General features: G+C 50.8%; 42 protein-coding genes, 4 tRNA genes, 2 pseudogenes and 1 other annotated feature. Of the genes and pseudogenes, 37 read left to right on the top strand and 11 right to left on the bottom strand.

Annotated features, from left to right (window positions below; all coding sequences use genetic code 11):
- The 9 genes from JG725_RS19665 to JG725_RS19625 all read left to right on the top strand — a co-directional run.
- On the top strand, positions 1–848 hold an 848-nt coding region (locus tag JG725_RS19665; protein WP_199379548.1), incomplete at its 5' end, for a type VI secretion system Vgr family protein.
- A gap of 9 nt (positions 849–857) precedes the next feature.
- Complete coding sequence (locus JG725_RS19660; protein WP_199379546.1) at positions 858–2,228, top strand: PAAR domain-containing protein; 1,371 nt, start codon at positions 858–860, stop codon at positions 2,226–2,228.
- Positions 2,228–3,007 (top strand): ankyrin repeat domain-containing protein, encoded by a 780-nt coding sequence (locus tag JG725_RS19655; RefSeq protein ID WP_199379544.1) that lies wholly within the window; start codon positions 2,228–2,230, stop codon positions 3,005–3,007. Before JG725_RS19660 ends, JG725_RS19655 begins: the two co-directional genes overlap by 1 nt.
- A 20-nt stretch (positions 3,008–3,027) precedes the next feature.
- A complete protein-coding gene (locus tag JG725_RS19650) occupies positions 3,028–3,774 on the top strand; it encodes an ankyrin repeat domain-containing protein (RefSeq protein ID WP_199379560.1) in 747 nt (248 codons plus the stop codon).
- Between the two features lie 68 nt (positions 3,775–3,842).
- Positions 3,843–4,541, top strand: a complete 699-nt coding sequence (locus tag JG725_RS19645; RefSeq protein ID WP_233356511.1) for an ankyrin repeat domain-containing protein — start codon at positions 3,843–3,845, stop codon at positions 4,539–4,541.
- 254 nt (positions 4,542–4,795) lie between these two features.
- On the top strand, positions 4,796–5,743 hold the full coding sequence (locus tag JG725_RS19640) for a DUF4123 domain-containing protein (protein WP_199379542.1): 948 nt from the start codon (positions 4,796–4,798) through the stop codon (positions 5,741–5,743).
- Positions 5,740–6,657, top strand: a complete 918-nt coding sequence (locus JG725_RS19635; protein WP_199379540.1) for a DUF4123 domain-containing protein — start codon at positions 5,740–5,742, stop codon at positions 6,655–6,657. The genes JG725_RS19640 and JG725_RS19635 overlap by 4 nt, the downstream gene beginning before the upstream one ends.
- Positions 6,658–6,672: 15 nt before the next feature.
- Positions 6,673–11,730, top strand: coding sequence for an RHS repeat-associated core domain-containing protein (locus JG725_RS19630; protein ID WP_233356510.1), 5,058 nt, complete (start codon positions 6,673–6,675; stop codon positions 11,728–11,730).
- Positions 11,730–12,068 carry a hypothetical protein gene (locus JG725_RS19625; protein WP_199379538.1) on the top strand — a complete coding sequence of 113 codons (339 nt, stop codon included), beginning with the start codon at positions 11,730–11,732 and terminating at the stop codon, positions 12,066–12,068. Before JG725_RS19630 ends, JG725_RS19625 begins: the two co-directional genes overlap by 1 nt.
- A gap of 79 nt (positions 12,069–12,147) precedes the next feature.
- Here the strand turns inward: JG725_RS19625 and JG725_RS20760 are convergent, their stop codons facing one another.
- Positions 12,148–12,219 carry a type I toxin-antitoxin system SymE family toxin gene (locus JG725_RS20760; protein ID WP_233356514.1) on the bottom strand — a complete coding sequence of 24 codons (72 nt, stop codon included), beginning with the start codon at positions 12,217–12,219 and terminating at the stop codon, positions 12,148–12,150.
- Between the two features lie 47 nt (positions 12,220–12,266).
- Here JG725_RS20760 and JG725_RS19615 point away from each other — a divergent pair.
- The 5 genes and pseudogenes from JG725_RS19615 to JG725_RS19590 all read left to right on the top strand — a co-directional run.
- Positions 12,267–13,121: pseudogene (locus JG725_RS19615) on the top strand (RHS repeat-associated core domain-containing protein); the annotation flags it as partial.
- 10 nt (positions 13,122–13,131) lie between these two features.
- Positions 13,132–13,479, top strand: coding sequence for a hypothetical protein (locus JG725_RS19610; RefSeq protein WP_199379536.1), 348 nt, complete (start codon positions 13,132–13,134; stop codon positions 13,477–13,479).
- Between the two features lie 256 nt (positions 13,480–13,735).
- Positions 13,736–13,936: pseudogene (locus tag JG725_RS19600) on the top strand (tyrosine-type recombinase/integrase); the annotation flags it as partial.
- 39 nt (positions 13,937–13,975) lie between these two features.
- Positions 13,976–14,260: a damage-inducible protein J gene (locus JG725_RS19595; RefSeq protein ID WP_199379552.1), complete on the top strand. Its 285-nt coding sequence runs from the start codon at positions 13,976–13,978 to the stop codon at positions 14,258–14,260.
- Positions 14,257–14,577 (top strand): type II toxin-antitoxin system RelE/ParE family toxin, encoded by a 321-nt coding sequence (locus JG725_RS19590; protein WP_199379534.1) that lies wholly within the window; start codon positions 14,257–14,259, stop codon positions 14,575–14,577. The genes JG725_RS19595 and JG725_RS19590 overlap by 4 nt, the downstream gene beginning before the upstream one ends.
- Before the next feature lie 256 nt (positions 14,578–14,833).
- On the opposite strand, the gene JG725_RS19585 is transcribed toward JG725_RS19590, so the two are convergent.
- The 3 genes from JG725_RS19585 to JG725_RS19575 form a co-directional block, all read right to left on the bottom strand.
- Positions 14,834–15,664, bottom strand: coding sequence for an alpha/beta fold hydrolase (locus JG725_RS19585; RefSeq protein WP_199379532.1), 831 nt, complete (start codon positions 15,662–15,664; stop codon positions 14,834–14,836).
- Positions 15,665–16,220: 556 nt separating this feature from the next.
- On the bottom strand, positions 16,221–16,895 hold the full coding sequence (locus JG725_RS19580; RefSeq protein ID WP_199379530.1) for a MarC family NAAT transporter: 675 nt from the start codon (positions 16,893–16,895) through the stop codon (positions 16,221–16,223).
- A 77-nt stretch (positions 16,896–16,972) separates the two neighbouring features.
- On the bottom strand, positions 16,973–17,464 hold the full coding sequence (locus JG725_RS19575; RefSeq protein ID WP_172291812.1) for an SRPBCC family protein: 492 nt from the start codon (positions 17,462–17,464) through the stop codon (positions 16,973–16,975).
- A gap of 259 nt (positions 17,465–17,723) precedes the next feature.
- Here JG725_RS19575 and pncC point away from each other — a divergent pair, with 259 nt between their 5' ends.
- From pncC to luxS, 13 genes are all read left to right on the top strand, one after another.
- The gene (gene pncC, locus JG725_RS19570; protein WP_172291808.1) at positions 17,724–18,212 is read left to right on the top strand and encodes a nicotinamide-nucleotide amidase; all 489 of its coding nucleotides are present in this window, start codon (positions 17,724–17,726) and stop codon (positions 18,210–18,212) included.
- 110 nt (positions 18,213–18,322) lie between these two features.
- Complete coding sequence (recA, locus tag JG725_RS19565; protein WP_172291807.1) at positions 18,323–19,393, top strand: recombinase RecA; 1,071 nt, start codon at positions 18,323–18,325, stop codon at positions 19,391–19,393.
- A 45-nt stretch (positions 19,394–19,438) separates the two neighbouring features.
- The gene (recX, locus tag JG725_RS19560; protein ID WP_172291806.1) at positions 19,439–19,927 is read left to right on the top strand and encodes a recombination regulator RecX; all 489 of its coding nucleotides are present in this window, start codon (positions 19,439–19,441) and stop codon (positions 19,925–19,927) included.
- Positions 19,928–20,065: 138 nt separating this feature from the next.
- Positions 20,066–22,693 (top strand): alanine--tRNA ligase, encoded by a 2,628-nt coding sequence (gene alaS, locus JG725_RS19555; RefSeq protein ID WP_199379528.1) that lies wholly within the window; start codon positions 20,066–20,068, stop codon positions 22,691–22,693.
- A 322-nt stretch (positions 22,694–23,015) separates the two neighbouring features.
- Positions 23,016–23,201, top strand: coding sequence for a carbon storage regulator CsrA (csrA, locus tag JG725_RS19550; RefSeq protein WP_005972168.1), 186 nt, complete (start codon positions 23,016–23,018; stop codon positions 23,199–23,201).
- A gap of 298 nt (positions 23,202–23,499) precedes the next feature.
- Positions 23,500–23,592, top strand: a tRNA-Ser gene (locus JG725_RS19545).
- A gap of 8 nt (positions 23,593–23,600) precedes the next feature.
- Positions 23,601–23,677: transfer RNA gene (locus tag JG725_RS19540), tRNA-Arg, on the top strand.
- 82 nt (positions 23,678–23,759) lie between these two features.
- Positions 23,760–23,836 (top strand) — tRNA-Arg (locus tag JG725_RS19535).
- A 64-nt stretch (positions 23,837–23,900) separates the two neighbouring features.
- Positions 23,901–23,977, top strand: a tRNA-Arg gene (locus JG725_RS19530).
- Between the two features lie 237 nt (positions 23,978–24,214).
- Positions 24,215–24,781 carry a fructose-1-phosphate/6-phosphogluconate phosphatase gene (gene yqaB, locus JG725_RS19525; protein ID WP_172291804.1) on the top strand — a complete coding sequence of 189 codons (567 nt, stop codon included), beginning with the start codon at positions 24,215–24,217 and terminating at the stop codon, positions 24,779–24,781.
- Positions 24,778–25,206, top strand: coding sequence for a YqaA family protein (locus JG725_RS19520; RefSeq protein ID WP_172291803.1), 429 nt, complete (start codon positions 24,778–24,780; stop codon positions 25,204–25,206). Before yqaB ends, JG725_RS19520 begins: the two co-directional genes overlap by 4 nt.
- Before the next feature lie 82 nt (positions 25,207–25,288).
- On the top strand, positions 25,289–26,842 hold the full coding sequence (gene gshA / locus JG725_RS19515; protein WP_172291802.1) for a glutamate--cysteine ligase: 1,554 nt from the start codon (positions 25,289–25,291) through the stop codon (positions 26,840–26,842).
- A 155-nt stretch (positions 26,843–26,997) separates the two neighbouring features.
- Entirely contained in the window at positions 26,998–27,513 is a 516-nt protein-coding gene (gene luxS, locus JG725_RS19510; protein ID WP_172291801.1) for an S-ribosylhomocysteine lyase, read from the top strand.
- A gap of 66 nt (positions 27,514–27,579) precedes the next feature.
- Here luxS and JG725_RS19505 read toward each other — a convergent pair whose 3' ends face one another.
- Complete coding sequence (locus tag JG725_RS19505) at positions 27,580–28,374, bottom strand: inner membrane protein YpjD (protein WP_172291800.1); 795 nt, start codon at positions 28,372–28,374, stop codon at positions 27,580–27,582.
- 169 nt (positions 28,375–28,543) lie between these two features.
- On the opposite strand from JG725_RS19505, the gene ffh reads away from it, so the two are divergent.
- The 5 genes from ffh (at position 28,544) to rplS (ending at position 32,081) form a co-directional block, all read left to right on the top strand.
- A complete protein-coding gene (gene ffh / locus JG725_RS19500; RefSeq protein ID WP_172291799.1) occupies positions 28,544–29,905 on the top strand; it encodes a signal recognition particle protein in 1,362 nt (453 codons plus the stop codon).
- A gap of 155 nt (positions 29,906–30,060) precedes the next feature.
- Positions 30,061–30,309 (top strand): 30S ribosomal protein S16, encoded by a 249-nt coding sequence (rpsP, locus tag JG725_RS19495; protein WP_009111755.1) that lies wholly within the window; start codon positions 30,061–30,063, stop codon positions 30,307–30,309.
- A gap of 18 nt (positions 30,310–30,327) precedes the next feature.
- Positions 30,328–30,876, top strand: coding sequence for a ribosome maturation factor RimM (gene rimM / locus JG725_RS19490; RefSeq protein ID WP_199379526.1), 549 nt, complete (start codon positions 30,328–30,330; stop codon positions 30,874–30,876).
- A gap of 38 nt (positions 30,877–30,914) precedes the next feature.
- Positions 30,915–31,670 carry a tRNA (guanosine(37)-N1)-methyltransferase TrmD gene (gene trmD / locus JG725_RS19485; RefSeq protein ID WP_172291797.1) on the top strand — a complete coding sequence of 252 codons (756 nt, stop codon included), beginning with the start codon at positions 30,915–30,917 and terminating at the stop codon, positions 31,668–31,670.
- Positions 31,671–31,733: 63 nt separating this feature from the next.
- Positions 31,734–32,081, top strand: a complete 348-nt coding sequence (rplS, locus tag JG725_RS19480) for a 50S ribosomal protein L19 (protein ID WP_009111758.1) — start codon at positions 31,734–31,736, stop codon at positions 32,079–32,081.
- 122 nt (positions 32,082–32,203) lie between these two features.
- Here the strand turns inward: rplS and JG725_RS19475 are convergent, their stop codons facing one another.
- The 3 genes from JG725_RS19475 to btsR all read right to left on the bottom strand — a co-directional run bounded on the left by JG725_RS19475 (position 32,204) and on the right by btsR (position 34,405).
- Positions 32,204–33,142 (bottom strand): cyclopropane-fatty-acyl-phospholipid synthase family protein, encoded by a 939-nt coding sequence (locus JG725_RS19475; RefSeq protein ID WP_199379524.1) that lies wholly within the window; start codon positions 33,140–33,142, stop codon positions 32,204–32,206.
- A gap of 153 nt (positions 33,143–33,295) precedes the next feature.
- Positions 33,296–33,643 (bottom strand): DUF2799 domain-containing protein, encoded by a 348-nt coding sequence (locus JG725_RS19470; RefSeq protein WP_172291795.1) that lies wholly within the window; start codon positions 33,641–33,643, stop codon positions 33,296–33,298.
- Positions 33,644–33,688: 45 nt separating this feature from the next.
- Positions 33,689–34,405 carry a two-component system response regulator BtsR gene (gene btsR, locus JG725_RS19465; protein ID WP_172291794.1) on the bottom strand — a complete coding sequence of 239 codons (717 nt, stop codon included), beginning with the start codon at positions 34,403–34,405 and terminating at the stop codon, positions 33,689–33,691.
- A gap of 229 nt (positions 34,406–34,634) precedes the next feature.
- Between btsR and JG725_RS19460 the strand changes: the two genes are divergently transcribed.
- On the top strand, positions 34,635–35,705 hold the full coding sequence (locus JG725_RS19460) for a 3-deoxy-7-phosphoheptulonate synthase (RefSeq protein WP_172291793.1): 1,071 nt from the start codon (positions 34,635–34,637) through the stop codon (positions 35,703–35,705).
- A gap of 6 nt (positions 35,706–35,711) precedes the next feature.
- Positions 35,712–36,833 (top strand): bifunctional chorismate mutase/prephenate dehydrogenase, encoded by a 1,122-nt coding sequence (gene tyrA / locus JG725_RS19455; protein ID WP_172291792.1) that lies wholly within the window; start codon positions 35,712–35,714, stop codon positions 36,831–36,833.
- 63 nt (positions 36,834–36,896) lie between these two features.
- Here the strand turns inward: tyrA and pheA are convergent, their stop codons facing one another.
- The 3 genes from pheA to bamD form a co-directional block, all read right to left on the bottom strand.
- The gene (gene pheA / locus JG725_RS19450) at positions 36,897–38,057 is read right to left on the bottom strand and encodes a bifunctional chorismate mutase/prephenate dehydratase (RefSeq protein WP_199379550.1); all 1,161 of its coding nucleotides are present in this window, start codon (positions 38,055–38,057) and stop codon (positions 36,897–36,899) included.
- 101 nt (positions 38,058–38,158) lie between these two features.
- Positions 38,159–38,285, bottom strand: a sequence feature (Phe leader region).
- A gap of 195 nt (positions 38,286–38,480) precedes the next feature.
- On the bottom strand, positions 38,481–38,819 hold the full coding sequence (gene raiA, locus JG725_RS19445) for a ribosome-associated translation inhibitor RaiA (RefSeq protein WP_172291791.1): 339 nt from the start codon (positions 38,817–38,819) through the stop codon (positions 38,481–38,483).
- A 303-nt stretch (positions 38,820–39,122) separates the two neighbouring features.
- Complete coding sequence (gene bamD, locus JG725_RS19440; RefSeq protein ID WP_172291790.1) at positions 39,123–39,857, bottom strand: outer membrane protein assembly factor BamD; 735 nt, start codon at positions 39,855–39,857, stop codon at positions 39,123–39,125.
- A 133-nt stretch (positions 39,858–39,990) separates the two neighbouring features.
- Here bamD and rluD point away from each other — a divergent pair, with 133 nt between their 5' ends.
- The 3 genes from rluD to clpB all read left to right on the top strand — a co-directional run bounded on the left by rluD (position 39,991) and on the right by clpB (position 44,426).
- Positions 39,991–40,968: a 23S rRNA pseudouridine(1911/1915/1917) synthase RluD gene (gene rluD / locus JG725_RS19435; RefSeq protein WP_199379522.1), complete on the top strand. Its 978-nt coding sequence runs from the start codon at positions 39,991–39,993 to the stop codon at positions 40,966–40,968.
- Positions 40,969–40,992: 24 nt separating this feature from the next.
- Positions 40,993–41,718: a purine nucleoside phosphorylase YfiH gene (gene yfiH / locus JG725_RS19430; protein ID WP_199379520.1), complete on the top strand. Its 726-nt coding sequence runs from the start codon at positions 40,993–40,995 to the stop codon at positions 41,716–41,718.
- A 134-nt stretch (positions 41,719–41,852) separates the two neighbouring features.
- Positions 41,853–44,426, top strand: coding sequence for an ATP-dependent chaperone ClpB (gene clpB, locus JG725_RS19425; RefSeq protein ID WP_172291787.1), 2,574 nt, complete (start codon positions 41,853–41,855; stop codon positions 44,424–44,426).
- Positions 44,427–44,858 lie beyond the last annotated feature (432 nt).

Below are 44,858 nucleotides of genomic sequence, written 5' to 3'. Positions count from 1 at the left end.
GGTACGGCGCCAACAATGACCAGAGCTCGTGCTGGATACGGGTAAGTCAGGGCTGGGCGGGAGGCCAGTACGGGATGGTGGCGATACCGCGCATCGGACATGAGGTAATCGTGAGTTTTCTGGAGGGCGACCCGGACCAGCCGATAGTGACCGGGCGGACGTATCATGCCACCAATCCGACGCCTTATATCCTGCCGGAGCATAAAACGCGCACCACGCTGCGCACCGATACGCATAAAGGCAGCGGTTTTAACGAACTGCGTTTTGAAGATGAGGCCACGCGAGAGCAGATTTACCTGCATGCTCAAAAAGATATGGATACGGTGATCAATCATATCCACCGCCAGAGCGTCGGGTTGGATCAGCACCTTAGCGTTGCGCAGGATCGGTTCCAGCGGGTCGATCGTCATAGTCATCGCACCATCGGACAGGATGATTTTGAACAGATAGGCCAGGATCATCATCAGTTTATCGGGCGTAATTTTATTCAAAAGATAGCTGAGTCATTCAAGCGCTTTATCGGCGGCGGCGAGATCACGCATATCGAAGGGAGCCGTCAGACCACGCTGTCCGGTTCTGAAGAAACCCTGATCGGCGCGCATCAACGTACCGTGGTGAATACCGACAGCTATCTGAAAGCGGCGGACATCGTGTTGGAAGCCGGCCAGGCATTGACGATCAAAGCGCCGGGCGGTTTTATCAAGATTGATGGCGCAGGCGTCACCATTTCCGGAACGGTGGTGAAAATCAATGAAGGCGGCGCGGCGGGAGTGGGTACGGCACCGGTTTCCGTCACGCCGGATACCCCCGCCAAACCGACATTACCGGATGCCCCTGACCGGCGTTAAGGAGAGAGTATGCCAGGAGCCGCACGTTTGGGAGATAGCTGCGCGGGACACGGTTGTTTCCCGGCCACTCCGATTATTGAAGGCAGCAGTGATGTGACAATTAATGGCAAACCCGCCGCCCGCCTGGGCGACGCGGTGTTGCTGCATGCCTGCCCGTGTCCGAATATGCCTCACGGCGTTCATAATCGGGCGATTTCCGCCGGTTCCGGCACGGTGACCATCAACGGCAAACCGGCAGCACGTATCGGCGACGCCATTGGCTGCGGCGGTTCGGTGGCTGCGGGCAGCGGTGATGTCTTTATTGGCGACACGCCCTATCAATCGCCGGTGAAAGCCTGTGCCGAGCAGTCGGCTAAAAATCGGGCTCCGCTGCTGGCGTTAACGCCGATGCTGTTGCCGGCCCTGATGGAGTGGGCGCAAACCGCCGAGTTGCCGGTGCTTGATGAACTGCTTACCCTTGCCCAACGTAAGGAGCGCTATCTGGCACGCGCCAAACTCGCGACGGAAGCGGCCACGCTACCGGGTTTGGCCGACGCGGCAAAACGGCTGGCGTTTAATAACGACAGTATTTTGCGGGCTGAAGCGGCACAGTATGTTTATCCGGTGGATGAGTTTCGGCGGGGGGTGCTGGAAAAGTTACCGAAAGCACCTGTTGGACTGGAATTGATTGATACCAGTACAATTCCTGGGCTTGGAAATGCCACTCTTATGGATAAAGATACTGGGTTTGGTGCAGCATTATTTAAGTCCGCTATTAATAGTGAAACCATGCTGACTTATCGCGGTACAAATAATGCGGTCACTGGTGCTAAGGATTGGATGACTAACCTTTCTCAAGGTATGGGAAGAGAAACTGCACAATATAAGCAGGCGATGTATTTATCTAAACAAACGAAAGATGCCCTTTCTTCTCCCCCTATTATTGTTGGACATTCTCTGGGGGGAGGTTTGGCATCGGCGGGCGTGGGAATGAGTGGTTTATCCGGCTACACCTTTAATGCGGCAGGTCTGCATGCGAATACTACACTTCGGGCCGGGGGAGCCGATCTTGCTAAAATTAACTCGCTGATTACCACTCAGGCGGTGGACGGGGAGATTTTAACGATGGTACAAGGCTATGGTAAAGCGATGGTGCCGGGATTACTGTCCGGTGCCGGGGCGCTAATCGGCGGTTCAGCTGGGGCGGCGATCGGTGGCGTGGTAGGCGTGGCGACGCTGTTGGGCGGTGCTTTGCCAAAGGCGGCGGGCGCCATGCAGTCACTGCCGGATTCCGGCGGTTCACCACTGGCCCGTCATGGCATGGATCAGGTAATAGCTGGGATTGAGAGTCAGAAAAAGGACGATATCGGTAAAATTACCAGCGTACTTAAGGGGGTGTAATGCGATGGTTGGCACGTTTAAAATGGGTAGGGTTAATTATTCTGGGATGTTTAACCGCCTGTCAGGCAGGAGGACGCGGTATGCAGGCCAGTGAGTTTTTTGAGCCACCAATGGTGGAATTGTTGGCGACTATCCGTAAAGGGAATGAAACGGCGGCCCAACAGCAGATAACGCAGACAGGGCTTGATCTAAATGTGCATGGAAAGGAAGGGATTACGCCTTTATTATGGTTGGTCATGGAAAAAGATCAGACAGGCGCAAAACTGGCGTTAAAGTTAGGAGCTAATCCCAATTTTAGAACCGGTCATGGTAATACCGCCGTGAATATGGTTTCAGGTGCTAAATCACCGGAATGGCTAAAGATGATGCTAGATGCGGGGGGGGATCCCAATTCATTGGATCATAATAAGACGCCAGCCCTTTTTAATGCGATTAACGAAGAACGCTGGGCGGATATTAAATTATTGGTAGAACGTGGAGCGGATGTAAATTTAGCCGATGGGCAGAAAACAAACAGTGCTCACTATGCTGCATATTTAAATGAATATGAAATTGCCTATTGGCTTATTGAACACGGAGCTGAAGTGAATACCTATTCAGCGACAGGAGCAAGTTTGGCCTGGACGATAGAAGATAGCCTGTCAATTATGTCTCCCCAATCTCCCCAATATCCCTGGGCATTAAAAGTCAAACAGCTATTACAACAACGCGGCGTGAAATTCCCGCCGTTGTCTCCAGCCGAGGTAAGAGAACGGCTGGCGAAAGGGGAAGCGCTTTGAGGCGTTGGCTCAAATTGCTAATGGCCTGTCTGCCGCTATTATCCGCCTGTCAGGCAGGAGGACGCAGTATGCAGGCCAGTGAGTTATTTGAACCGCCTATGGTGGCATTGTTGCAAAGCATTCGTAATGGTGATGAAGCCGCAGCCCGGCAGCAACTGTCTCAAGGATTAGACCTTAATATTCAGGGAAAAGAAGGGATTACACCATTACTGTGGCTGGTCTATGAAACATGGGATAAAAAAGCGGTACGCCTGGCATTAAAGTTGGGAGCCGATCCTAACTATAAAGATGGCTCTGGAGACAGCATAGTAAATAGAGTATCTGGAGTCAGGGATCCTGATTGGCTGCGCATAGTATTAGATGCGGGGGGAGATCCCAATTCTATAGGCCGCCTTGATCAACCAGCAATATTCAGTGCGATTAATGAAGAACGTTGGGCAGATATTAAGTTGTTGGTAGAACGTGGGGCGGACGTCAACCTAGAAGATGGACAAAAAAGGAATAGTGCTCACTATGCTGCTTATCTTGATCTATATGATATTGTGTATTGGCTGATTGAACAGGGTGCAGATACCACTATTCGTGATCGTACAGGTAGTGATTTAGCTTGGTCAGTAGAAGATAGCCTGTCAATTATGTCTCCCCAATCTCCCCAATATCCCTGGGCATTAAAAGTCAAACAGCTATTACAACAACGCGGCGTGAAATTCCCGCCGTTGTCTCCAGCCGAGGTAAGAGAACGGCTGGCGAAAGGGGAAGCGCTTTGAGGCGTTGGCTCAAATTGCTAATGGCCTGTCTGCCGCTATTATCCGCCTGTCAGGCAGGAGGACGCAGTATGCAGGCCAGTGAGTTATTTGAACCGCCTATGGTGGCATTGTTGCAAAGTATCCGCAACAGTGATGAAGTGGCGGCAAAGCATCAATTGTCACAGGGATTGAATTTAAATATTCAGGGGAAAGAAGGAGTAACCCCGTTGCTCTGGCTGATTTATGAAACGCAGGACAAGAAAGCAGTAAAATTGGCGCTAAAGCTGGGAGCCGATCCTAACTATAAAGATGGCTATGGTGATAGTGCAGTTAATTCGGTATCAGGTGCCAAAGATCCTGACTGGCTGCGTATAGTACTAGATGCGGGGGGGGATCCGAATGCTATCGGCCATCTTGGACAGCCTGCGATATTTAGTGCGATTAATGAAGAATGTTGGGCCGATATTAAATTATTAGTAGAACGTGGGGCCGATGTAAATTTAACCGATGGACAGAAGACAACCAGTGCTCACTATGCCGCTTATCTTAACCAGTACGATATTGTGTACTGGTTGATTGAGCATGGTGCTTATGTAGACACCTATTCAGCTACTGGTGGAAGTCTGGCATGGAGAATACATAAGAGCCTGTCAATCATGTCCCCTAAATCTCCTCAACGTCCCTGGGCATTAAAAGTCAAACAGCTATTGCAGCAACGCGGTGTTAAATTTCCCCCGTTTTCTCCAGCCGAGGTAAGAGAACGCAGGGCAAAAGGGGAAGCGTTATAACCATGTTGTAGTGTTCTGGGCTGGTTATCTGGAGGTCGTATTTTGAATATGGAACAGATACGCCAGCACAGAAATAAAGAGAGTAATAAAATAATCTTTTTGAATATATTTTTCAATGAAGAATATATTTAAATTAATGAAGCGAAGGCTGTTTTTTATAATTTGTATATGCATTTATAAATATATATAAATTATGATTTTCCACTTTATCTATATCTCTTAACGGCATTTAAATAATTCACAGGTAAATATCGATGATGACAAACGGTTATTCCCTGTTTGAAATCAGCCAACGTCATGCTTTACCTCTGTATGCCATTATTGATCCGCTTAATTATCCGGCTTTGCCGGAATTCTGGCGAGCTTTTCAACCTATGGCGGCTGATTTATGGCGAACGCTACATTTTGATAAGCAGGCGGCGGACTGGCAATTCTGCGCGCCTATTGTGGTAAAAATCGAAGAAGGGGGGCCGGGGGAAACATTGCTGCACTGGCTGGTTGATACTCAACCCGCAGTGCATCGAGGCGTTATTCTGATGAATAGCGCGGCGCCTCTTCAGCCGGTGGTCGACTGTTGGCAACGACGCATCGCTTGCCGTTGGCCGGATGGTACTTCTGCGCTGCTGCGTAGCTATGCGCCGGAAGTCTTGTTGCCCTGGTGGCAGACGCTTGACGACGCCGCCAAAATGGATTTTCTGGGGCCGCTGACCAGCCTGTATTTACCGATATCTGACAGCGAACACGGTCAATACCGATTGCTGATTGAACAGGAAAAAGGCGGGGAGGCTAACCCTGACTATCAGATTCAACTAACCCGCTACCAGTTTTATCTGCTGGCCGACGCCAATCGGCTGCACCGATTGGCGAATGAGTTATTTTTGTTTGTCAGCACGTTATGCCTTTTCCCTCTGGATATCGAGGTAGTGAAAAGCCGCTTTCTCAGCGGTATTGAACTGGCAAAGGCCCGATACCCCCGGGCAACGGAAGCGGAGTGTGAAGCCTGGTCGGCTCATCGCTGGGTATTGGGCAGCGAGTTTTTCCAACATCCTGCTTTTATTCATCTTACAAAACATCACACGCTTGGCGACAGTATTCGGATCTTTAAAGCCGAACCTGAGCGCATAGAAAGCGTGCATCTTCATTATCATCGCCCTGGTTGGATGCGGGGTGAGTTACCCGACACTATGGAGGTCATTCAGTGAGTGTGTCTCAACCCTTTCTGGCGTGGAAATCGGAGGATGAGGCTGCCTGGCAGACGCGCATTGCTCAGGGTGGTTGTTTTATCGTCGCGGAGGCCGCGTTGAATGACGCCGTGCCCTGGCTGGCGGAGCGCTGGGGCGGCAGCCTGGAGCAAAGCAGATTGTATTGGGGAGAGGCCGGGCGAATACACGCATCGGTCTCTCCCTATTGTATCCCTGTTCATGCCGCTAACTGGGAGCAGGTGCGAGAACATATCGTGACCCAGGACGGCTGGGGGATGGGGCTGCAACTGGCGTGGTTTATGCAGGCCTATTCGCCGCTCGACCAACTGCTTGAAGTCATGGAGCACCTGAGACGCTGGAGTCTGGTTGTCACGCCCGCCGGGGAAAACGCCATTCTGCGCGTCGGCGACTGGCAAGTGGTTAACCAGCTATTGTCGGCCAGCAACCTTCGGGAGGCCTGCGCGCTGTATGGCCCTATCGAGCGTTTCTGCAATCTTTCCCCTGACGGAACATCACAAACCCTGAGTCTCATTACCCGTGAACCCTACGCGATACCGGACGCATTGCCGCGCCAACTGAGCGATAAGCAATGGCAGGCCATCATGATGCCGTCAGAACACCAGATTCTGGAGCGTTATATGACGCACCTGCGGGCACATCATCCGCGTTGGCAAGATACCGATGATGAAGATCTGTTTACCTTTACGCGTCAACAGGCAGAACTTGCCCGGCTTAACGGATTTAACCATGATCGGGACATTGTGCGCTGGCTGGCGCTGGCGACCGAACTGGGGCCGGATTTTATTCTGCAACTCTGGGCGCGGCGCATTATGGCGCAGCCGGAAAATATCGGTACGCAAAGCCGTATGGATCGCCTGTATCAAGCCGCGGTCGACCGACTGGATGAAGCATAAAAAGGACGCAATCTTATGAGCGAAAATAAACAGGCGACGCTGCTTTCCAGTGAAGAAGCGGCGAACCGGAATTTTAGCACGGATAAAAAGATCTCTGGCGGTTGCACCCAATGTGGTTGTGAAACGCTGATTTACTACCATTACGATTCCGGAAAGCCGGTGCCGAATGCGCCGTTTGTCCTTATCGACAGCAATAAAACCGAGATACACGGGCAAACCGATGCCAACGGCCTCTGTTTTATTTATGACATGGGGTGCGGCACCTATGAACTGATGCTGGATGAAGGAACGGATGAGTTTGAACCAGAGCCAACGGTGGAAAATAACCCCGTATTGCAGTCCAGTCCGGCCTATGCGGCGTTGGCCGGTGAATATTTCACGCTGTATCTGCGCTTGCGCAAGCAGGGTCTGCTCTCCTATGACGCGGATGATAGCAGCGATAGCAAGGTGGATGTGGACGGTGCGGGTCTCTTGACCTTAATACCGGACGACTATCGGAAAGAATATAACCGTTTCTGGGAACTGGATGGGCAGATAAACCGTGGCAGCCGCCAACTGAAGCAGGCAATCAACAAGATCCACCACAGTCTGGCGGCGGAAGTGGCGAACCAGGGGGACGATGACAATGCAGCGCTTATCATGCTGTGTCAAATCATCCTGGGATGTATTCCGGTGGTGGGGCAGGCGCTGGATGTTTACGCCATCGGCGACTGGTGCTGGAGAACCTATAAACAGCCGGCACTCATGGATGACACATTACATCGGGTTGATGGCGCGCTCTGTGTGATTGGCGTCGTTCCGGGGCTGGGGGATGCGATAAAGGTATCCGGTCGGGCGATCCTGCATGCGCTGGAGAACGGTTCGCCGAAAGCAATACAGTTTGCGATCAAAACTATCCGCAGCCTGTCGGACGGCAATCTGGTGCGGGGCCTGACCAAACTGCGCGGCCTGCTCACCGAGTACGCGCAGAAAGGCAAGGCGGTGCTGGAGACGATTTATACTGCCCTGACGGAGGCATTAAAAGCGTCGAGTAAGGATAGCTGGCTGGTCGGTTTGATGAAAGAGCGCTTCAGCATAATGACCCAGTATCTGGGGAAATTGATTAAGGGTTACGAGGAAGCTATCGCGTTGCTTAAGCGCAAATTTGACGATTTTATCCCGCTGATTGTCAGCCGGACTTCCGGCAGCACGAGTTCCAAAGGCGCTTTTGAAAAAGCCGCTCAGGCGCGGAAGCCCCACGCCAACAGCGAGGCTGCGCCGTCGACCTCACCCGCTAAATCTGATACCGCTAAAGGCGGGAAGCCGAAAGAGGCCGCGGAGAAAGACAACGCCTCGGTGCCGGAAACGGCCAATAAGGTGAATGCCGGACGCAACGCGGATGAACGAGGCGGCACGGCGGAACAACAACAACGCGCCCGTCAGGCGGACGAAAAAAACTGTGCGACCTCGGATAAATGCCAGAGCGTCGGTGAGCCGGTGGATATGGCCACCGGTTACGTGGTGGACTGGCGTACCGATTTCCATCTGGCCGGTGTGCTGCCCTTTGCCATGAAACGCTATTACCGTTCCGGCGGCGAACGGAAACCGGGTTTACTGGGAACGCTATGGCGCAGTCTCTGGGATATGAGTCTGGTGCTCGATAAAGGCCTGGTAACGCTGACTGACGGTGAATTCAACCAGGCGATATTCGTGCTGCCGGCGGAAGGCGAGTCGAACCGTTCACCGTCTACCCCCCAGTGGCGGCTGACCCGCCAGCAGGGGCAGTTGGTATTGCAGCATGTGGATGGCTTGCGCTACCGGTTTGAGCATGCGCTCGGTCTGCAACTGTGTCTGACGGCGATAGAGGACGCGTCGGGAAACCGGATTTCGCTGTTGTGGGAGCGGGCCACGCTGTGCTGGTTGGTCTTGCCGGACACGCGGTTAATCCATGTGGAAACGCACCATCGGCGTATGACCCGGTTAACGCTGTGTGATGCCCACCGCCAGCCGTTGAAAACTCTGGCAAGCTACACCTATGACGCTCGCGGGCATTTGCTTGGCGTACGGGCGGGCGAGGGACGTAACTTTGACTATACCTACTCGCCGCAAGGCTGGCTGCTGCGCTGGTCCGATTTGGCGCATACCTGGGTGGAGCACGACTATGATGAAAAAGGCCGGGCGATTTGCGACAGGACGTCCGGCGGTTACTGGCCGGGACGTTTCGAGTACGACGACGAAACTCTGACCAACCATTATCACAGCGGTTTTGGCGGCGTTATCAGCTATGTGCGCGACGAGCGCAATAATATTCTGCTGCGCCGGTCGGCGGACGGCGGCGAAACCCGCTTCGAGTGGGTGGACAATCAACTGGCTGCGGAGATTGACCCGCTGGGCAATCGCACGACGTACCAGCGCAATGACTGGGGGCAGGTAACGGCAGTCACGTTGCCGGACGGCGCGACGCATCGCTACGACTACGATGATGACGGTCATCTGCTGGCTTACACCGATCCGCAGGGAAGCGTATGGCGTTATCAGCGTAACGCCACCGGACAGGTGGTGGAAGTGAACGATCCGGAAGGGCGGGAGTGGCTGCACAGTTACCACGCATCCGGGGCGCTGGCGACGCTGATTGGTCCGGACGGGGTGCTGCAACGCTATCACTATAATGCGCGCGGGCTGCTGAGCGGCCTTGAGCGTGACAATGCGCCGTCGGTGACGTTTATCCATGACGACCATGACCGCCTGACGGAACGGCATATCGCCCATGAGCAGGGCACGCAGGTTCGCCGCTGGGTGTATGAGGGCGGGCGGGACGCACCGTCGACGGTGATTTATGAAGACGGCAGTGAAACGCGGTTTGGTTATGATGTGGAGGGCAATCTGACCGGAGTCACCGATGCGCTGGGGCAGCGTTATCAGTTCCGCTACGGGGCGTTCGACAACCTGCTGGAAGCCACCGACCCGCTGGGGGCGACGGTGCGTTATCACTACAATGCGGAGGCGGAGTTCGCCGGGGTCACCAACAGTCAGGGTCAGGACTGGCGCTATGTGTTTGATACCCGCGGTCGTCTAAGTGAAGAGCGGCATTACGACGGTCGGGTGTACCGCTACGGTTATGATATCGCGGGGCGGTTGGTGAGCCGAACGGCGCCGGACGGCAGCGAAGTGCGTTACGCCCACGATGCGGCGGGGCGGGTAATAACGGTCACCACGTTGAAAACGGACGGCGCAACCGAAGGTATCACCACGCTGGAATACGATATTGCCGGCCGGCTGGTCAAGGCGGCGAGTTCGGACGCGGTGGTGGAGTATACCTATAACCGCGCCGGTCAGGTAACGTCGGAGACGGTCAATGGCGAGGCGGTCACCAGCGGCTATGATGCGGGCGGGCAGCGTGCGGTGGTGGCGGGGATACTGGCGCCGCTGACGCAGGCCTGGTCGTCGGGGCAGTTGTCGGCGCTGGGTATTGGCGCGCATCAGCCGCTGAGCTTCAGCCACACGGCGTCGGGCGAGGAGCAGTACAGAAGCAACGGGGCGGGCTTTGCGCTGCGTCAGGAATGGAGTCCGACGGGGCTGTTGCAGCGTCAGGCGCTGGAGGGGGCGGACGGCCGGGTGAACGACGTGCTGGAGCGGCGTTATCAGTACGACGCGCTGGACCGGCTGACGGGCATCAGCGACAGCCACTGGGGCGAGCAGGCGTTCCGCTTGAACGGGGCAGGGCAGGTGACGGCGGAGCGGCGCGAGCAGGGTCGTCGGCGTCAGGCGCGACTGTTTGGTTACGACAGCGAGCAGAACCTGTGCGAGGTGTCGCAGATAGCGCCGGGTCTGGGCGGGGCGCTGGTGCAGAAGGATGCGGTGGTGCAGTCGGCGTCGCGGTATGACGCGGCGGGGCGGGTGGTCGAGCGGGGCTATGCGCAATATCGCTATGACGACTGCGGGCGGCTGGAGGTGAAACGCGAGGCGCGTCCGGGTTTTCGGCCGAAGGAAACGCGTTACGAGTGGGACGCGCAGGACCGTCTGGTGCGGGTGTTGTTACCGGACGGTGCGCGCTGGCGCTATCGTTACGACGCCTTTGGTCGTCGGGTGAGCAAGGCGCGCGAGGGGCAACTGCCGTCGGCGCAGGCGGTAGCGACGGTGCATTACCGTTGGGATGGCGACCAGTTGGTGGGTCAGCGGCAGTATCTGGCGGACGGCACGGCGGCGCGGGAAGTACAGTGGGTGTATGAACCGGGGAGCTTCCGGCCGGTGGCGCAGGTGGAGTCAAAAGGAGAGTCGACCCGGCTGCATTATATCGTGACGGACGTGACAGGCACGGCGCGTGAGCTGTGCAGCGAGGAGGGCGCGGTTCACTGGCGGGGCGAGCAGGGACTGTGGGGCGGATACCGGGAAGAGAAAATCCCGATAAGGTTAAGGCGCTACCTGGGCGACGCGGCGAACGAGGAAGTGTACTGCAACCTGCGCTATCAGGGGCAGCTGTACGATGCGGAAACAGGACTTTACTATAACCGGCATCGTTATTATGATGCGGAGAGCGGGCAGTATATCTCGTCAGACCCGATAGGGCTGGCGGGGGGGATAAGGCCTCAGGGGTATGTACATAATCCGCTGGAGTGGGTTGACCCGCTGGGGTTGGTTGGGTGTCCGCCTGATCCGAAAAAAATGTCGAGAGCAGAACGGCAGGCAAGGATTGATGAGCTTGCTGAAGCAAATGCACATCGAAGATTACAAGAAATGGAAAATGCAACTCCTAGAGCCCACTTCTTAGAAAGACATGGCGCTCAAACATCCTTAGAGTCACAGCTTTCACGAGCAACAAATGGTGCAAATCCGACAACGGGTGTTCAGCAGCGAACACCGACAGCAGCAACTCGCTTTAATAGCCACAGAGATCAATTAAATTCGATTCAGAGAGCTCAGACAATCTATAGACAATCAGGTGGTACAAATACCGCAATAACTATTCCTCACGGGAAAGTTATTGGTGAAGGGTATAGTAAGATCGGCCCAACATATGGGACTTCATCTACGTCAAAAGTGATATTAAATCCTAACGGACAGCCAATCACTGCTTTTCCTGTATGGGGACACTAATGAATAATGCTAATCCAAAATATGCAGCTTTAATCGGTTTATTGTCGGCGTTTGATGATAATGTTGTTACTGATGAAGACTATGAGTTAATTAAAAATAGCGATATTAATGATGATGTTGAACAGATGGAAATAATAAATAGACTACTTGTTCCGTGGTTTAAAGATTATTCTTCTGAGGCTAAGAGTAAGATTATTCAAGTGTTGGATTATGCAGTTAATAATATAAATGAGGTTGATGGGGTATTTAATCAGGTGGATTTTGTTTTTGATTGTGAAATCGTGGATAAGGAAATGTTCCTGGTTAGGATAAGGTCTATCCTTGATAAATATACCTAGCTATTAGATTTTTTTGAAATAAAAGTCGGAAGTGATCGCAACGATTCTTCCGGCTATTATTTTATAATCTGGTTAGTCGCTATAAATTAATCTGCGTCTCAATAATAATCCTTCCTCTTTCCACCGTAACGGTGACGGGCATCCCGGTCATAAAGCCACATTCTTCGAGCCAGCGGCCTTTAAGGTTGATGGCGGAGGGCAGCGGTGCATTACCGTTGGGACGGCGACCAGTTGGTGGGTCAGCGGCAGTATCTGGCGGACGGCACGGCGGCGCGGGAAGTACAGTGGGTGTATGAGCCGGGGAGCTTCCGGCCGGTGGCGCAGGTGGAGTCAAAAGGAGAGTCGACCCGGCTGCATTATATCGTGACGGACGTGACGGGCACGGCGCGGGAGCTGTGCAGCGAGGAGGGCGCGGTTCACTGGCGGGGCGAACAGGGACTGTGGGGCGGATACCGGGAAGAGAAAATCCCGATAAGGTTAAGGCGCTACCTGGGCGACGCGGCGAACGAGGAAGTGTACTGCGACCTGCGCTATCAGGGGCAGCTGTACGATGCGGAAACAGGACTTTACTATAACTGGCATCGTTATTATGATGCGGAGAGCGGGCAGTATATCTCGTCAGATCCGATAGGGCTGGGTGGGGGGATAAGGCCTCAAGCCTATGTTCATAACCCGTTGGAGTGGGTTGATCCGCTGGGGTTGGTTGGGTGTCCAGTTAAGGAATATGAGGTCGGTACTTATAATGATTTGAAGAACCGTTCAGAAAGTGGTGATGAATTAGATATACATCATGCTATGCAAAAACATCCTGCTGGGCAGGTCGTTTCTGGCTACGATCCTAAAACTGCTCCATCTATTGCTGTTCCTAAGATAGAACACCAACAGATTCCAGCTATGAAAGGGCCATATAGTGGTTCAGCCAGAGATCTTTTAGCAAAAGATATCAAAGATCTCCGGGAGTATACGAATGCTCCTGCTTCTTCTATAAAAGAATTAATAAAGCTCAATAAGGAAATGTTTCCTGACGCTTTTAAAAAGCTTCCTAAAAAATAAAGGTGAGTTTATGAATGCTGAACAATTTGTTGATGTTATAAAAAAGGTTGTTACAGAGTCATCGGTTAAAGGTATTGAATCAGTTTTAAAGTCTCCTCCGGGGAGAAAGCCAAAGAAAGATTTATTAGAAATGTCAAGGTATTACAATGATAGAACGGATGAAGAAAAAGAAATAATAAACAAAATAATAAGACTGTCTGTCGATAATGGAGTGTTTGGTTTTTTGTGTGTTTTAGATGGTGTCAGAGCCATTGAAAATGGCGAGAATAAAGGTACGCTTTCTCTTATTTATAAAAAAGATACAGAAGTGGTTTTAAATAAAGACGAAGATCTACACGATTATTATAATGCGGTATGATCTTAATTAGCTGGAAGTGATCCAATGATCCTTCCGGCTATTTTATTATTACGCCAGCATATTCCCCTGTTCTGCCCGAATAACCATCTTCCCGGGCAGCAGTTCAATATTTAACGACTGACCGAGATTTAACGACTGACCGAGCAAGCCGCTGCGGGTCAGCCAGTCGCTCGCCAGCGTCAGTTCGCCGTTATCGCGTATCCAGTCGGCGCCCTCGCTGTCATGGCTGTCCAGCTCTGCCAGCAGCGCGGCGATATCGGTATCCCGGCACTCGATGGCAACTCAGATGCTGGAGAACGGGGCGGATACGCGGCACATACAGGCTATCTTAGGCCATGAGAAGCTGGAGACGACGCAAATCTACACGCGGGTCGCCATCGGGCATCTTAAGAGGATGCATGAGAGGACGCACCCAGCGGAGCGCAAGGCGAAGAAGAGGAAAAAACAGGAAAAGTAGCGTAAGATGACAACACGAATGACACCACAGGAGGCGGCAATGGGAACCATCCACTTCAGAATCGACGAGGAAATCAAACGGCTGGCGATGCAGGCCGCCGAGCGTCATCAGGTTAGTCTGACGGAGTTGATGCGTCAGCGGGCGGAAGAACTGGCTGAAGAAGAGCGGCAGCATCAGCTTAACGCCGGTGATGAATGGCTTGAAGCGCAAGTGCGGGAAGCGTTCGCCCGTTATGATGCAGGAGAAAGCGAGTTCATTAGCAATGAGGATGCCAGTCAGCAGATGAATGAACTGAAAGCGCGGGCGGCGCGAGGTGAGTTGTGACGGTCAGCGTGCGCTGGGAAAAACGGGCGCTGGCAGACCGTGAAGGTATCTATCGTTACCTGTATAAAGAGGCCGGACTGGATGTGGCGAATGGGGCGGATGACAAGTTCGAGTCAGCTGTATCGCTGTTGGAAGCCACGCCGGAAGCGGGGATGGATATAGGCAAGTCAGGAGAGAGAAGAAAACTGGTGCTGACAAAGTTCCCGTTCATTATTATCTATGCGCTGAAACGAAAGATAAACGAAGTGCATATCCTGCGGATATTACACACCTCGCGCAAGGTGTCGGCGAAATACCAGACGCGACAGAAAAGCTAGCTCATTCCCTGCGGGCTTACTGCCTTGTCAGGTGCGGCGTGTCCGGTGCTGTTATACTGTGCCGGGTCAAAACCGCGGAAATCTCAAAAAGTGCGTGGAACTAAAACGGGTGTACTTACAGGGCGACATCATGAAACGCATTTCACCAGAATGTAAATCGGCGGCACTGGCCAAATTACTGCCGCCCAACATGACCGTCACGATAGTCGCTCAGATGGAGAGAATAATGATCTATTAACGCCATCGCTTGCGAGGATCAGGATGCGAAAATCTCGTTCAGGAAGCTGAGTAAGTCCTGATTTAATTCATCGGTATGTGTCGCGGCGAAGCCGTGTGGCGCGCCTTTATAGATTTTTAATCGGGAATCTTTGATCATGCCGGCGGCCAATTTACCGGTGGCTTCAAAGGGAACGACTTGATCGGCATCACCATGAATGACCAGCGTCGGGACATCAATTTTTGTCATATCAGGGCGGAAGTCTGTTTCGGAGAAAGCGGTAACACAGTCGATAGTGCCTTTCAGCGAGGCGAGTAAAGCGATGTTCAGCGTCTGCGTTTGTACTCCCTGAGAAACCGTCGCGCCTTTATTAAGCCCGTAGAATGGGGTAGAAAAGTCGCTGATGAACTGTGCACGGTCTTTGCGTAGACCTTGTTTGATGTCATCAAATACGGATTTCTCCACACCTTCCGGGTGGTCGTCCGTTTTGATGAAAATCGGTGTGACGGCGCCGAGCAGCACCAGACCCGCGACGCGTTCTGTGCCATAACGGGCGATATATCGTGTCACGTCGCCGCCCCCCATTGAAAAGCCTACCAGCGTTACGTCATGAAGATCCAGATGATGAATAAGCTGATTAATATCAGCTGAAAATGTATCGTAATCGTAACCTGTCCATGGTTGATCCGAGCGGCCAAAGCCGCGGCGATCGAAAGCAATGGCCCGATAGCCTTGTTCAGCCAGAAAGTTAAGCTGGCTGTCCCACATATCAGCATCAAGCGGCCAGCCGTGACTGAGCAACACGGGTTTGCCCGTTCCCCAGTCTTTGAAATAAATTTGTGTACCGTCTTGCGTGGTAAATGTGCTCATTATCTTTCTCCTAATGGGTTTCGGAGCGTATTGATTTTACTCGTTACAACCTAAGCGTTGGTTAACAGGAAAGATAAGGCAAGTTTTTTGATAAGTCGTTTAACCGGCTTATAGGTTTGGTTTCTTCTTCAACTGATTTTGAAGACTTACATGAGGCTGTCTGGCAGTCTGCCTGAAAGAGGGGTGACCAGCATTATGGGGGGCCTTGCCGTTGCCTTACTGCTCGCTCTGATTAAAATCCGGCAAATATAATGACCGAGGGGGTAAGCTAATACGCTATCAATGTCGTCTTACATCCGCCGAATTAACCTTACCCGGTCATGACATTACTATACATTTATCTTGTTATATTCTTTTCATCCCTTGTGAATGTTGTGTTAACCATCCCTGTCATTAAATGACTTTTCCCGCCTTGTGCGGGTTTTTTTTATCCTTTTTTGATTGGAAAAACCGACGTCTAAATACCGGGCTCATTGGATGAACGGATATAACTCTATTTCCGATGTGATATTAGAAAAATCAAACGCCACAGGAAGTTAGATAAAGTAAGACCTGACTAATGAAATGTCGTCACAATTTCCAATGTACCGTTAATGATGAACTGAACGCCCATACATACCAGCAGAAAGCCCATTAGGCGGGAAATAGCCTCAATGCCGCTTTTTCCCACTATTCGCATGATAAACCCCGAGCTTTTCAGGCTTAACCATAAGATCAAACTGACAAGCATAAACGTCAGAATCGGGGCAACGGCAATAACCCACGGCGTAATATCCACGCCACTTTTTATTTGCGAAGCCGTGCTGATGATGAGGGCTATCGTTCCTGGGCCGGCGGTGCTGGGCATCGCTAATGGAACGAAGGCAATATTAACCGTATTGGAGGAATCGCTGGCAATGATTTCATCGGCTTTGCTTTTTACCTCTGGGGCATGTTCAGGCTTATGCTGAGGAAAAAGCATACGGAAACCGATAAACGCGACAATTAGCCCTCCGGCAATACGTAAACCGGGAATAGAAATACCAAAGGTATTCATGACAAGCTGTCCGCCATAAAATGCGACGGTCATAATGATGAAAACATAAAGCGATGCCTGAAATATTTGCCTGTTGCGTTCTCCCTGGCTCATATTTCCGGCCAGCCCCAGAAACAGCGCTACGGTGGTCAGAGGGTTGGCGAGCGGTAAAATCAGCACTAAACCCAGTCCGATGGTTTGAATCAACTCCAGCATCCAACCTCCATTAGCGGCAAATCTATACTCTTAAGGTAAGGCAATAATCCGGTGATATCTTGTGGTTATTCGTTTTATCAGGGGGCGACGTCATTTTCCGCCAGGTTTTTGAAACGATAGAGCGTTTTTGTCAACATGTCCTTGGATAGAATATCGAACATCTGGCTGATTTTTTTCCCCAGCAGGCCACCCGGCGGATCGAAGCGAATCATCAACGTGACTTCTGTTCCAGCGTCCGACTGAGCCGGTTTGAACGATAATCTGCCTTCATTGGGAATGCGGGCGCCTTCCAGAGATCGCCAGTAGATATATTCTCCTGGTTTTTCATCAACAATCCGTGCCTGCCACTCAATGAGCGCGCCAAATGGCGTATTAACACGCCACAGTGAGTCGGTATGGTTGAGGATATCGATCGTAGCAAAATGATTCATTAAGATCGGCAGCGTCTCAGGTTTACGCCAGAGCGCAAACAAGATTTCCGCAGGACGATCGATAATGATGCTGCTGCGGATTTCGTCTGAATCGCTCTTACCTTTAATCCCAAAGTTTTTCAGAAAAGAAGGTCGCACCAAGAGTCCCCCTAATAGATTTTCAGCCCTAAAGGGCATTTCTAGGGTTATTTTGACTGATATTGACCATTAAGCAAAGCAGGAAGACGTTTAGGGCTTTCCATCAATTTATCGGGCGTATCCATTATTCGAATACGGCTATATCTAATGTAACATTGCATTTCCTGTGCAAGGCGCTTCGCATCTATGGTGACAAAGCGTCTTTTCTGAGGAAGAGTGTTACCCTTATTTATCCACTCCCAATTAAGATGATATTGCAATGACGGAAACTGACATTTTACGGTTAAGTGGTCTGGTCGGCGATCGGCTTAAGGCACGCGGCGCGAAAGTAACATGCGCGGAGTCCTGCACTGGAGGATGGCTGGCAAAAATCATCACCGATGTGGCCGGCAGTTCCGGCTGGTTTGATTATGGCTTTGTCACATACAGCAATCAGGCCAAGCAGGATCTGGTTAAGGTCAATGAAGAGACGCTCGCTCGCTACGGCGCGGTGAGTTCCGAGGTGGTGCAGGAAATGGCTGCCGGGGCGCGGATTGCGGCGGGTGCGGATTTCGCGGTCTCTGTTAGCGGTATCGCCGGGCCAGATGGGGGTTCTGATGAAAAACCGGTAGGCACGGTCTGGTTTGGCTTTACCGATAAACAGGGGAACGCCTTTACCCGCAAAGCATTATTCAGCGGCGACAGAAATGCCGTGCGTTTGCAGTCGGTCCATTTTGCTCTGCAAACGCTATTAGATGAGTTTCTGTAAAAATACGCTTGATGCTGTATGAGTATACAGTATAATATCAGCAATTATTCGGTAATCCACGATTAAGCGGCCGTGTAGAGACAGATCTACGCCGCACGACAGGAGCAGAAATGGCTATTGATGAGAACAAACAAAAGGCACTGGCAGCGGCACTGGGCCAGATCGAAAAGCAATTTGGTAAAGGTTCTATCATGCGTTTGGGCGAAGATCGCTCAATGGATGTTGAAACTATTTCTACAGGCTCCCTGTCTCTTGATATCGCACTGGGTGCGGGCGGCTTGCCGATGGGGCGTATCGTTGAGATTTACGGCCCTGAATCATCGGGTAAAACAACGCTGACCTTACAGGTTATCGCCGCCGCTCAGCGTGAAGGTAAAACCTGTGCCTTTATTGATGCGGAGCATGCGCTGGATCCGATTTACGCCAAGAAGCTTGGCGTCGATATTGATAATTTATTGTGCTCTCAGCCGGATACCGGCGAGCAGGCGCTGGAAATCTGTGATGCGCTGACGCGCTCTGGCGCAGTGGATGTCATCATCGTTGACTCCGTGGCGGCGCTGACGCCTAAAGCCGAAATCGAAGGTGAAATCGGTGATTCGCATATGGGACTGGCCGCTCGAATGATGAGCCAGGCGATGCGTAAACTGGCGGGTAACCTGAAGCAGGCGAATACGCTGCTGATTTTCATCAACCAGATTCGTATGAAGATTGGTGTGATGTTCGGTAACCCTGAAACCACCACGGGCGGTAACGCGCTGAAATTTTATGCGTCAGTGCGCCTGGATATTCGTCGCATCGGTTCTATCAAAGAAGGCGACGAAGTGGTGGGTAGTGAAACCCGCGTTAAAGTGGTCAAGAACAAAGTCGCCGCGCCTTTCAAACAGGCTGAGTTCCAGATCCTGTACGGTGAGGGGATTAATATTTATGGCGAGCTTGTCGACCTGGGCGTTAAACATAAGCTGATAGAAAAAGCCGGCGCCTGGTACAGCTATAACGGAGAAAAGATTGGGCAGGGCAAAGCCAATGCCTGCAACTTTCTGAGAGAAAACCCGGCTATTTCCGCTGAACTGGATAAGAAACTGCGTGAAATGCTGCTGCATAAAGGCAATGAATCATCCTCGGCCACAGCCGGCGACGCTTATGACGAGGCCACCGCCAGCGAAGACAGTGAAGAGTTTTAATGTCGGTTAAGCTGTTTACCGCTACGGTATGAATCAGGTCGGTAAATGAGTAAACCATTACGTTATGCGATGAACGTACTTTCCGTACGCGATCATAGCGAAGTCGAAATACGCCGCAAGCTTGCGGCGTATTTGCATAAAGTGGTTGCAGAACGTGCTGAAGCTGACGAAATGTCGGCTGACGTTGCGTTAGCGGAGATTGAGTCTGCCATCGCTTACTGCATAGAGCATGACTGGTTGAATGATGCGCGCTTTGCCCGCCGTTATATCAGCAGTCGTAGCCGAAAAGGCTATGGCGTTCAGCGTATCAGATCGGAGTTGAGTCAGAAAGGCATTGACAAGACAACCATCGCTGCGGCATTAAATGAATGTGACATTGATTGGTGCGAGTTGGCGAAATCTGTAGCAGAACGAAAATTCGGGCATCCCCTGCCTGTTGAATGGAAAGAAAAAGCAAAACTGCAACGATATTTGCTATATCGGGGGTTTTTCCATGAAGAAATCCAATCCATTTATACAAATTTTTCAGATTGAATGCATACGGGATTTTACTTCCCATCGAAGAAAATTTATCTTATTCCCACTTTTTTGTTCGTGAGTTGCACGGTGGCGTCATTATTCTGGACTATCCTTGCCCGCGATCTGTTCTTTTAGCTTGATTCCAGGACAATTATGAGCAAGAGCACCGCTGAGATCCGTCAAGCGTTTCTCGATTTTTTCCACAGTAAGGGGCACCAGATTGTTGCCAGCAGTTCCCTGGTGCCGAATAACGATCCAACGTTATTATTCACCAATGCGGGTATGAACCAGTTTAAAGACGTATTTCTTGGGCTGGATAAACGTAGCTACTCACGAGCAACGACTTCGCAACGCTGCGTGCGTGCGGGGGGTAAGCACAACGATTTAGAAAACGTTGGTTATACCGCGCGCCATCATACTTTCTTTGAAATGCTGGGTAATTTCAGCTTCGGCGATTATTTTAAACGCGATGCTATCCATTATGCATGGGAACTGTTGACCGAGGCGCAGTGGTTTAACCTGCCGAAAGAGAAACTGTGGGTAACGGTATACGCCACTGATGATGAGGCATATGACATCTGGGCAAATGAGATTGGCGTCCCTCATGAACGTATTATCCGTATCGGTGATAATAAAGGCGCGCCTTACGCTTCAGATAACTTCTGGCAAATGGGCGATACCGGTCCCTGCGGCCCATGTTCTGAGATTTTTTATGACCATGGCGACCATATCGCGGGTGGCCCTCCGGGAAGTCCCGATGAGGATGGCGATCGCTACATTGAGATTTGGAACCTGGTCTTTATGCAATTCAACCGCCAGGCAGATGGAACGATGTTGCCGTTGCCCAAGCCTTCGGTGGATACCGGCATGGGCCTGGAGCGTATTTCTGCGGTATTGCAGCATGTTAACTCGAACTATGAGATCGACTTGTTTAAAACGCTGATTGCCGCGGTGGCAAAAGCAGTAGGAACCACTGATTTAGACAACAAATCATTACGCGTTATTGCCGACCATATCCGTTCCTGCGCATTTCTGATTTCCGACGGCGTGATGCCTTCCAATGAAAACCGTGGCTACGTTTTGCGTCGCATCATTCGCAGGGCGATTCGCCATGGCAATATGCTAGGGGCAACCGATACGTTCTTCTACAAGCTGGTCGCGCCGCTGATTGACGTGATGGGTTCTGCGGCCGACGAGTTGAAGCGTCAGCAGGCGATGGTTGAGCAAGCGCTGAAAACGGAAGAAGAGCAATTCGCTCGTACCCTGGAACGCGGCCTTTCGCTGTTGGATGAAGAAATCAAAAACCTGCAAGGGAATACGCTGGATGGCGAAACCGCTTTCCGGCTGTACGACACCTATGGTTTTCCGCTCGACCTTACGGCTGATGTTTGCCGTGAACGCGGTCTGAAAGTGGATGAGCAAGGATTTGACCGGGCAATGGAAGCGCAGCGTCAACGTGCGCGTGAAGCCAGCGGTTTTGGCGTTGATTACAACAATCTGGTTCGCGTGGACGCAACGACGCCGTTCTGCGGCTACGAACAAACCCGGCAGCAGTCAAACGTTATCGCGATCTATCACAACGGCAAGGCGGTCGAGCAGCTTGATGCGGGTGAGGACGCGGTTGTATTTCTGAATGAAACGCCATTCTATGGCGAGTCTGGCGGACAGGTTGGCGATCGGGGCGAATTAAACGGCGCTAACGGTAGTTTCGTTGTTCAGGATACACAGAAGTACGGCCAGGCCATCGGTCATATTGGTAAGCTGACTCAAGGCTTGTTGCGCGTGAATGACAGCGTAGATGCGATGGTTGACAGTGAACGTCGTGACCGTATTCGCCTCAACCACTCTGCGACTCACCTGCTGCATGCTGCGTTGCGTCAGGTTTTGGGCGATCACGTCGCGCAGAAAGGGTCATTGGTCAACGACAGTTATCTTCGTTTCGACTTTTCTCATTCCGAAGCAATGAAACCTGAACAAGTTCGTCAGGTTGAAGACATCGTCAATGCCCAGATTCGCCGTAATTTTGCCGTACAAACAGAGGTCATGGCGCTGTCTGACGCAAAAGAAAAAGGGGCGATGGCGCTCTTTGGCGAGAAATATGAAGATCATGTCCGGGTTTTAACCATGGGTGATTTTTCGATCGAACTATGTGGCGGGACTCATGCCCGCCGCACAGGGGATATCGGTTTGTTCCAGATCGTATCTGAGTCTGGCACGGCTGCCGGTATCCGTCGTATTGAAGCGATAACGGGGGAAAACGCGCTGTCTGCGTTGCACCGTCAGAGCGATGTTTTACAAGATGCCGCTCAGCTTCTGAAAGGGGATAGCAATAATCTGGTTGATAAGGTACGTTCTGTACTGGAACGCACCCGTATACTGGAAAAAGAGCTCCAACAGTTGAAAGCGCAACAAGCGGCGCAGGAAAGTTCCTCACTTTCAGGCAAGGCGAAAGATATCAACGGCGCAAAACTGCTGGTCACTCGATTGGACAATGTTGAACCTAAAATGTTGCGTACGATGGTTGACGATCTGAAAAACCAATTAGGATCGGCCATCATTGTGTTAGCGACCACTGCCGAAGGTAAGGTTAGCCTTATCTCCGGGGTGACGAAAGATCTGACCGACCGCGTGAAAGCCGGAGAGTTGGTCGGGTTTGTCGCTCAGCAGGTAGGGGGAAAAGGCGGCGGGCGTCCCGATATGGCGCAGGCCGGCGGCAGCGATATCGCCGCCTTGCCCGCAGCATTAGCCAGCATTGAATCTTGGGTGGCTGATAAGCTATAAATATTAAATCAGAGTGTTATGCTGACAAAAACGCCATGACTTTACTGGTTTTGGCGTTTTTGTCTTGTCGGAAAGGCTTCCGGCAAGCGAGATGAACAAGATGCTACCTTCAGATGTTACGAAGTTGGACTGCCTTATACGTCTTGTGGTGATAACAAAGGCACAAGCTACTTATATCGACTAAACTAAAAGTAGCGACAAACTATGAGTGAGATGGTGAGCGTTATCATCGCCATCTAGGTTTACGTTTTCACGGCACATGATGGATAATGACGGGGAGACAGAGAGACCCGACTCTTTATAATCTTTCAAGGAGCAAAGAATGCTTATTTTGACTCGTCGAGTTGGCGAAACCCTCATGATCGGCGATGAGGTAACGGTTACCGTACTAGGGGTAAAAGGCAATCAGGTGCGTATTGGTGTTAACGCGCCTAAAGAAGTTTCTGTGCACCGTGAAGAGATTTATCAGCGAATTCAGGCAGAAAAATCTCAACCGACATCATATTGATTGACAATGCGTCTCGCAGAAACGGGACGCTATTGTTGCTTTTCCGCGTTTATTCCCTTCGCATGTTTATCAACACGCTTTGTCTCCCTTGATTTTTTTCACCACAAGATAAGCGTCTGTTTTTCTGTTGATAAAATGCCCTTTTTGTTGTGAATCTGCCCGTCTTGGATGCGAATTGCGCAAACAAACCTAAGTTGGGAAAAATTGTTTGACTTATAAGTCCGGGAAAGTAATATGTGCGCCACGCAGTACCGGTGAGCGCCGACAAGAAGTTTCTAGGTGATTACAGGTAGTGTTTGGTGAGGTGGCCGAGAGGCTGAAGGCGCTCCCCTGCTAAGGGAGTATGCGGTCAAAAGCTGCATCGAGGGTTCGAATCCCTCCCTCACCGCCATTTATTATGCATCCGTAGCTCAGCTGGATAGAGTACTCGGCTACGAACCGAGCGGTCGGAGGTTCGAATCCTCCCGGATGCACCATATTAAAATGGATAGGTAGTAATCGATACATCACGTATCGACAGTGAAAAGCAACCACTGCGTAATAGAAAGAATTCTTAATGCATCCGTAGCTCAGCTGGATAGAGTACTCGGCTACGAACCGAGCGGTCGGAGGTTCGAATCCTCCCGGATGCACCATTCTTGGGTTCTTAGGCTTAAAACGCCTTATCGCTATTCACCAAACAAATCTTGTTTACGGTATGCATCCGTAGCTCAGCTGGATAGAGTACTCGGCTACGAACCGAGCGGTCGGAGGTTCGAATCCTCCCGGATGCACCATATCAAAATAGGGCGGCGGTACAGCTCCTGTTCCTTTAATCTTTATACTCTTCCATTTTCTGATCTCTCCTCGTTATTTTTTTGTCTTTCGCTACGTATGCGCTGCAAAGGCTGTCTGCTACATTGTTTCGTTATGATATTAATAATACCATGATTTTTATATGGTTATTGAGTGAGCGACAATGTTTTCACTTTGCGATAAAGTAGATTCTTGTTTTCAATGTGCATGGAGTCATGATGTACGATCGCTATCAAGGCCTGATCTTTGATATGGACGGCACCATCCTCGATACGGAACCAACACATCACAAAGCATGGAATAAGGTCCTGGCAAGGTACGGAATTAAATACGATGCCGCAGCCATGACCGCACTGAATGGTTCTCCTACCTGGCGTGTTGCTCAGGTTATTATCAGTCATCATCAAGCTGATATTGACCCTTACCGGTTGGCTGATGAAAAAACCGCGCTGGTAGAGGAAATGCTGTTGGATACGGTAAAACCATTGCCCTTGATCGATGTCGTCAAATACTATCGCGGACGCCGTCCGATGGCCGTTGGCACCGGCAGCACGCATGGTATGGCCGATAAACTTTTAAAGCATTTGGGTCTGCATGATTACTTTGACGCCATTGTCGGTGCGGATGATGTCAATAAGCATAAGCCCTTTCCGGATACCTTTTTGCGTTGTGCCGAGCTTATTGCCGTTGCGCCAGAATATTGTGTGGTGTTTGAAGATGCGGATTTTGGTATCGAAGCGGCGGCAAGAGCAAAAATGGCTGTGGTTGATGTTCGTAAGCTGTGAGTGAATTCTGGGCGGTTTTCTCTCTCTTCTGGAGTAGCTTACTGAGTGCGACGTTGTTGCCCGGTAGCTCGGAGGTGTTGCTCGTTACTCTATTGGTTTCTGACAGCGCCAGGCCCGTTTTGCTGATTATTGTGGCGACGCTGGGAAACACCCTGGGGGGATTGACCAATATTTTTATAGGGCGCTTACTGCCTCAGCCAAAACAGCAGTTTGGATATATGATGGCCGTACGCGGGTTACAGCGTTATGGTCCGGCTGCGCTATTATTTAGCTGGGTGCCGGTAGTCGGCGATTTATTGTGCGTGTTGGCGGGTTGGTTGCGAATGCCTTGGATGAGTTCAGCGATTTTTATATGTATTGGAAAAGCGCTGCGCTATATCGTTCTGACAGGGATAACTTTACAAGGCATCGTATGGTGGTCGTAACCGGATGAAAATGAGATCTGGTGAGTGCCATCAAGTTTCAATTATGCTTACAAACATTACATTTTAACATCGGGAGGTCGATTTGATCCCGGATATATCACAGGCTCTTTCCTGGTTGGAAAATAATCCTCAGGCAGTGAATGGTATCCAGCGTGGAATTGAACGCGAAACGTTGCGCGTGATGGCTAACGGGCATCTTGCCACTACTGGACATCCCAAGAAATTGGGTGCGGCATTAACGCATCCGTGGATTACCACCGACTTTGCTGAGACCTTGTTAGAATTCATTACGCCTGTCGATAAAGATGTCGATCACCTGTTGACGTTCTTGCGTGATATTCATCGCTACGTCGCCCGAAATTTAGGCGATGAACGGATGTGGCCGCTGAGCATGCCGTGTTTCATTGCCGAAGAACGGGATATTGAGCTGGCACAGTATGGCTCATCCAACGTTGGGCGTTTTAAAACGCTGTATCGTGAAGGGTTAAAGAATCGTTATGGCGCGCTGATGCAGACGATTTCCGGCGTACATTATAATTTCTCGTTACCGCTGGCGTTCTGGCAGGCCAGAGCTGGCGTCCGTGATATGGAAAGCGGGAAAGCAGAAATTTCGGCGGGCTATTTCCGTTTGATCCGGAACTATTACCGCTTTGGCTGGATAATTCCGTATCTGTTTGGCGCTTCTCCGGCGATTTGCTCCTCCTTTCTGCAAGGCAGAGAAACCTCGCTGCCGTTTGTTCGTACAGATAAAGGGATGTGTTATCTGCCTTATGCGACATCGCTGCGGCTGAGCGATCTGGGCTACACCAATAAATCGCAAAGTAACCTTGGTATTACTTTTAACGATCTGGACACATATGTGGCCGCGTTGAAACGAGCGATAAAAACGCCGTCTGAAGAATACGTTCAGATTGGAATGAAGAAAGAGGGGCGTTATTTGCAACTGAATACCAATGTGTTGCAGATTGAAAACGAGCTTTATGCGCCAATCAGGCCGAAACGTGTTACGCGGCCTGAAGAACTGCCTTCTGATGCCTTACTGCGCGGCGGGATCGAATATATCGAAGTTCGATCGTTGGATATCAATCCTTTCTCACCGACCGGCGTCAGCGCCAGCCAGGTTCGTTTCCTGGATTTATTCCTGATTTGGTGCGCGTTGGCTGATGCGCCGGACATGAGTGCGGATGAACTGCTCTGTACCCGTAAAAACTGGAATAGGGTGATACTCGAAGGGCGTAAACCGGGTCAAACTATCGGTATGGGGTGTGAAACAGAACAACATCCGATAGCCCGCGTCGGGAAATCATTATTTGCTGATTTGCGCCGTGTTGCTGAAGTATTGGATGGTGGTAATGCTCAACCGTATTACCAGCAGGTTTGTGATGAGCTGGTGCCCGGTTTTGACGATCCTGAAACGACGTTCTCAGGTCGGTTGCTTAACCTGATGAAAGAAAGCGGCAGCGGTGGCGTCGGGCTCCATTTGGCCGAAGAATACCGCAAGATGCTGAGTGATGAACCACTGCAAATCCTGACAGAGGAACGGCTGGCGGCGGAGAGTGAGCGCTCTTGGCATCATCAGCGGCAGATTGAAGCAGAGGATACGATGAGTTTTGAACAATATCTTGCTGCGCATTAAAAAAGAAAAGGCCACAATTAATGTGGCCAAATAAACATCTTGAATAAGGGATGATGATAATAAATGCGCGTCTTTCAGTAATTCAGACTCGCATAAAAAGGAAAAGTTTCCCGGAAACGAGAAAAAATGAATTTTTTCTATGAGGAGGTGACGTTATGCCGTTACTAGATAGCTTTACTGTAGATCATACCCGCATGGCAGCGCCTGCCGTCAGGGTTGCAAAAACCATGAAAACCCCTCATGGCGATACCATCACCGTATTTGATCTGCGTTTTTGCCGGCCGAATATCGAAGTGATGCCGGAACGAGGGATTCATACGCTGGAACACTTGTTTGCCGGTTTCATGCGCGATCATCTGAATGGCGATGGCGTGGAGATTATTGATATTTCTCCTATGGGCTGCCGTACGGGCTTCTATATGAGTTTGATTGGCACGCCTGGCGAACAGCGTGTCGCCGACGCCTGGAAAGCCGCCATGGCCGATGTGCTGAAAGTGACCGATCAGCGTAAAATCCCTGAACTGAACGAATACCAGTGTGGGACGTATGAAATGCACTCGCTGACAGAAGCTCAGGAGATCGCCCGGCATATTCTGGAGCATGATATCGGCATCAACCAGAACGACGAACTGGCGTTGCCGAAAGACAAGCTGGCGGAGCTGCATATCTGATCGTCGCAGATATAAAAAAAGAGAGCCGTGGTTGGCTCTCTTTTTTACATCGGACTGTACGCCGAATCAGGCCGCGACGAAGTGTTGTATCACCCGGCTGCCAAAATAGGACAGCGTCAATAGCAGCGCGCCAACCAGGCTAAACCATACCACGCGCCGTCCGCGCCACCCCTCGTGGTAGTGTCCCCATAGCAGCAAGACATAGATAAACCAGGCAAACAAAGAGAACAGCGCCTTATGCAGATTCTCTTTATTATTGATGAGATCGTCCATATAGAACAGACCGGTACACAGCGTCAGCGTCAAAAGAATGACGCCAATCTGTGTAATGTGGAACATTTTGCGCTCGATGCTCATAAGCGGCGGCATATCGGCGGCAAAGCCCAGCTTTTTATTTTTTAGCAGATAATCAATCCACACCAACTGCAACGCATAAAGCGCGGCGATGATTAGCGTAGCGTACGCGAATAGCGCCAAACCGATATGGAACAGCAACCCCGGCGTCGTTTCCAGATGCGTAATGAACTCACCGGGCATGAAACTGGCGAAGGCCAGATTGATCAGGGCAAAGGTATATACGATCGGCAGCAGAAACCATCCGCGATTACGTGAGGCGACAATCGTCATCACCGTGCAGATAATCAGGCTGATGAGAGAACCGATATTCAGCAGACTCAGGTTTTGCCCCGTCTGTACATCAAAGATTCGTTGATACAGCGCCACCGCATGGCAGATAAGCGCAACGCTGGCCGAAAGTATCGCCAGCCGACGATATGCACTGTTCTTGCGCAGCAGACTGGGAATAATCAGTCCGAGGCTGAGTGTGTAGGCGACCAGGGCCACAATAGCGAAAACAGACATACAAGTAGGTTATTAAATATCAACTAAGTAAAATGAAGTGTCAGTATAACGTTAGTCGCCATAGGCACCAACTGTTCTCCATCTGAGGCGCAGAGATCGCTGCCGCTTTCGTGTTATAATCCTGCCATTCGCGTCGCGGTGGCGGCTTGTCTTACATTGAGCATGAGATATGTTTGAAAATTTAACCGATCGACTATCGCGCACATTGCGCAATATCAGCGGCCGCGGGCGGTTGACTGAAGACAATATAAAAGAAACGCTGCGTGAAGTTCGCATGGCGTTGCTTGAAGCTGACGTTGCCTTACCCGTGGTTCGGGACTTTATCAATCGCGTAAAAGAACGCGCCGTTGGCCACGAAGTAAACAAGAGTCTGACGCCGGGGCAAGAGTTCGTCAAGATCGTCAAGAATGAACTTGTCAGCTCAATGGGGGAGGTTAACGCCGAACTGAACCTTGCCGCGCAGCCGCCTGCCGTGGTGCTGATGGCCGGTTTGCAAGGGGCGGGTAAAACCACCAGCGTTGGTAAATTAGGTAAGTTCCTTAAAGAAAAACAGAAGAAAAAGGTGCTGGTGGTTTCCGCTGACGTTTATCGCCCGGCGGCGATAAAACAGCTGGAAACGCTGGCGCAAAGCGTCGGGGTCGATTTTTTCCCGTCAGACGCACAGGAAAAACCTATCGATATCGTTAACCGCGCATTACAGCACGCCAAGCTGAAGTTTTACGATGTGTTGTTAGTCGATACCGCCGGCCGTCTCCATGTCGATGACGCGATGATGGACGAAATTAAGCAGGTTCATGCGGCGATTCAGCCAATAGAAACCCTGTTTGTTGTCGATGCCATGACCGGCCAGGATGCGGCGAATACCGCAAAAGCCTTTAACGAAGCCCTGCCGCTGACCGGGGTGATTCTTACCAAGATCGATGGCGATGCCCGAGGCGGGGCGGCGCTGTCTATCCGTCATATTACCGGTAAGCCGATCAAGTTTCTGGGTGTCGGTGAAAAAACGGAAGCGCTGGAACCGTTCTATCCTGAACGTATTGCCTCGCGTATTCTTGGCATGGGCGATGTTCTCTCCCTTATCGAGGACATTGAGAGTAAGGTTGATCGCACCCAGGCAGAGAAACTTGCCAAAAAGCTTAAAAAGGGCGACGGCTTTGATTTGACCGATTTTCTGGATCAACTGAAGCAAATGCGCAATATGGGCGGTATGGCCAGCATGATGAGTAAAATGCCGGGTATGGGCCAACTGCCGGATAACGTTAAGTCGCAGATGGATGACAAAGTCCTGGTGCGCATGGAAGCGATTATTAATTCCATGACCCAGCAGGAACGGGCGAAGCCGGAAATCATCAAAGGATCGCGCAAGCGCCGTATCGCCACGGGATCGGGCATGCAGGTTCAGGACGTGAACCGTCTGCTTAAGCAGTTTGACGACATGCAACGGATGATGAAGAAAATGAAGAATGGCGGTTTAGCGAAGATGATGCGCGGCATGAAAGGTATGATGCCGCCAGGATTCCCGGGGCGCTAAGCGCGAAAAACCTTGTCGAACAGACAAAGTATCGCGGCCGATACGCTTTAGATTGCTTTTTGCGCCAAAATGAGTAAAATTTTGGGGCTTTTTATATGACACTGGGCCCCGTTCCTCGATGGGGCCCGGTTGTTTTATTAACTAAAGAGGATGTTATGGTAACAATTCGTTTGGCACGTGGCGGCGCGAAAAAACGCCCGTTTTATCAAGTTGTCGTGACCGATAGCCGCAATGCGCGCGATGGTCGCTTCATTGAGCGCGTAGGCTTCTTCAACCCGATCGCAACCGGTCAGGCAGAAGCGCTGCGTTTAGATCTGGATCGTATCGAACATTGGGTCGGTCTGGGTGCAACGGTTTCTGATCGCGTATCTTCGCTGATCAAAGACGCTAAAAAAGCAGCATAATCTGTTGCGGTGGTGACAATGAGCAATCAACTTAGCCTGCAAGCTCCTGTTAACCCGATTGTATTGGGGAAAATGGGATCGACTTACGGCATCCGAGGTTGGCTCAGAGTGTTTTCATCCACCGAAGATGCCGAGAGCATTTTTGATTATCAACCTTGGTTTATCCAGACAAAAAGTGGTTGGCGGCTTGTCGAGATCGAAGGCTGGAAACACCACAATCAGGATCTGATCATCAAGATTAAAGATGTTGACGATCGTGATGCGGCAAATTTACTGACCAATTGCGAGATTATCGTGGATTCGGCGCAGTTGCCTGAACTGGATGAAGGTGATTATTACTGGAAGGATCTTATTGACTGTCAGGTCGTAACCGTAAAAGGTTATCAACTGGGTAAAGTCATCGATATGATGGAAACCGGTTCAAACGATGTGATGGTAATAAGGGCTAACCTGAAAGATGCCTTCGGGGTCAAGGAGCGGCTGGTTCCGTTCCTCTCTGGACAGGTTGTCAAGCATGTTGACCTTTCTGCTCAAACTATTGAAGTAGATTGGGATCCTGGTTTTTGAACTCTGAATTGACCAGTAGTACCAAGTGGAACGAGACTATGTGGATTGGGGTTATTAGCCTGTTTCCAGAGATGTTCCGCGCAATTACTGATTACGGAGTCACTGGCCGGGCAGTTAAAAATGGCCTGCTGAGCGTACAGTATTGGAGTCCGCGAGATTTCGCTTACGATCGGCATCGCACCGTGGACGATCGCCCTTATGGCGGCGGCCCCGGAATGCTGATGATGGTGCAACCCTTGAGGGATGCGATCCACGCAGCAAAAGCAGCGGCAGGCGAAGGTGCCAGAGTGATTTATTTATCACCTCAGGGCCGTAAATTAGATCAGCAAGGCGTGCGCCAACTCGCCGCTAACCGGAAAATGATTCTGGTTTGCGGGCGGTACGAGGGAATTGATGAGCGCGTAATTAAAACCGAAATTGATGAAGAATGGTCAATCGGGGATTACGTACTCAGCGGTGGGGAACTGCCGGCAATGGCGCTGATTGATTCCGTATCCCGTTTTATACCGGGAGTGTTGGGTCATCAGTCGTCAGCGGAAGAAGATTCTTTTGCTGACGGATTGTTGGATTGTCCGCATTTTACTCGTCCTGAAGTGTTGGCCGGTATGGATGTTCCGCCAGTTTTACTGTCAGGCAACCATGCTGAAATACGTCGCTGGCGTTTGAAGCAGTCGCTGGGCCGAACCTGGCTTAGAAGACCTGAACTTCTGAAAAGCCTAGCTCTGACTGACGAGCAAGCAACGTTGCTGGCTGAATTCCAACGGGAATATCAGTCCGGGCAACAAGAGTATTAGGTGGTCGTCATGGTTTGACCTGACGAACCCAAATATCAGTTTACCTAGGGTAAGAGACATATTATGAGCAACATCATTAAGCAAATTGAACAAGAGCAGATGAAGCAGGACGTACCTGCATTTCGTCCGGGTGATACCGTAGAAGTGAAGGTATGGGTTGTTGAAGGTAGCAAAAAACGTCTGCAGGCATTCGAGGGCGTGGTTATCGCTATTCGTAACCGCGGTCTGCATTCTGCATTCACTGTTCGTAAGATTTCCAACGGCGAAGGTGTAGAACGTGTTTTCCAAACGCATTCTCCGGTAGTGGACAGCATTGCTGTTAAACGTCGTGGCGCCGTACGTAAAGCCAAATTGTACTATCTGCGTGAACGCACTGGTAAGTCTGCTCGTATTAAAGAGCGTCTTAACTAAGATTGCGCTTGCGCAACATCCAAAAGTAATTAGTTATCAAGGGTTTGGCCAATGGCTAAACCCTTTTTTTTGCGTAAGTGGCGGCAAAATGGCATATTCCACCGCCTGTTTTCGGCCGCTGTTTAATCGGGTTTGCGTGCAATGACGGTCGGGAACATATGCATCCGATCGTTAATGAATTGGATGTCGCTGAATCCAGCTGTTTCCAATTGGGACTGTGTTTGTGCGTGGGTGCGAAAAGACGTCCACTTGGCGCTGAAAATGCGTGAGAAGAGCAGATGCTGTAAAGCCAGTAATGCCGGATCGGCTTCTCTCCATGGGGAGTCCGCCGACAATGCCGGCGGCGGCGTGAGGAAACTGGTTACCAGCGTACCCCCGGGTATCAATCCATCAAAGAATGCACGGTATAATGCCGTAACGCGATCGTCATTCGGTTCATAAATGTTAAGGCCGTTGCTGGTTAACACATCAACCTGGGGTCCCAGATCGAGCGACCAGGCATCATGGCAATAAAGCGATAGCCGTTTTTCCAGCCCTTGCTGTTCCGCCAGGCTACGCGCGCCCGCCAGTGCCTGATTATCCAGATCGACGCCAATTAAGCTTATGTCATGATGGTGGGTGTAGTCGAGCAACAGCAGATCGCCCATAAATCCGCATGGAACCGACGCCATCGTTATGCCGGGACGCAACAAGGTTTGTAACTGCTGCTGGAAAATGGCGAACCGTTCACGGGTAGCCAGCACGCTTGGCAATTTTTCGTAAATCAGCTCCTCGAGCTGGTTGGCGAAGCGAACCTCGCCACTGCGGTAGGTTACCAGGCGGTGCGTCCAGTGGGCATTTAAGCCGTGGTGTTCCAGCAAGAAACGGCCCAGTTCAAAACTGGCAAGCTCATCCAGCATGGCAAGCTGCTGATCAACCGTTGCGCCAGGAAGATCGCCTGACTGACGGATTCGGTTTTTTGCCGACGCTATCCGGCCGTTATGGTCGTCAGAAGAGGTATTGCGGTGGGACAACAGACTGGAACGAGGATCGGTATCGATGGGCTGATCGGGTTTTGACATGCTACTACTCCATTAGTTATTTACAATTCCGCCGACTACTTTAACGCCGGCACTATTACATGTCGAAACCTTAATATCATTCAGTTGTTTCTGAAACTTTACGATCAATTTTCACTCTGCGGATAACGGCTTACGTTCAATCAACTGAACAAGTTACTCTATATGCTGTTGCCATTCGGTTCGCAGCTGTTCGGCGTTGGCTGTGCCGTCGCAACTAGCGGGGAAACTCTTGCCGGATTTTCCCCATTCACGCATGTTGGCGGCATGGCAAAAATCGGCCTGTCCTGCGTTGTAACCACGCAAATAGGCATCACGGTCTACCTGGGGATTGCCAAACCACTCCTCCAGCGCACTGTTGTCTTTGACCACCATGCCCGATGCGGCGTCTTGGTAGCCTGTATCGTACCAGAAAGTTTTTTCGCCGCCTGACGATGGGGCGGAGACATCGGTCTGGCAGCCTGCGGTGAAAAGAATTACAGCCAGAAAGTAACTGTATTTCATAATGAAACCTTTTATCAGTCGGTTATCGCTATAAACATACGACGTTTAGGCGATACCCAATTTTTCTTTTAACAGTTTCAGATAACGGCGACTTACCGGGATATTTTTTCCTGTGTTGGTGAGCACTTCCGCCGCGCCGTTTTCCATCAATTGAATTTCTTTCAGTAGATCGGTATTGACCATATATTTTCTATGGCAACGTACGAAAGGCGTTTTTTCTTCCAGTGTTTTTAGCGACAGTTGCGTATAACCAGACTGGCTTACGCCAACAACATGTACGCCGCTGAGTTCAGAGCTGAGATATTCGACTTCATCGACTTTGAGTAAAAAAATGCGGTTATGCCCGTGACAGGGAATGTGCCTAAGATGGGGTTCTGTAATTAATTGTACATTTTTATTTACACTCGCGCCGCGGCGCAAACGGTTTAAGGTTTTATTGAGCCGCTGTGAGTCCAGGGGTTTGAGCAGATAGTCAAATGCGTGTTCTTCAAAGGCGCGCACCGCATATTCATCATAGGCAGTGACGAACACGACATAAGGCATGTTTTCAGGATCCAGCATGGCGGCTAATTCCAGACCGTTGACTTTCGGCATTTGTATGTCGAGAAAAATCACGTCAGGCTGTAGGCGGTGAATCGCGGGTATCGCCTCAAGAGCGTTGCCGCACTGGTCGACGATCGTTATGTCCGGTTCATTTTCCAGCAGTAGAGCTAGTTCTTCACGCGCAGGCAGTTCGTCGTCAATTATGATAGCTTTCAGCATCGTTCTCCCCTTTGTCCCGATGATTCTACCATCATTCACTTCGGGGATTGGAATGTTGACGAACAGAATTGAGCGTCAGACAGCTTTGTTCTGAGCGGTTTTCGCTGATGGTAATTTTTAGTTTACATATATGGATTGAAATCTTTACGGTTCGTGATATGGTGTAAACATATGCGTAAACAGCATTAACCGATTACGCCCATAAAAGGACTCGTCAGGAAATATGAACATGCAAAAAGATTCACTCAATAACATTAATATCAGCGCGGAACAGATACTTATTACTCCGGATGAATTGAAAACCAAATTCCCTCTCAGCGACAACGAACAACAGGCTATCGCCGATGCCCGTCAAACTATCGCCAATATTATTCACGGACGCGATCCTCGTCTGCTGATCGTATGCGGCCCTTGTTCTATTCACGATACCGATGCGGCTCTGGAGTACGGGCGCCGTTTGCAATCGCTTTCTGCTGAACTGGGCGACCGGCTGTATATCGTCATGCGGGTGTATTTTGAAAAGCCGCGCACGACTGTCGGCTGGAAAGGGCTGATTAACGATCCTCATATGGATGGTTCTTGTGATGTGGAAGCCGGGCTGCATATTGCCCGAGAGTTATTGCTCAAGCTGGTAAACATGGGATTGCCGCTGGCAACCGAGGCGCTGGATCCCAATAATCCACAGTATCTGGGCGATCTGTTCAGTTGGTCGGCGATCGGCGCCCGTACCACGGAATCACAAACGCACCGCGAAATGGCGTCTGGCCTGTCAATGCCCGTTGGTTTTAAAAACGGAACCGACGGCAGTCTTGGAACGGCAATCAATGCGATGAGAGCGGCGGCCATGCCGCACCGGTTTATGGGTATCAATCAATCCGGACAGGTTTGCCTGTTGCATACTCAGGGCAATGCTGATGGTCATGTGATTTTGCGCGGCGGCAAAAAGCCAAACTACAGTGCGCAGGACGTGGCGGAATGTGAAAAACAAATGCAGGATGCAGGACTGAAACCGTCCCTGATGATAGATTGTAGCCACGGTAATTCCAACAAAGATTATCGTCGGCAGCCCCTGGTGGTCGAATCTGCCATTGAGCAGATTAAAGCAGGCAATCGTTCGATTATTGGCTTAATGCTGGAGAGCCACCTTAATGAAGGTAGTCAGTCTTCAGAGCAGCCTCGTTCCGCCATGCGCTATGGCGTGTCCGTAACGGACGCCTGCATCAGTTGGGAAAGCACAGAAGCATTGTTGCGTTCGGTACATCAGGAACTTGACGCGCGAGTAAAACATTCAGGAGAGTAATAAGTTATGGTGGCTGAACTGACCGCATTGCGTGATCGGATTGATGAGGTAGATAAAGAGTTATTAGCCCTGTTATCACGTCGATTGCGTTTAGTGGCGGAGGTCGGTGAGGTGAAAAGTCGGTATGGTTTGCCGATCTATGCTCCCGATCGTGAAGCGGCGATGTTCAGCTCGCGTCGTAAAGAGGCTGAGTTGCTGGGGGTGCCGCCTGACCTGATTGAGGATATCTTGCGTCGGGTCATGCGTGAATCCTATTCCAGTGAAAATGATAAGGGATTTAAAACGCTCTGCCCATCGCTTCGCCCAGTGGTCATCATCGGCGGTCGCGGTCAGATGGGTAAGCTGTTTGAGAAAATGCTGACCTTGTCCGGCTATCAGGTCAGAATTCTGGAGCAGGATGACTGGCCCCAGGCGGAAAGTTTGTTATCTGATGCTGGGATGGTCATTGTCAGCGTTCCGATTCATGTCACCGAGCAGGTGATCGCCCGTCTGCCCACGTTGCCGGATGACTGTATTCTCGTTGATTTGGCTTCGGTGAAAAATGGGCCGCTGCAAGCGATGCTGGCGGCGCATCGCGGCCCTGTGCTTGGGCTACATCCGATGTTCGGCCCTGATAGCGGCAGTCTGGCTAAACAGGTGGTGGTCTATTGCGATGGTCGCCAGCCTGAAGCCTATCAGTGGCTGCTGGAACAGATTCAGGTGTGGGGCGCGCGTTTACATCGCATCAGCGCAGTAGAGCACGATCAGAATATGATGTTCATTCAGGCGCTGCGCCACTTTGCCACATTTGCGTATGGCCTGCATCTGGCGGAAGAGAATGTGCAGTTGGAACAGTTGTTGGCGTTGTCATCACCGATCTATCGTCTGGAATTGATTATGGTCGGGCGGCTGTTCGCTCAGGATCCACAGCTGTACGCTGATATTATTATGTCTTCCGAGAATAATCTGGCGCTGATTAAACGCTATTACCAACGTTTCGGCGAAGCGATAGAACTGCTGGAGCGCGCGGATAAAGCGGCTTTCATCAACAGCTTCAAGAAAGTCGAGCATTGGTTCGGCGACTACGCCGATCGATTCCAGTCTGAAAGCCGAACGTTGTTGCGTCAGGCTAACGATATTCGTCAGTAGCCGCCCTAAGTAGGTTTATATTCTTAGCATGCCATCCCGCGGTTTACCGGGATGGCAATTTTTTTACTCGCCCGAATCTACAGGAACTACATTCTCGCTTGGGTAGCAGCCCAAGACTTTCAGCGAACGAGTGATAGCGGTTAATTCCTTCAAGGCTTTTTGCATGGCCTCGCCGCGCAGGTTGGACTGCACATCAATATAAAACATCTCTTCCCATGGATTGCCGTTAATCGGGCGTGACTCCAGTTTGGTCATCACAATACCGTGGTCGCGCAGTACCAGCAGGGCTTCAACCAATGCGCCGGATTGCTGACCCGTCGCCATAATCAGCGTGGTTTTGGCCGGAACCTGCTCTGATACCTCAATCGGTTTACGGGCAAGAACGATAAAGCGAGTGATGTTTTGCGACTGATTGGCCAGATTATGTTCAAGAACCTGCAACTGGTAGAGCATTCCGCCGGCTTCGCTACCGAGGGCCGCGGCCTTCGGTGATTTGAGGGCCGCCACTTTTTCCATCGCGGCGGCGGTGCTTTCGCAGTACACGATTTTCCAGTGTGGAAAGCGATTGATAAAGTGACTGCACTGCTGAAAAGGTTGCGGGTGGCTATAAACGGTCTCAATATGATCGAGGTCGGTTTCGGTCGCCACTAAAACACAGTGATTAATCGGATTGCTCAACTCGCCGACAATAGCTAGCCCGGTATGCTGTAACAGGTCGTAGACATCGTTAATGGAGCCGGAACTGGTGTTTTCAATCGGCAACACGGCATAGTCAGCCTGGCCCGTTTCCACCATATTGAAAATATCCTGGAATTTCTGGCAGCCGCATTCGATGAGTTGTTCAAAATGCCGCGCCGCGTACTGGCGGGCCGCCAGGTGTGAATAAGACCCCTTAGGCCCCAGAAAAGCAATCCGAGCTGAATGGGATGTCATCTGGTTAAGGTGATGCTGCAAAAGCGCCTGCTGCGTCAGCACCGAATCTTCAATAATCAACTGGAACAAACGGGTGATATAGTGACCGTCAAGATGATATTTTTTCCCCACCGCGGTCAGGTTGTCGAGTAAATCACGTTCGCGTTCTTTATCGCGAATAGGGCGATGAGAGTGTAATTTACTGCGTGCGACGTCGAGAGCCAGTTCCCGCCTTTCTGCTAATAACTCCAGTAATTTTAAATCCAGTTCGCTGATGCGCTCGCGTAGTACCAGTAGTGGGTTGTCCATTATGTTGTTACCTGTTTTCTGTTCTTATAAAAAATTTCCGCGAGAAAAAACGTCGGCGGCGTTTTTCAACGGCGTTTGCGATAGCTTATCGACATAGCCCGCCACAAAAAAAAGCCTCCTGTTTCAGGAGGCTTTTTTATTCGTCTTCGTATTCTTGCTCTTGTGACGAATCGCCTCCCAAATCAGTGGAAGGTAAAAAAGAATACGAAGAAGAACGGCGTGTTAGTCATGGCGACCCTGTGTGTAAGCTGCATGAGTATAAAATAATAACATGTAAAGTAACGGTTGGCTTTTCATCCTGTCAATACAAAATCGCCGGGAGCGATTTTGAACAACGGGCGGCGTGGCGTTTTAGAGGGACGAACAAGGATGTTCGCCATACAAAAACGCGCCGTCAGGCGCGTTGGATAACAAGAACAAAGCGTATTATTCTTCTTGCGGAATTTGCAGGTTGGCCTCTTTAACGCCTGCCGCAGCGCGGCGCGCTTCACCTTTATGCTGCACTTTGTTTAATTGGCGCTCAAGTTTGGCGATAAGTTCATTGATAGCAGCGTACATATCGTCATGTTTAGCACTGGCGACCAGCGGCCCGTTCGGCGTACTGATTGTTGCATCGACAACGAAACCCTGAGGTTCTTTTGACAGAATGATATGTGGGTTAATCAGGTGAGCTTGCCACTTATCCAGTTTCGAGAGACGGTCTTCGACATGCTGACGTATTGCGGGCGTAATATCCATTTGCTTACTGGTAATATTGATACTCATATAACTTACCTCTCTGCCTATGTCCGTCTTTGATAATTTCAGCATAACGCGAGTTGCGACAAAAAGCGTGATTTCGATCGCTTTTTTTTGTCACTTTCTGTCAATAAACCATGATTTGTGAACCGGACTTGGGAATAGGCGGGAAGTGCTTGAGAGAGGGGGAAGGCTATGCCATTATCATAAGGATATATTGAGACCATTCGCGGATTTTCCGCCTTTCCCCCTCCTTTCCGAGAACAGATTCCGGCTATAAGAAAGACGGCAACCGAAGCTGCCGTCTTATGGTTTCGTCGCTTAATTTTCTTATGCCGGATTTGCAGCAATAATTTTAGCGACTTTGTCAGCCTGCGCAGCTAACTGAAGCTCGCGATACGCATTTTCCATCAATGGCAATGCATCTTTCGTGGCCTTGGTATCGGGATAGTCACGCAGCATTTGCTCGACACGGTTAACTACTGCCACATATGCGCCACGTTTCGTGTAGTATTGCGCCACGGAAAGTTCATATTTAGCCAGACGTTCTTTTAGGTAAACCAGCCGTTTATTGGCATCGGTTGCATATTGGCTGTTTGGGTAGCTCTGAATCAGCCGGCTAAAGTCACGGAAAGCCATACGGGCATACTGGGGATCGCGGTCGGAGCGATCGACGCCAAAGAACCCCTGTAAGGCGCTGTCGTCGAGCGCCATGTCGGTCAGACCACGCATGTACAAGACATAATCAACGCTTGGATGCGTAGGGTTTAACCGCAGGAAACGATCGATAGAAGCCTGAGCCAACGGCAGTTCAGCAGATTTATAGTAGGCGTAAATCAAATCCAACTGCACCTGCTGCGAATAAGGACCAAATGGATATCGGTTATCCAGCGCTTCCAACTGCGTGATGGCTGCTCTAAAGTTGCCGTCCTGCAATTTTTGTTGGGCGGTGGCATACAGTTCAGATGGCGGACTGTCGGGAACCGCATCCTTGGAATTGCTGGAGCATCCAGCCAGCGCCAGGCTCAACGTGGCGGCGGCCACCAGATATTTCATACGCGTCATGACGTTTTGATTATCCTCAGAGTGTTATTCCGGGAGACTGTCCGTTAAGCTCCCGATTTAGACCAGCTACAATAGTACATTATTTTAAACGGCGTCGCCGTGAAAACCCAACGTTAACGAAGAAGCTGCATATATGGCACAACAAGTACAACTCACCGCAACGGTGGCCGAATCTCAACTCGGACAACGTTTAGATCAGGCTTTGGCCGAATTGTTCCCTGATTATTCACGATCTCGCATAAAAGAGTGGATTCTTGAGAACCGGGTTCAGATTAACGGCAATGTAATCAACAAGCCAAAAGAGAAAGTGCTAGGGGGCGAATGGGTTGCTATTGATGCGCTTATCGAAGAAGAAGCCCGCTGGGAAGCGCAGAATATCGCGCTGGATATCGTCTATGAAGATCAGGATATTCTGGTCATCAATAAACCGCGGGATTTTGTGGTGCATCCCGGCGCCGGTAACCCGGATGGCACCGTTTTAAATGCGTTGCTACATTATTATCCTGAAATTGCGGATGTTCCCCGTGCCGGCATCGTCCATCGTTTGGATAAAGACACCACGGGATTAATGGTTGTCGCCAAGACCGTACCGGCACAGACCCGTCTGGTTGAGTCATTGCAAGCCCGGGAAATCACCCGTGAGTATGAGGCGGTCGCGATTGGCAATATGACCGCCGGCGGCACAGTGGATGAACCCATCGCCCGGCATGCGACCAAACGGACGCATATGGCGGTGCACCCTATGGGTAAAGCGGCGGTGACCCATTATCGGATTATGGCGCATTTCCGTGCTCATACGCGGCTACGCTTGCGGTTGGAAACGGGACGTACTCACCAAATTCGCGTGCATATGTCGCACATTAACCATCCGCTGGTGGGCGATCCTTTATATGGCGGTCGCCCTCGTCCGCCCAAAGGCGCATCAGACGAATTCATTACGGTTCTACGTGGTTTTGACCGACAGGCTTTACATGCAACGATGCTGCGGTTATATCACCCGATTAGCGGGATACAAATGGAGTGGCATGCGCCTCTGCCGCAGGATATGGTCGATCTTATCAATGCGCTGAAAGCCGATACGGAAGCGTTCCAGGATCAACTCAACTGGTGATTGAACAAGAGCGGTGATGAAACAATGCTAATACATCCTGACTGGCCTTTACCGGATAGCGTCCGGGCATGCAGCACCACTCGTTACGGCGGCGGCAGTTTGCCGCCGTATGATGCGCTCAATTTGGGAGGCCATGTCGGTGATGATGCCGACACGGTGATGGCAAACCGTCAAAAGCTCGTTGATAAGGCGAATTTACCTGCGATGCCGCACTGGCTGGAGCAGGTGCATGGTACGCATGTGATTCGTATTGACGGCACGCCGCCGTCTTCAGTTGTTGGCGATGCGGCTTATACGGATCGAAAAGGTCAGGTTTGTGCGGTAATGACCGCCGACTGTTTGCCGGTATTGTTTTGCGCGGCCGACGGCGGCGAAGTTGCTGCGGCTCATGCCGGCTGGCGTGGGTTGAGCGCGGGCGTACTGGAAGAAACGCTTGCCTGCTTCCGGGCAAAACCGTCGCAAATCATGGCATGGTTGGGGCCAGCCATAGGCCCCGATGCTTTTGAAGTCGGGGCGGAAGTGCGTGAGGAATTTATTCAGCATGACGCTATGGCGATATCGGCCTTCAGACCTCATGGAGATAAGTTTCTTGCCGATATATACCAGTTGGCGCGCTTGCGTTTACATGGCGTTGGCGTGACGCAAATTTTTGGTGGAGACTTCTGTACCGTCGGCGATCCGCAAAAATTTTTCTCTTATCGGCGCGATGGTGTGACGGGCCGTATGGCAAGTTTAATCTGGCTGATATAACCTATTGAATTAAGACGATCCACGGCAAGTAACATTTTAATCCCATTACTACTGGCAAAATAACCTTGAAATTTTGAGGGATGACCTCATCTGATCTCCAGTAGCAGTTTTGACCAGTATGTATGGGAGGTGTTATGCGTCTGGATCGTCTTACCAACAAATTTCAACTTGCTCTCGCCGATGCACAATCTCTTGCTCTTGGGCGCGATCATCAATTTATCGAACCCCTTCATCTGATGAGTGCTTTACTTAATCAGGAAGGCGGTACTGTCAGCCCGCTTCTGACTGCGGCTGGCGCCAATGTTGCCCGTCTGAAAACTGAAATCGAACAGGCTATCGCACGTTTGCCTCAGGTGGAAGGTACGGGCGGCGATGTTCAGCCATCCAGTGAGTTAGTTCGTACCCTAAATATTTGCGACAAACTGGCGCAGAAACGTGGCGACACCTTTATTTCTTCGGAGCTTTTTATTCTGGCGGTACTGGAGTCACACAGTACGCTCAGCGACATGATTAAAAATACGGGGGCAACACAAGAAAGCGTTACCAAAGCAATTGATCAAATAAGGGGAGGCGAACAAGTGAATGATCAAGGGGCTGAGGACCAGCGGCAGGCATTAAAAAAATATACTATCGACCTGACCGAGCGTGCGGAACAAGGCAAGCTTGACCCGGTTATCGGCCGCGACGAAGAAATTCGCCGTACTATTCAAGTATTACAGCGCCGAACGAAAAACAATCCGGTATTAATCGGTGAGCCTGGGGTGGGTAAAACCGCGATTGTCGAAGGGTTGGCTTTACGTATCGTTAATGGCGAAGTGCCGGAAGGCCTAAAGAACAAACGTGTCCTATCTCTGGATATGGGCTCGCTGGTTGCCGGCGCCAAATATCGCGGGGAATTTGAAGAACGGTTGAAAGGTGTCCTTACCGATTTATCCAAACAGGAGGGAAACGTCATCCTGTTTATTGATGAACTCCACACCATGGTTGGGGCGGGTAAAGCGGACGGCGCCATGGATGCCGGGAATATGCTGAAACCGGCTTTGGCGCGCGGTGAGTTGCACTGTGTTGGCGCTACCACGTTGGATGAATATCGGCAATATATTGAAAAAGACGCGGCTTTAGAGCGCCGTTTCCAGAAAGTTTTCGTGGCCGAACCGACAGTAGAAGACACCATCGCCATTTTGCGTGGTCTTAAAGAGCGCTATGAGTTGCATCACCATGTGCAGATCACCGACCCGGCAATCGTTGCGGCGGCTACGCTGTCCCATCGTTATATTGCAGACCGTAAGCTGCCGGATAAGGCGATCGACCTGATTGATGAAGCGGCTTCCAGTATCCGTATCCAGATTGACTCAAAGCCTGAGCCGTTGGATCGTCTGGAACGCCGGATCATTCAGTTAAAACTGGAACAGCAGGCGCTGAAAAAAGAGTCCGATGAAGCCAGTCAAAAACGTCTGGAGCTGTTAAATACCGAGCTTGAACAAAAGGAACGTGAGTACTCCAAGCTAGAGGAGGAATGGAAAGCGGAGAAAGCGTCGCTTACCGGTACTCAGAACATTAAGGCCTCTCTGGAACAGGCAAAAATTTCGCTAGAGCAGGCTCGTCGGCAAGGCGATTTGGGCCAGATGTCGGAGTTGCAATACGGTAAAATTCCTGAGCTGGAGAAACAGTTAGCGGCGGCGACGCAGCTTGAAGGCAAAACCATGCATTTGTTGCGTAACCGTGTGACGGATGCTGAAATTGCTGAAGTGCTTGCTCGTTGGACGGGGATCCCCGTATCCAGGATGTTGGAAGGCGAGCGTGAAAAACTGCTGCGCATGGAGCAGGAGTTGCACCGGCGCGTCATTGGGCAGAATGAAGCCGTTGAGGCGGTGGCGAATTCAATCCGACGCAGCCGCGCAGGTTTATCCGATCCCAATCGCCCAATCGGTTCTTTCCTGTTTCTTGGGCCAACAGGGGTGGGTAAAACCGAACTGTGTAAAACGCTGGCCTCTTTCCTGTTCGACAGTGATGATGCGATGGTCCGTATCGACATGTCCGAGTTTATGGAAAAGCATTCGGTGTCACGATTAGTAGGGGCGCCTCCGGGGTATGTCGGCTATGAAGAGGGGGGCTATCTGACGGAGGCTGTCCGTCGTCGTCCTTACTCGGTGATCCTGTTGGATGAAATCGAAAAGGCGCATCCCGATGTGTTCAACATTCTATTGCAGGTATTGGATGATGGGCGTTTAACGGATGGGCAGGGGCGTACGGTCGATTTCCGCAACACGGTTGTTATTATGACGTCGAACCTGGGTTCCGATCTTATTCAGGAGCGCTTTGGCGAACGGAGTTATACAGAGATGAGAGATATGGTACTGGAAGTCGTTAGCCATAGCTTCCGTCCTGAGTTTATCAACCGTATCGATGAGGTTGTCGTATTCCATCCTCTGGGAAGGAAGCATATCGCATCAATCGCCAAGATCCAGCTACAGCGTCTGTATAAGCGTCTTGAAGAACGGGGTTATCATGTGACAATAACGGATGCTGCACTGGAACGGTTGGGCGAAATCGGGTTCGATCCGGTTTATGGCGCTCGTCCGCTTAAAAGGGCAATTCAGCAACTGATTGAAAATCCGTTAGCTCAGCAGATTCTATCCGGCAAGTTAATTCCCGGCAAACCGGTCACGCTGGATGTTGATGGTGAGAACATCGTGGCCCGTCAATAACCTCTCTTTTTAACGAGAACAAAAACGGGGGAATAGTTTATTTCTCCCGTTTTCTCTTTCTTTGTGTAGATAATCCCCACTTTTAGTGCAAAACCCAGTCTGGAAACGGCTTTTTGATTCCTTTTTGAGCGCTTGATAATTTTTTTGCATTTAGCGCTTGTAAGCCGCGGGGAAGTCCCTATAATGCGCCTCCACTGACACGGCAACGGCGGTTACGCGGTTGGGGTGACGGTAAGAAGTCAGGCAATAATCACTTGACTTCACAGCGGAATTGCATAACATATGCGGCCCGCGCCACGGTTGCCGTGGCACTGCTCTTTAACAATTTAATCAGACAATCTGTGTGGGCACTCACAAGACAATATCGGCAAACGATATAAAAAAGTCTTGAAGAGTGACTGACAGTAAATTCATTACGAATAAACAGTTATT

The sequence above is a fragment of the Brenneria sp. L3-3C-1 genome (assembly GCF_016456245.1).
GTDB lineage: Bacteria > Pseudomonadota > Gammaproteobacteria > Enterobacterales > Enterobacteriaceae > Brenneria.
The sequence above is the reverse complement of the archived record's forward strand: the minus strand, read 5'-3'. Positions and strand labels throughout refer to the sequence as shown.

Bases quoted from the DNA above. Each gene is read 5' to 3' on its own strand.
- JG725_RS19660 (WP_199379546.1), top strand. From the start codon at position 858: ATGCCAGGAGCCGCACGTTTGGGAGATAGCTGCGCGGGACACGGTTGT.
- JG725_RS19655 (WP_199379544.1), top strand. From the start codon at position 2,228: ATGCGATGGTTGGCACGTTTAAAATGGGTAGGGTTAATTATTCTGGGA.
- JG725_RS19650 (WP_199379560.1), top strand. From the start codon at position 3,028: ATGGCCTGTCTGCCGCTATTATCCGCCTGTCAGGCAGGAGGACGCAGT.
- JG725_RS19645 (WP_233356511.1), top strand. From the start codon at position 3,843: ATGCAGGCCAGTGAGTTATTTGAACCGCCTATGGTGGCATTGTTGCAA.
- JG725_RS19640 (WP_199379542.1), top strand. From the start codon at position 4,796: ATGATGACAAACGGTTATTCCCTGTTTGAAATCAGCCAACGTCATGCT.
- JG725_RS19630 (WP_233356510.1), top strand. From the start codon at position 6,673: ATGAGCGAAAATAAACAGGCGACGCTGCTTTCCAGTGAAGAAGCGGCG.
- JG725_RS19625 (WP_199379538.1), top strand. From the start codon at position 11,730: ATGAATAATGCTAATCCAAAATATGCAGCTTTAATCGGTTTATTGTCG.
- JG725_RS19610 (WP_199379536.1), top strand. From the start codon at position 13,132: ATGAATGCTGAACAATTTGTTGATGTTATAAAAAAGGTTGTTACAGAG.
- JG725_RS19595 (WP_199379552.1), top strand. From the start codon at position 13,976: ATGGGAACCATCCACTTCAGAATCGACGAGGAAATCAAACGGCTGGCG.
- JG725_RS19585 (WP_199379532.1), bottom strand. From the start codon at position 15,664: ATGAGCACATTTACCACGCAAGACGGTACACAAATTTATTTCAAAGAC.
- JG725_RS19580 (WP_199379530.1), bottom strand. From the start codon at position 16,895: ATGCTGGAGTTGATTCAAACCATCGGACTGGGTTTAGTGCTGATTTTA.
- pncC (WP_172291808.1), top strand. From the start codon at position 17,724: ATGACGGAAACTGACATTTTACGGTTAAGTGGTCTGGTCGGCGATCGG.
- recA (WP_172291807.1), top strand. From the start codon at position 18,323: ATGGCTATTGATGAGAACAAACAAAAGGCACTGGCAGCGGCACTGGGC.
- recX (WP_172291806.1), top strand. From the start codon at position 19,439: ATGAGTAAACCATTACGTTATGCGATGAACGTACTTTCCGTACGCGAT.
- alaS (WP_199379528.1), top strand. From the start codon at position 20,066: ATGAGCAAGAGCACCGCTGAGATCCGTCAAGCGTTTCTCGATTTTTTC.
- csrA (WP_005972168.1), top strand. From the start codon at position 23,016: ATGCTTATTTTGACTCGTCGAGTTGGCGAAACCCTCATGATCGGCGAT.
- yqaB (WP_172291804.1), top strand. From the start codon at position 24,215: ATGTACGATCGCTATCAAGGCCTGATCTTTGATATGGACGGCACCATC.
- luxS (WP_172291801.1), top strand. From the start codon at position 26,998: ATGCCGTTACTAGATAGCTTTACTGTAGATCATACCCGCATGGCAGCG.
- JG725_RS19505 (WP_172291800.1), bottom strand. From the start codon at position 28,374: ATGTCTGTTTTCGCTATTGTGGCCCTGGTCGCCTACACACTCAGCCTC.
- ffh (WP_172291799.1), top strand. From the start codon at position 28,544: ATGTTTGAAAATTTAACCGATCGACTATCGCGCACATTGCGCAATATC.
- rpsP (WP_009111755.1), top strand. From the start codon at position 30,061: ATGGTAACAATTCGTTTGGCACGTGGCGGCGCGAAAAAACGCCCGTTT.
- rimM (WP_199379526.1), top strand. From the start codon at position 30,328: ATGAGCAATCAACTTAGCCTGCAAGCTCCTGTTAACCCGATTGTATTG.
- trmD (WP_172291797.1), top strand. From the start codon at position 30,915: ATGTGGATTGGGGTTATTAGCCTGTTTCCAGAGATGTTCCGCGCAATT.
- rplS (WP_009111758.1), top strand. From the start codon at position 31,734: ATGAGCAACATCATTAAGCAAATTGAACAAGAGCAGATGAAGCAGGAC.
- JG725_RS19475 (WP_199379524.1), bottom strand. From the start codon at position 33,142: ATGTCAAAACCCGATCAGCCCATCGATACCGATCCTCGTTCCAGTCTG.
- JG725_RS19470 (WP_172291795.1), bottom strand. From the start codon at position 33,643: ATGAAATACAGTTACTTTCTGGCTGTAATTCTTTTCACCGCAGGCTGC.
- btsR (WP_172291794.1), bottom strand. From the start codon at position 34,405: ATGCTGAAAGCTATCATAATTGACGACGAACTGCCTGCGCGTGAAGAA.
- JG725_RS19460 (WP_172291793.1), top strand. From the start codon at position 34,635: ATGCAAAAAGATTCACTCAATAACATTAATATCAGCGCGGAACAGATA.
- tyrA (WP_172291792.1), top strand. From the start codon at position 35,712: ATGGTGGCTGAACTGACCGCATTGCGTGATCGGATTGATGAGGTAGAT.
- raiA (WP_172291791.1), bottom strand. From the start codon at position 38,819: ATGAGTATCAATATTACCAGTAAGCAAATGGATATTACGCCCGCAATA.
- bamD (WP_172291790.1), bottom strand. From the start codon at position 39,857: ATGACGCGTATGAAATATCTGGTGGCCGCCGCCACGTTGAGCCTGGCG.
- rluD (WP_199379522.1), top strand. From the start codon at position 39,991: ATGGCACAACAAGTACAACTCACCGCAACGGTGGCCGAATCTCAACTC.
- yfiH (WP_199379520.1), top strand. From the start codon at position 40,993: ATGCTAATACATCCTGACTGGCCTTTACCGGATAGCGTCCGGGCATGC.
- clpB (WP_172291787.1), top strand. From the start codon at position 41,853: ATGCGTCTGGATCGTCTTACCAACAAATTTCAACTTGCTCTCGCCGAT.